The 56,449-nt window shown below is 61.6% G+C and carries 50 protein-coding genes, 1 tRNA gene and 2 pseudogenes (2 of these 53 only partly in view); 25 read left to right on the forward strand and 28 right to left on the reverse strand.

What is annotated here, in order from left to right; genetic code table 11:
• On the forward strand, window positions 1-2,022 hold the 3' portion of the coding sequence (locus tag ATY29_RS25445) for an oligosaccharide flippase family protein (protein ID WP_097533387.1). The gene continues 1,290 nt to the left of window position 1, outside the view; only the last 2,022 of its 3,312 coding nucleotides appear in the window; the start codon falls outside the window, past its left edge; the stop codon is at window positions 2,020-2,022.
• A 20-nt stretch (window positions 2,023-2,042) separates the two neighbouring features.
• Here ATY29_RS25445 and ATY29_RS25450 read toward each other — a convergent pair whose 3' ends face one another.
• The 3 genes from ATY29_RS25450 to ATY29_RS25460 form a co-directional block, all read right to left on the reverse strand.
• Window positions 2,043-3,221, reverse strand: a complete 1,179-nt coding sequence (locus ATY29_RS25450; protein ID WP_003567504.1) for a glycosyltransferase family 4 protein — start codon at window positions 3,219-3,221, stop codon at window positions 2,043-2,045.
• A gap of 145 nt (window positions 3,222-3,366) precedes the next feature.
• Window positions 3,367-3,603, reverse strand: a complete 237-nt coding sequence (locus ATY29_RS25455) for an Lrp/AsnC ligand binding domain-containing protein (protein ID WP_003567502.1) — start codon at window positions 3,601-3,603, stop codon at window positions 3,367-3,369.
• A 69-nt stretch (window positions 3,604-3,672) separates the two neighbouring features.
• Complete coding sequence (locus ATY29_RS25460) at window positions 3,673-4,581, reverse strand: LysR family transcriptional regulator (protein WP_037091815.1); 909 nt, start codon at window positions 4,579-4,581, stop codon at window positions 3,673-3,675.
• 103 nt (window positions 4,582-4,684) lie between these two features.
• Between ATY29_RS25460 and hglS the strand changes: the two genes are divergently transcribed.
• The 6 genes from hglS (at window position 4,685) to ATY29_RS25490 (ending at window position 13,015) form a co-directional block, all read left to right on the forward strand.
• Entirely contained in the window at window positions 4,685-6,097 is a 1,413-nt protein-coding gene (gene hglS / locus ATY29_RS25465; RefSeq protein ID WP_097533234.1) for a 2-oxoadipate dioxygenase/decarboxylase HglS, read from the forward strand.
• Between the two features lie 67 nt (window positions 6,098-6,164).
• A complete protein-coding gene (locus ATY29_RS25470; protein ID WP_097533235.1) occupies window positions 6,165-7,448 on the forward strand; it encodes an NAD(P)/FAD-dependent oxidoreductase in 1,284 nt (427 codons plus the stop codon).
• A 45-nt stretch (window positions 7,449-7,493) separates the two neighbouring features.
• Window positions 7,494-9,032 carry an L-piperidine-6-carboxylate dehydrogenase gene (gene amaB / locus ATY29_RS25475; RefSeq protein WP_003567494.1) on the forward strand — a complete coding sequence of 513 codons (1,539 nt, stop codon included), beginning with the start codon at window positions 7,494-7,496 and terminating at the stop codon, window positions 9,030-9,032.
• Between the two features lie 201 nt (window positions 9,033-9,233).
• The gene (locus ATY29_RS25480) at window positions 9,234-10,250 is read left to right on the forward strand and encodes an iron ABC transporter substrate-binding protein (RefSeq protein ID WP_003567492.1); all 1,017 of its coding nucleotides are present in this window, start codon (window positions 9,234-9,236) and stop codon (window positions 10,248-10,250) included.
• A gap of 63 nt (window positions 10,251-10,313) precedes the next feature.
• A complete protein-coding gene (locus tag ATY29_RS25485; protein ID WP_097533236.1) occupies window positions 10,314-11,981 on the forward strand; it encodes an ABC transporter permease in 1,668 nt (555 codons plus the stop codon).
• Entirely contained in the window at window positions 11,978-13,015 is a 1,038-nt protein-coding gene (locus tag ATY29_RS25490) for an ABC transporter ATP-binding protein (RefSeq protein WP_003567489.1), read from the forward strand. The genes ATY29_RS25485 and ATY29_RS25490 overlap by 4 nt, the downstream gene beginning before the upstream one ends.
• Window positions 13,016-13,037: 22 nt before the next feature.
• Here ATY29_RS25490 and ATY29_RS25495 read toward each other — a convergent pair whose 3' ends face one another.
• The 4 genes and pseudogenes from ATY29_RS25495 to ATY29_RS36995 form a co-directional block, all read right to left on the reverse strand.
• Window positions 13,038-14,372, reverse strand: coding sequence for a glucoamylase family protein (locus ATY29_RS25495; protein ID WP_025417316.1), 1,335 nt, complete (start codon window positions 14,370-14,372; stop codon window positions 13,038-13,040).
• A 258-nt stretch (window positions 14,373-14,630) separates the two neighbouring features.
• Window positions 14,631-16,412 (reverse strand): annotated as a pseudogene (locus tag ATY29_RS25500) (gamma-glutamyltransferase family protein).
• Window positions 16,413-16,459: 47 nt separating this feature from the next.
• Complete coding sequence (locus ATY29_RS25505) at window positions 16,460-17,902, reverse strand: M81 family metallopeptidase (RefSeq protein ID WP_097533237.1); 1,443 nt, start codon at window positions 17,900-17,902, stop codon at window positions 16,460-16,462.
• 8 nt (window positions 17,903-17,910) lie between these two features.
• Window positions 17,911-18,462, reverse strand: a complete 552-nt coding sequence (locus ATY29_RS36995; protein ID WP_165779359.1) for a hypothetical protein — start codon at window positions 18,460-18,462, stop codon at window positions 17,911-17,913.
• A gap of 354 nt (window positions 18,463-18,816) precedes the next feature.
• Between ATY29_RS36995 and ATY29_RS25515 the strand changes: the two genes are divergently transcribed.
• The 3 genes from ATY29_RS25515 (at window position 18,817) to ATY29_RS25530 (ending at window position 22,363) form a co-directional block, all read left to right on the forward strand.
• Window positions 18,817-19,767, forward strand: coding sequence for a helix-turn-helix domain-containing protein (locus ATY29_RS25515; protein WP_097533239.1), 951 nt, complete (start codon window positions 18,817-18,819; stop codon window positions 19,765-19,767).
• A 446-nt stretch (window positions 19,768-20,213) separates the two neighbouring features.
• Complete coding sequence (locus tag ATY29_RS25525) at window positions 20,214-21,044, forward strand: alpha/beta fold hydrolase (protein WP_097533240.1); 831 nt, start codon at window positions 20,214-20,216, stop codon at window positions 21,042-21,044.
• Window positions 21,045-21,157: 113 nt separating this feature from the next.
• Window positions 21,158-22,363, forward strand: coding sequence for an NAD(P)/FAD-dependent oxidoreductase (locus ATY29_RS25530; RefSeq protein ID WP_097533241.1), 1,206 nt, complete (start codon window positions 21,158-21,160; stop codon window positions 22,361-22,363).
• Between the two features lie 521 nt (window positions 22,364-22,884).
• On the opposite strand, the gene ATY29_RS25535 is transcribed toward ATY29_RS25530, so the two are convergent.
• The 3 genes and pseudogenes from ATY29_RS25535 to ATY29_RS25545 all read right to left on the reverse strand — a co-directional run bounded on the left by ATY29_RS25535 (window position 22,885) and on the right by ATY29_RS25545 (window position 25,312).
• Window positions 22,885-23,310, reverse strand: coding sequence for a cupin domain-containing protein (locus ATY29_RS25535; RefSeq protein ID WP_097533242.1), 426 nt, complete (start codon window positions 23,308-23,310; stop codon window positions 22,885-22,887).
• A 146-nt stretch (window positions 23,311-23,456) separates the two neighbouring features.
• Window positions 23,457-24,209 carry an SDR family oxidoreductase gene (locus ATY29_RS25540; RefSeq protein ID WP_097533243.1) on the reverse strand — a complete coding sequence of 251 codons (753 nt, stop codon included), beginning with the start codon at window positions 24,207-24,209 and terminating at the stop codon, window positions 23,457-23,459.
• 148 nt (window positions 24,210-24,357) lie between these two features.
• A pseudogene (locus tag ATY29_RS25545) lies at window positions 24,358-25,312 on the reverse strand (MBL fold metallo-hydrolase).
• Between the two features lie 271 nt (window positions 25,313-25,583).
• Here ATY29_RS25545 and ATY29_RS37000 point away from each other — a divergent pair.
• Both ATY29_RS37000 and ATY29_RS25560 read left to right on the forward strand, forming a co-directional pair.
• The gene (locus ATY29_RS37000) at window positions 25,584-25,727 is read left to right on the forward strand and encodes a hypothetical protein (RefSeq protein ID WP_003567476.1); all 144 of its coding nucleotides are present in this window, start codon (window positions 25,584-25,586) and stop codon (window positions 25,725-25,727) included.
• 24 nt (window positions 25,728-25,751) lie between these two features.
• Window positions 25,752-26,564: an SDR family NAD(P)-dependent oxidoreductase gene (locus ATY29_RS25560; RefSeq protein ID WP_342210732.1), complete on the forward strand. Its 813-nt coding sequence runs from the start codon at window positions 25,752-25,754 to the stop codon at window positions 26,562-26,564.
• An 804-nt stretch (window positions 26,565-27,368) separates the two neighbouring features.
• Here ATY29_RS25560 and ATY29_RS25570 read toward each other — a convergent pair.
• The 4 genes from ATY29_RS25570 to ATY29_RS25585 form a co-directional block, all read right to left on the reverse strand.
• Entirely contained in the window at window positions 27,369-28,688 is a 1,320-nt protein-coding gene (locus tag ATY29_RS25570; protein ID WP_037091812.1) for a glucoamylase family protein, read from the reverse strand.
• A gap of 222 nt (window positions 28,689-28,910) precedes the next feature.
• Entirely contained in the window at window positions 28,911-31,349 is a 2,439-nt protein-coding gene (locus ATY29_RS25575) for a phosphoketolase family protein (RefSeq protein WP_097533245.1), read from the reverse strand.
• A 168-nt stretch (window positions 31,350-31,517) separates the two neighbouring features.
• A complete protein-coding gene (locus tag ATY29_RS25580; RefSeq protein WP_003567466.1) occupies window positions 31,518-32,189 on the reverse strand; it encodes a CBS domain-containing protein in 672 nt (223 codons plus the stop codon).
• A 365-nt stretch (window positions 32,190-32,554) separates the two neighbouring features.
• Window positions 32,555-32,629: transfer RNA gene (locus ATY29_RS25585), tRNA-Gly, on the reverse strand.
• Window positions 32,630-32,883: 254 nt separating this feature from the next.
• On the opposite strand from ATY29_RS25585, the gene ATY29_RS25590 reads away from it, so the two are divergent.
• From ATY29_RS25590 to ATY29_RS25605, 4 genes are all read left to right on the forward strand, one after another.
• Window positions 32,884-33,393, forward strand: coding sequence for a prolyl-tRNA synthetase associated domain-containing protein (locus tag ATY29_RS25590; protein ID WP_025417304.1), 510 nt, complete (start codon window positions 32,884-32,886; stop codon window positions 33,391-33,393).
• Between the two features lie 56 nt (window positions 33,394-33,449).
• On the forward strand, window positions 33,450-34,430 hold the full coding sequence (gene trxA, locus ATY29_RS25595; protein ID WP_097533246.1) for a thioredoxin: 981 nt from the start codon (window positions 33,450-33,452) through the stop codon (window positions 34,428-34,430).
• 110 nt (window positions 34,431-34,540) lie between these two features.
• Complete coding sequence (locus ATY29_RS25600) at window positions 34,541-35,227, forward strand: LON peptidase substrate-binding domain-containing protein (protein WP_025417302.1); 687 nt, start codon at window positions 34,541-34,543, stop codon at window positions 35,225-35,227.
• A gap of 9 nt (window positions 35,228-35,236) precedes the next feature.
• Complete coding sequence (locus ATY29_RS25605) at window positions 35,237-35,425, forward strand: Trm112 family protein (RefSeq protein ID WP_003567459.1); 189 nt, start codon at window positions 35,237-35,239, stop codon at window positions 35,423-35,425.
• Between the two features lie 20 nt (window positions 35,426-35,445).
• Here ATY29_RS25605 and ATY29_RS25610 read toward each other — a convergent pair whose 3' ends face one another.
• On the reverse strand, window positions 35,446-36,660 hold the full coding sequence (locus ATY29_RS25610; RefSeq protein ID WP_025417301.1) for a ubiquinone biosynthesis hydroxylase: 1,215 nt from the start codon (window positions 36,658-36,660) through the stop codon (window positions 35,446-35,448).
• An 84-nt stretch (window positions 36,661-36,744) separates the two neighbouring features.
• Between ATY29_RS25610 and tesB the strand changes: the two genes are divergently transcribed.
• The 7 genes from tesB (at window position 36,745) to ATY29_RS25645 (ending at window position 45,091) form a co-directional block, all read left to right on the forward strand.
• On the forward strand, window positions 36,745-37,629 hold the full coding sequence (gene tesB / locus ATY29_RS25615) for an acyl-CoA thioesterase II (protein WP_097533247.1): 885 nt from the start codon (window positions 36,745-36,747) through the stop codon (window positions 37,627-37,629).
• 210 nt (window positions 37,630-37,839) lie between these two features.
• Entirely contained in the window at window positions 37,840-38,190 is a 351-nt protein-coding gene (locus tag ATY29_RS25620) for a P-II family nitrogen regulator (RefSeq protein ID WP_003543684.1), read from the forward strand.
• Between the two features lie 25 nt (window positions 38,191-38,215).
• Entirely contained in the window at window positions 38,216-39,646 is a 1,431-nt protein-coding gene (locus ATY29_RS25625) for an ammonium transporter (RefSeq protein ID WP_003567452.1), read from the forward strand.
• 284 nt (window positions 39,647-39,930) lie between these two features.
• Window positions 39,931-42,600, forward strand: coding sequence for an FtsK/SpoIIIE family DNA translocase (locus tag ATY29_RS25630; protein ID WP_097533248.1), 2,670 nt, complete (start codon window positions 39,931-39,933; stop codon window positions 42,598-42,600).
• A 141-nt stretch (window positions 42,601-42,741) separates the two neighbouring features.
• Window positions 42,742-43,410 carry an outer membrane lipoprotein carrier protein LolA gene (locus tag ATY29_RS25635; protein ID WP_003567448.1) on the forward strand — a complete coding sequence of 223 codons (669 nt, stop codon included), beginning with the start codon at window positions 42,742-42,744 and terminating at the stop codon, window positions 43,408-43,410.
• 92 nt (window positions 43,411-43,502) lie between these two features.
• Window positions 43,503-44,306 carry an exodeoxyribonuclease III gene (locus ATY29_RS25640; RefSeq protein ID WP_003567446.1) on the forward strand — a complete coding sequence of 268 codons (804 nt, stop codon included), beginning with the start codon at window positions 43,503-43,505 and terminating at the stop codon, window positions 44,304-44,306.
• On the forward strand, window positions 44,306-45,091 hold the full coding sequence (locus tag ATY29_RS25645; RefSeq protein ID WP_097533249.1) for an ATP-grasp domain-containing protein: 786 nt from the start codon (window positions 44,306-44,308) through the stop codon (window positions 45,089-45,091). Before ATY29_RS25640 ends, ATY29_RS25645 begins: the two co-directional genes overlap by 1 nt.
• A 33-nt stretch (window positions 45,092-45,124) precedes the next feature.
• Here ATY29_RS25645 and ATY29_RS25650 read toward each other — a convergent pair whose 3' ends face one another.
• Both ATY29_RS25650 and ATY29_RS25655 read right to left on the reverse strand, forming a co-directional pair.
• Window positions 45,125-45,580, reverse strand: coding sequence for a cyclic nucleotide-binding domain-containing protein (locus ATY29_RS25650; RefSeq protein WP_097533250.1), 456 nt, complete (start codon window positions 45,578-45,580; stop codon window positions 45,125-45,127).
• Window positions 45,581-45,716: 136 nt separating this feature from the next.
• Window positions 45,717-46,400 carry a response regulator transcription factor gene (locus ATY29_RS25655; RefSeq protein WP_097533251.1) on the reverse strand — a complete coding sequence of 228 codons (684 nt, stop codon included), beginning with the start codon at window positions 46,398-46,400 and terminating at the stop codon, window positions 45,717-45,719.
• Window positions 46,401-46,566: 166 nt separating this feature from the next.
• On the opposite strand from ATY29_RS25655, the gene ATY29_RS25660 reads away from it, so the two are divergent.
• Both ATY29_RS25660 and ATY29_RS25665 read left to right on the forward strand, forming a co-directional pair.
• A complete protein-coding gene (locus ATY29_RS25660; protein WP_097533252.1) occupies window positions 46,567-47,088 on the forward strand; it encodes a L,D-transpeptidase family protein in 522 nt (173 codons plus the stop codon).
• 133 nt (window positions 47,089-47,221) lie between these two features.
• The gene (locus tag ATY29_RS25665; protein WP_097533253.1) at window positions 47,222-48,052 is read left to right on the forward strand and encodes an aldo/keto reductase; all 831 of its coding nucleotides are present in this window, start codon (window positions 47,222-47,224) and stop codon (window positions 48,050-48,052) included.
• 106 nt (window positions 48,053-48,158) lie between these two features.
• Here the strand turns inward: ATY29_RS25665 and ATY29_RS25670 are convergent, their stop codons facing one another.
• The 11 genes from ATY29_RS25670 to ffh all read right to left on the reverse strand — a co-directional run.
• On the reverse strand, window positions 48,159-48,503 hold the full coding sequence (locus tag ATY29_RS25670; RefSeq protein ID WP_097533389.1) for a cell surface protein: 345 nt from the start codon (window positions 48,501-48,503) through the stop codon (window positions 48,159-48,161).
• A 259-nt stretch (window positions 48,504-48,762) separates the two neighbouring features.
• Window positions 48,763-50,172: a 3-isopropylmalate dehydratase large subunit gene (gene leuC, locus ATY29_RS25675; protein WP_003567432.1), complete on the reverse strand. Its 1,410-nt coding sequence runs from the start codon at window positions 50,170-50,172 to the stop codon at window positions 48,763-48,765.
• Between the two features lie 74 nt (window positions 50,173-50,246).
• Window positions 50,247-50,408, reverse strand: coding sequence for a hypothetical protein (locus tag ATY29_RS25680; RefSeq protein ID WP_003567430.1), 162 nt, complete (start codon window positions 50,406-50,408; stop codon window positions 50,247-50,249).
• Window positions 50,409-50,444: 36 nt separating this feature from the next.
• Window positions 50,445-51,257, reverse strand: coding sequence for an amino acid ABC transporter permease (locus ATY29_RS25685; protein WP_003567429.1), 813 nt, complete (start codon window positions 51,255-51,257; stop codon window positions 50,445-50,447).
• 16 nt (window positions 51,258-51,273) lie between these two features.
• On the reverse strand, window positions 51,274-52,071 hold the full coding sequence (locus tag ATY29_RS25690) for a transporter substrate-binding domain-containing protein (protein ID WP_097533254.1): 798 nt from the start codon (window positions 52,069-52,071) through the stop codon (window positions 51,274-51,276).
• A gap of 139 nt (window positions 52,072-52,210) precedes the next feature.
• The gene (gene rplS, locus ATY29_RS25695) at window positions 52,211-52,756 is read right to left on the reverse strand and encodes a 50S ribosomal protein L19 (protein WP_003567425.1); all 546 of its coding nucleotides are present in this window, start codon (window positions 52,754-52,756) and stop codon (window positions 52,211-52,213) included.
• 212 nt (window positions 52,757-52,968) lie between these two features.
• On the reverse strand, window positions 52,969-53,670 hold the full coding sequence (gene trmD / locus ATY29_RS25700; protein ID WP_097533255.1) for a tRNA (guanosine(37)-N1)-methyltransferase TrmD: 702 nt from the start codon (window positions 53,668-53,670) through the stop codon (window positions 52,969-52,971).
• A complete protein-coding gene (rimM, locus tag ATY29_RS25705; protein ID WP_037091904.1) occupies window positions 53,670-54,239 on the reverse strand; it encodes a ribosome maturation factor RimM in 570 nt (189 codons plus the stop codon). The genes trmD and rimM overlap by 1 nt, the downstream gene beginning before the upstream one ends.
• A 115-nt stretch (window positions 54,240-54,354) precedes the next feature.
• Window positions 54,355-54,726, reverse strand: coding sequence for a 30S ribosomal protein S16 (rpsP, locus tag ATY29_RS25710; protein WP_003567417.1), 372 nt, complete (start codon window positions 54,724-54,726; stop codon window positions 54,355-54,357).
• A gap of 47 nt (window positions 54,727-54,773) precedes the next feature.
• Complete coding sequence (locus tag ATY29_RS25715; RefSeq protein WP_003543666.1) at window positions 54,774-55,094, reverse strand: chorismate mutase; 321 nt, start codon at window positions 55,092-55,094, stop codon at window positions 54,774-54,776.
• Window positions 55,095-55,110: 16 nt separating this feature from the next.
• Window positions 55,111-56,449: the 3' portion of a signal recognition particle protein gene (gene ffh / locus ATY29_RS25720; RefSeq protein WP_097533256.1), read on the reverse strand. Its footprint extends 236 nt past the window's final position; the window shows 1,339 of its 1,575 coding nt (coding positions 237-1,575); its start codon lies beyond the right edge, outside the window; it ends in the stop codon at window positions 55,111-55,113.

Genomic DNA, 56,449 nt, shown 5'->3' on the forward strand with positions numbered 1-56,449 from the left:
TGTGCTTGTGGCGCGATCTCCGTGCTGGAATTCGTCCAGGGTCCGATCGGCCTCGTCGCCGCGATCATTGCCGGCACATTCTGCTATTTCGCGGCGCTTCGCGTGCTGCGCGCCGTGCCAGCCGAGGATGTCGAGGTCATGCGGTCCATTCTCGACAAAATGCCGCCCATGCTGCGGCGGCCTGTGGGACGCGCGATCAATTTCATTGCGCCGCGGCTTCCGGGCGACCCCGACCGCGCCAAGGTGGCGCCGGGTGAATTTTCGCTCGAACCGGCCGAGGGTGCGGGACGCGGTGCTGCCCTGCCTGTCGTCTTCGACGGCACGATCGGCCTGTTCATGCCTGAAAATCCCACGGTCAAGAAGCGGTCGGCCGCCGTGCTCTTCGTCAGCCCCTGGGGTTTCGAGGAAATGTGCAGCCGCAAATTCTTCCGGGTCGCCGCCGAGCATTTTTCCGATATCGGCGTGCCGAGCCTGCGCTTCGATTATCGCGGCACCGGCGATGCGCTCGATTTCGACGCGCTGCCGGCAAGGCTGGAAACCTGGGAAAATTCGATCCGCGCAGCCGCCGCCAAGCTGAAATCGCTCTCCGGCTGCGACCGGGTCATTCTTATCGGACAGGGCCTCGGCGCAACGCTTGCCCATCGCATCGGCGCCTCGATCGACGGCGTCGACAGCCTCGTCATGCTGGCGCCAGTGCTGAGCGGTCGCGCCTATCTGCGCGAACTCAACATGTGGTCGAAGATCATCGACGCCGATCTCGGCCTCGGCAAGGAGCATGTCCAGACCGCGAAGGTGCAGATCGCCGGGCTCGCCATGCCAGACGAGATCGCCGCCGAGCTCGGCAAACTCAATATCGCTTCGCCGCAGGGGCTGGCAGCATCGCGCTATCTGATCCTCGAACGTCCGGCCAAGGCCGACGATACCGGCTTTGCCGATGGGCTGAAGGCGCTTGGTGCCGATGTCGAGCAGACGGTTTTCGAAGGTTATGACGAGCTCGCCACCAATCCGCTGTTTGCCAAGACGCCGACAGCCGTCGTCGAGCGGTTGAGAACTTGGCTGGAGGCGACGACGACAGAGACATCCGCCGCCCACTCACCTGACGTGATCGAGAACCCGCCGCTTGCCGGCGAGGGTTTTGTCGAAGCGCCAGTGCGTTTCGGCAGCCACGATCATCTGGTCGGCGTCGTCAGCCGGCCGCTCGGCGAGATCCAAGGCAATGCCGTTCTCTTCCTGTCGACGGCCTATGACCGGCATGCCGGCTGGGGACGCACCACGGTGGATATGGCGCGCGAACTCGCGCGCCAGGGCGTCGTGTCGCTGCGCTTCGATTCGGCCAACGTCGGAGACAGCCCGCCGCGGCCGGATGCGCCGGAGCAGGTGCTTTATTCCAGTACACAGACCGAGGACGCGGTTGCCGCGCTCGATTTGCTCGAAAGCGTCGTTGCGGGTCCGATCATGGTGGCCGGCCGATGCAGCGGCGGTTATGTCGCCTTCCGCGCCGGTGTTGCCGACGAGCGATTGAAGGCGGTCGTCTCGATCAATCCCTTCGTCTACTACTGGGATCCGGAGATACCGGTGCGCAAGGAGCATGTCGTCTCCGTTCCTCGCAGCCTCGATGATTACGGTCAGCGGCTGGCGCGAATGGATACGCTGAAGAGGCTCATCAGCGGTCAGGTGGATGTGGTATCGGCGCTGCAGAATATCGTCATCGCCGGCGGCCGGCGTCTGTCGCCCTGGATCGCGCCGCTGCTCGAGCTGCTTCCCGACCGGCGCCATATCGCCCGCGAAGTCCGGCATTCCTTCGCGCAGTTCGGCAAGCGCAAGGTGCCGCTGACGCTGATCTACAGCGAAGGCGACGTCGGGCTCGACCACGTCTATTTCCATTTCGGGCCGCGCGGCGCCAAGCTTTCCCGCTATCCGAACGTGCGGCTGCTGATGCTGCCGGATGCCGACCACAATCTGACGCCGCCGCAATCGCGCAAATTCGTGCTCGACGAAATTATCCGCCTGGCGAGAGCCTGACGGATTTCAGGCGGGCAGGATCAGGTCCGGTCGGCGGTGACGACGTTCAGTGACCGATAGAGATCGATGTAACGCCCGGCGACGATGTTCCAGGAATAACCGCGGGCAGCGTCGAGAAGGCCGGCACGAACGGCGTCCGGTTGGCGTGAAAGAGCGTCATACGCGGCTTCAATCACTGTTGCGGCGGTCTCGGGATTGGTGAAATCGGCCAGCGTGATGACCGGATGCCGGCCGGCAAGCGTTGTAAAGGCGTCGTTTGCGTTCAGCACCGGCAGCAGGCCGGCGCTCATCGCCTCCAGCGCCACCAGGCCGAAACCTTCATATTCCGAGGCGGAGGCAAAGAGCGAGGCCTCGGCGATGATGCGCCGGATGGCGCCGTTGTCGGGTGAAACATGCAGGGTGATGCGGCCGGAAAGGTTGCGGCCCACGATCGCGGCTTCGACATCGGCTCGGTTCAGATCGGATTCGGCCCCGACGATGTCGAGATGCCATTCCGGGTCGCGAGCCTTCAGTACGGCCATCGCATCGAGCAGATGGTCCAGCCGCTTGTTCACCGAGAACCGGCCGATGGTGATGATGCGGCGCTTTGCCCGGCGCGAAGCGGTATCGGCGAACTTGCCGATATCGGCGCCGTTTTCGATCAGCAGGCTGTCCGGCACGATCTCGGAAAATTGCTTGAGGTCGGAGGCGCTGCAGCACACGACGCGCCGGTAGGCGAGCGCCGAAGCGCGGGTCAGCGTGCGGAACCAGATCTTCTTGATCGCGGCGTATTTCCGCGTGTGGAAAAAGCCGCCATGGGTGGTGACGATCATCGGCTTGCCATGCAGCAGCCGGCCCCAGGCGAGCGCGTCGAAGAAGAAGTCGATGGCATGGACATGCACGAGATCGGCATCGGCGAGATGGCGGAAAACTTGAGGCGCCAGCGGATAACGGCTGCTGCCGGACCAGGGAATGCGCACCACCTCGATACCGTCGATATTTTCGCGCGGCGGCAGTTTGTTCTGAGGTTCGGTAAACAGCGAATCGAGGGTGACGACGCGAACGCGATAACCGCGGCGAACGGTCTGGCGGCCAAGATTGGCGACGACGTCTTCCAGGCCGCCACGGTTCGGCAGGAATTGGCGCACGACATGGACGATCAGCGGCGCCGTTTCCGGCTGCGGCTTCTCGCGCACCCTGTCTGCCTCGACGATCGCCATGTTCCACCTATCGCTGCGCGCCGCTTCGAGCCGACGCGGAACTCTTATAGCAACGACCAGCTATCCCGGGTGTTAAGCCGCGGTTTAAGCGACGTCATGCAAGGCAATTCTTCGCGAAGAGGGTTAACCGTATCTGAGAAGGAATTCAGAAAGCCTTGAAGGTCAGCGTCGTCAGCGAGCGGACGATGCCGGGAATATTGGCGATGTTGTCGTTGATGAATTTGCCGATATCCTGGCCTTCCTCGATATAGACCTTCAGCAGCAGGTCGTAGTCGCCGCTTGTGGAGTAGAGCTCCGAGACCAGTTCGGTCTGGTAGATGGCGTCGGCGACCTCATAGGTCTTGCCGGGGGCGCATTGGAGCTGGACGAAGATCGGCTTCATGGGGATTTCCTGCAGATGTTGTTTGGCTGATATAATGGTCGAAAGCGCCATGCCGATGCAAGCTGTTCGTCATGCGGCCGGGTTGGCGGCCGCTTCGGCGACGATCCAATCGCGGAAGGCAGCAAGCGGCGCATAGTCGGCGCGCTCGGGCGGAAAGGCGAGATAGTAGCGCTCGCGGCTTTCCATTTCACGGTCGATGGCGGCGACGAGGTCGCCGCGCCTGAGTTCCTCCTGCATCAGGAATGTCGGCAACAAGGCGATGCCGAGGCCGGCGATTGCTGCCTGCGCGGCGGTGGCGAACTGGTCGAAGAGCATGCCGTGCACGTTTTCGAAGGACACGCCGTTGCCGGCAAACCATTGCTCCCAGGCATCCGGACGCGTCGTCAGGTGCAGCAGCGGAGCGGCAAGCAGATCCTGCGGCCCGGAGATCGCGTATCGCTTCAGAAAATCCGGGCTGCAGGCCGGCACCGTGCGCTCGGACATCAGAAAGGCGAGTTCGGCGCCCGGCCAGTGCGGATGGCCGAAATGGATGGCGGCGTCGATCGAATCGAGGCGGAAATCGAACGGCGAAAGCCGGGTCACCAGATTGATCGTCACACCGGGATTGGCGGCGAGGAAGCGTCCGAGGCGCGGCGCCAACCAGCGCGTGCCGAAGGTCGGCAGGATGGCGAGATTGAGCGTGCCGCCATGTGGATTGGCGCGCAAGTTCAGCGAGGCGCTCGATATTCGCCGCAGCGCCTCGCGAATTTCGCGGGCATAACTGTCGCCGGCCAGCGTCAGCCGCATGGTCTGGCGTTCGCGCAGGAAGAGTTCGACGCCGAGCTGCTCCTCCAGCGCTCTCACCTGGCGGCTGACGGCGCTCTGCGTCAGATCGAGCTCGCGCGCGGCCGCCGTGACGCTGCCGGTGCGGGCAACTGCCTCGAAGGCGGCGAGGTGCGAAATCGACGGTAGAAAACGCCTTGAAGCGAACATGTTCATTCCATTTCAGAATGAGCTATTTCCAAAATGTCGATATTTCCGCCTTTGTGGCTGAAGTAAAGAGGCTGATCCTGCAAAAACGGAATGAGCCGGAGTTTCTCAGATGCCGCAAGCCTTCGTTTCCCCAGACCGTATCCGCTCGCAGTTCACCGAGGCGATGTCGCAAATGTACCGGGCGGAGGTGCCGCAATATGGCACGCTGATCGAACTGGTGGCGGATGTGAATGCCGGCTGCCTCGAAAACAATCCCGATCTGCGCGAGCGGCTCGCCCGCGCCGGCGAGCTTGATCGCATCGACGTCGAGCGTCACGGCGCCATCCGGCTCGGCACGGCGGACGAGCTCTTCACCATCCGCCGCCTGTTTGCGGTCATGGGCATGCAGGCGGTCGGCTATTACGATCTCTCGGTCGCCGGCGTGCCGGTTCATTCCACCAGCTTCCGGCCGGTCGACGAGGCAGCGCTCAACATCAACCCCTTCCGCGTCTTCACCTCGCTGCTGAGATTGGAGCTGATCGAGGACGAGGGGCTGCGCGCTGAAGCCGAAGCCATTCTGGCCGCACGGCGCATCTATACGCCGCGCGCCGTTGCGCTGATCGAGCGTCACGAGCAAAACGGCGGCCTGACGGAGGCTGAGGCAACGGAATTCGTCGCCGAGGCGCTCGAAACCTTCCGCTGGCACGGCGAGGCGACGGTCAGCGGCGAAACCTATAAACGCCTGCACGATGCGCACCGGCTGATCGCCGACGTCGTCAGCTTCAAGGGGCCGCATATCAACCATCTGACCCCACGCACGCTCGATATCGACGCGGTGCAGGCCCGCATGCCGGAACGCGGCATCACGCCGAAAGCCGTCATCGAAGGGCCGCCGCGCCGTCATTGCGATATCCTGCTGCGGCAGACGAGCTTTAAGGCGCTGGAGGAAACGATCATCTTTTCCGGTGACGAGGATGCGGTTCAAGGGACGCATACCGCCCGGTTCGGCGAGATCGAACAGCGCGGCGTGGCACTGACGGCCAAGGGCCGGACGCTCTACGACCGGCTGCTCACTTCCGTTCGCGGTGAGGTGCAGGTCGGCGCCGGCGGCGCCAAGGCCGGCGCCTACGACCAGGAACTCGCCGAGCGCTTCAAGGCGCTGCCAGATAGCTGGGACGAGCTGCGCAGGCAAGGTCTGGCCTTTTTCCGCTATTCGCCGACGCCTGCCGGCATTGCTGCGGCTGGGGGCACCTCGCTGCCCGGTGATCCGGAAACGCTGATTGCCAAGGGTTACCTCGCCTTCGCACCGATCGTCTACGAGGACTTCCTGCCCGTCAGCGCGGCCGGCATCTTCCAGTCGAACCTCGGCACCGACCAGCAGCAGAATTATGCGACGCATTCTAACCGCGACGCCTTCGAGGCAGCACTCGGCGCCGCCGTTCAGGACGAGCAGGCGCTTTATGCCGAGCGCCAAGACGCTTCGTTGAATGCGGCGATGGAGGTGCTCGGCCTTGCGGACCTGCAGCTGAAGACTGTGGCGTGAAATGCCGGCTTCAACACGTGGCTTTCTGGGTTAGAGTAGCGCAATTTCGATCCGATCGGACCAAACCATGCTGAATGATCCGCGCTCCCACGGTCTCTGGGAAAAGACCGCCGGCGAACCGCCGGCCACCGCACCTCTCCAAGGTGCGGTATCGGCCGATGTCGTCATCGTCGGCGGCGGTTATACCGGTCTCTCCTCCGCACTGCACCTTGCCGAAGCCGGGTCGAAGGTGGTGTTGCTGGAGGCGAAGGAAATCGGTTTCGGCGGCGCGGGGCGCAATGTCGGCCTGATCAATGCCGGCATGTGGGTGATGCCCGACGATCTGCCCGGCGTGCTCGGCCCGGTGCATGGCGAACGCCTGCTGGAGCTGCTCGGCAATGCGCCGAAGCTGGTCACGGAACTGATCGACAAGCACGGAATTGCCTGTGAACTCGAACGCAAGGGCACGCTGCATTGCGCCGTCGGCGCCGACGGGCTGAAGGAGATCGAGGCCCGCGCGGCGCAATGGTCTGCGCGCGGCGCGCCCGTGACGCTGCTCGATGCGGCGGAGACGGCCAAACGAATCGGCAGCGATGCCTATACCGGTTCGCTGCTCGATATGCGCGCCGGAACGCTGCAGCCGCTCTCCTATGCGCGCGGCCTTGCTCATGCGGCCGTCAAGGCGGAGGTCGCCATTCATACGTCGAGCCCCGTCATCGCGACGGAGCGCAATGGCAGCCGCTGGACCGTGAAGACGGAAAGCGGCGACGTCAGCGCCGACTGGATCATCGTCGCGACCGATGCCTATAGCACCGGCCCTTTCGAGCAAGTGCGCAACGAACAGGTCTATCTGCCCTATTTCAATTTCGCCACGGTGCCCCTCGGCCACAATCTGCGTCAGTCGATCTTGCCGGGGCGGGAGGGCGTCTGGGATACCAAGGATATCCTTTCCTCCTTCCGCATGGACCAGGCCGGACGTCTCGTCTTCGGCAGTGTCGGGGCGCTGCGCAATACCGGGCTTGCCGTGCACAAGGGTTGGGCCAAGCGCGCCCTGAAGCGGCTCTTTCCTGATATCGGCGATGTCGCATTCGAGTGCGAATGGTATGGCCAGATCGGCATGACCGACAATGCGCTGCCGCGCTTTCACAAATTCGCACCGAACGTTATCGGATTCTCGGGTTACAATGGCCGCGGCATTGCGCCGGGCACGGTCTTCGGCCGCACGCTCGCGGAGCATATTCTCGGCCGACTTCCGGAAGCCGATCTGCCGTTGCCGCTGACGTCACCGACCGAGCCGAGCTTCCGTGCGCTAAAAGAAATATGGTACGAAGCCGGCGCTCAGGTCGCCCATTTCGCCGATGCCCGCTTCTGAGAAGCGATAGACGTATCTGAGAATAATATGATTGGAACCACGACAATGACCATCGCCGTCCTCGATCTCGCCACCGAAACCGCCAAGCTGCTTGCCGACCTGGGCGTCGATGCCGGCCGCTATCACGGCGGCACGCTTTCCGTCACCTCGCCGGTGACCGGCAAGGAAATCGGCAAACTCAGAGAACATTCCGTTTCCGAAACGAAAGCGGCGATCGAAGAGGCGCACAAGGCCTTTCTCGAATGGCGTGACGTCCCGGCGCCGAAGCGCGGTGAGCTGGTTCGTCTGCTCGGCGAGGAACTGCGCACCGCTAAGACGGCACTCGGCCGTCTCGTCTCGATCGAGGTGGGCAAGATCACCTCGGAAGGGCTCGGCGAAGTGCAGGAGATGATCGATATCTGCGATTTCGCTGTCGGCCTTTCCCGTCAGCTCTACGGGCTGACGATCGCCACTGAGCGCTCCGAGCACCGGATGATGGAAAGCTGGCATCCGCTCGGCGTGGTCGGCATCATCTCTGCCTTCAACTTTCCCGTTGCCGTCTGGTCGTGGAATGCGGCCCTTGCGATGGTCTGCGGCAATTCCACCGTCTGGAAGCCTTCGGAAAAGACGCCGTTGACCGCCCTTGCCGTGCAGGCGCTGTTCGAAAAGGCGCTGAAGCGCTTTATCGCCGAGGGCGGCACGGCGCCGGCCAATCTGTCGACGCTGATCATCGGCGGCCGTGAGGTCGGCGAAGTGCTGGTCGACCATCCGAAGATCCCGCTCGTTTCCGCCACCGGTTCGACCGCCATGGGCCGCGCCGTCGGTCCGCGCCTGTCGCAGCGTTTTGCCCGCGGCATTCTCGAACTCGGCGGCAACAATGCGGCGATCGTCTGCCCGAGCGCCGATCTCGACCTGACGCTGCGCGGCGTCGCCTTCTCCGCCATGGGCACGGCCGGTCAGCGCTGCACGACGCTGCGCCGTCTGTTCGTGCATGACAGCGTCTACGACCAGCTGGTGCCGCGCCTGCAGAAGGCCTATGGCTCCGTCACCATCGGCAATCCGCTCGAGACGGGCACGCTTGTCGGACCGCTGATCGACGGCCAGGCCTTCGAGAAAATGCAGTCGGCACTCGGTGAGGCGAAATCGGCCGGCGGCAAGGTGACCGGTGGCGATCGCGTCGAGAATGGCTCGGCCGATGCCTTCTACGTCCGTCCGGCGCTCGTCGAAATGCCTGCGCAGACCGGCCCGGTCGAGCACGAGACCTTCGCGCCGATCCTCTATGTGATGAAATACAGCGATTTCGACGCAGTGCTGGCCCTGCACAATGCCGTGCCGCAGGGGCTGTCGTCGTCGATCTTCACCAACGACATGCGCGAGGCCGAAACCTTCGTCTCGGCGCGAGGCTCGGATTGCGGCATTGCCAACGTCAATCTCGGGCCGTCGGGTGCGGAAATCGGCGGCGCCTTCGGTGGCGAGAAGGAGACCGGCGGCGGCCGCGAATCCGGCTCGGATGCCTGGAAGGCCTATATGCGCCGCTCCACAAACACGATCAATTACGGCAGGACGCTGCCGCTTGCCCAGGGCGTCAAGTTCGACGTCGAATAAGCCGGCTGAAGGAAGAAGGCGGCGCTTGCGAAGCGTCGCCTTTTGGCCAAATTGAGATTTATTCCCTCTTAATATGAAAAGTTTCGTCAAGTTATTGTGATGCGTTTTCCACGCAGGCCAAACTTGAAATTGTTAGTCAGGAAAAATATACGCCTCTGATCGCCCCTGGAGAACTCGGGTGACATCGCTACGGAGGCCATCATGAAAACTGCTCTTAACCGTTTTTCCCTTACGCTTGCCGCTTCGCTTCTTTCCGCCACTGTGCTCGCCGGCAACGCGCATGCGCAGGATGAAGGTCTCGTCGTCTACAATGCCCAGCATGAAAGCCTCGGCCGCGAATGGATCGATGCTTTCACCAAGGAGACGGGCATCAAGGTCACCATGCGTCAGGGCGGCGACATGCAGTTCGCCAACCAGATTATCCAGGAAGGTGACGCCTCTCCGGCAGACGTGTTCCTGACCGAGAATTCCCCGGCCATGACGCTGGTCGATGGGGCGGGCCTGTTCGCTCCGGTCGAAAAGCAAACGCTGGATCAGGTTCCCGAGCAGTATCGTCCGGCCGACGGCATGTGGACGGGCATTGCCGCCCGCACGACGGTTTTCGCCTATGACAAGACGAAGCTCACCGAGGACAAGCTGCCGAAGTCCTTGCTCGATCTCGCAGATCCGGCCTGGAAGGGCCGGTGGGGTGCGGCACCCGCCGGCGCCGACTTCCAGGCGATCGTCGCCGCTCTGCTGCAGTTGAAGGGCGAAGACGCCACCAAGGCATGGCTGAAGGGCCTCAAAGACAATGCCACGCCTTACAAGGGCAACAGCGTCGCCATGAAGGCGGTCAACGCCGGTGAAGTGGAAGGCGCGGTCATCTATCACTACTACTGGTTCGGCGATCAGGCCAAAACAGGCGAAAACAGCAAGAATGTCGGCATGCATTATTTCAAGAACCAGGATCCGGGCGCTTTCGTCAGCGTTTCGGGCGGCGGCGTCCTGAAGTCGACGCAGCATATGAAGGAAGCCCAGGCTTTCTTGAAATTCGTTACCGGCAAGGCAGGCCAGGCGGTTCTCAAAAACGGCACGTCCTATGAATATGCCATCGGCAAAGATGCGCCTTCCAACGACAAGCTCACGCCACTTGCCGATCTCAACGCACCAAAAGTCGAAGCTTCGACGCTTGATAGCAAGAAGGTCGTCGAGCTGATGACGGCCGCCGGCCTGATCTGACGCCTCTGCCGCAGGCTTCGCCGGACCAAAACTATTGCTTTTGGCTCAAGAAAACCTTAGGGCATGACAATATCCGGCAACCGCTTTGCAAAAGCGGTTGCCTTCCTTTTTCAGCGTGTGAAGGCATCGGCCTTGCTGCAGGACAACAGATTGCTCGCATCCGGCAACGAGGCGCCGGTCGCGCCGAAGGCCGCGCGAATGCTCTTGCCGCGTGGGCGCATGCCGCATGCTTCGGTGATGTTTCTCGCAACGGTCGTTGCGATCTTCAGCCTGGTGCCGCTCGGCTTCATCGGCTGGATAACCTACGATGTCGGCTGGGAAACTGTGAAAACGCTGGTCTTCCGGCCGCGTGTCGGCGAACTTCTCGTCAATACGGTTCTGCTTGAGACAATCACCATTCCGCTGTCGATCGCCCTTGCCGTGACGCTTGCCTGGCTGACCGAGCGGACCGACATTCCATTGGCCAGGCTCTGGGCCTGGTTGGCGATCGCGCCGCTTGCCGTGCCCGCCTTCGTGCACAGCTATGCCTGGGTCAGCCTCGTCCCCGGCATGCGCGGCCTGCAGAGCGGCGTCTTCATCTCGGTGATCGCCTATTATCCCTTCCTCTACCTGCCACTTGCCGCGGCATTGCGTCGGCTCGATCCGGCTATCGAGGATGCGGCGGCCTCGCTTGGCCTCAATCCCTGGCGTGTCTTTTTCCGCGCCGTGCTGCCGCAGTTGAGGTTTGCTCTTTGCGGCGGCTCACTGCTGATCGGGCTGCATCTGCTTTCGGAATACGGCCTGTTCGTGATGATCCGGTTCGACACCTTCGCGACGGCGATCGTCGACCAGTTCCAGTCCTCCTATAACAGCCCGGCCTCCAACATGCTCGGCGGCGTGCTCGTCGCCTGCTGTCTCTTTCTGCTCGGTCTCGAGGTGCTGGTGCGTGGCAACGAACGTTATGCCCGCGTCGGTTCCGGCTCGCCGCGTCCGGCGGACCGCCGGCGGCTCGGCTGGTTCGTGGTGCCGGCCGTCCTGCTGCCCTTGGCGCTGGCGGTTCTGACGCTCGGCGTGCCGCTGGTGACGCTTGGCCGCTGGCTCTATCTCGGCGGCGCCGAGATCTGGCGCATCGAGGTCGGCAGCGCCTTCTTGCAGACGATCGTGCTTGCCATTGCCGGCGGCGTGCTGGCGACGATTGCCGCAGCGCCAATGGCCTGGCTTTCCGTGCGCGCGCCCGGCCGCATCCAACGCCTGCTCGAAGCCTGCCATTATTACGTCGGCTCGCTGCCGGGTGTCGTCGTGGCGCTGGCGCTGGTGACGATCACCGTGCGTCTCGTGCTGCCGCTCTACCAGACCTTCGCAACGCTCATCGTTGCCTATGTCATGCTTTTCCTGCCGCGCGCCATGGTCGGGCTGCGCGCCAGCATCGCCCAGGCCCCGGTGGAGCTGGAGCGCGCTGCGATGGGCCTCGGCCGCACGCCGGGTCAGGCCGTACGGCAGATCACCATGCGGCTTGCAGCGCCGGGAGCAGCCGCCAGCGTGGCGCTGGTCGCGCTTGGCATCACCAATGAATTGACGGCGACACTGATGCTGTCGCCCAACGGCGTCGATACGCTGGCGACCAGATTCTGGTCGCTGACCAGCGAGATCGATTACGTTTCGGCCGCACCCTATGCCTTGATGATGATTGTTCTGTCGCTGCCGCTCACCCTGACACTCCATACCCAATCGAAACGGACCGTCGGCCAATGACGCTGCTTACGATCGAGAACATCAGCAAGCGCTATGGCCCGGTGCAGGCGCTGAAGGATATTTCGCTCGATGTCCAGGCGGGCAGCCGCACCGCCGTCGTCGGCCCCTCCGGTTCGGGCAAGACGACGCTGCTGCGCATCATTGCCGGTTTCGAGCAGCCGGATGCCGGCAGGGTAACGCTGGATGGCGAGTTGCTCGCCGACGGCCCGGCGGCGATGCCGGCCCATAAGCGCGGCATCGGCATCGTTTCGCAGGACGGCGCGCTGTTTCCGCATTTGAGCGTTGCCGAGAATATCGGCTTCGGTTTCGAGCGAGGAGCAGTGGATCGCGACAAGCGCATCGTCGAGCTGCTCGATATGGTCGAGCTTGATCGCGGCATGCTGGTGCGGCGCCCGCATCAGCTTTCCGGCGGCCAACAGCAGCGGGTGGCGCTCGCCCGCGCACTCGGTCGCAAGCCGCGGCTGATGCTGCTCGACGAGCCTTTCTCGGCTCTCGATACCGGGCTGCGCGAGAATATGCGCAAGGCGGTGGCGCGCGTGTTGCAGGCGGCCGGCATCACCACCATTCTCGTCACCCATGATCAGGAAGAGGCGCTGACCTTTGCCGATCAGGTCGCCGTGCTGAGGGAAGGGCGGCTGATCCAGGCAGGGTCGCCGCAATCCTTGTATCTGCATCCGAGGGATCGCGAGACGGCTCTGTTTCTTGGCGATGCCGTGCTGCTTCCGGCCATCATCCGAAACGGCCAGGCAGACTGCGCGCTTGGCAATGTCGCGGTCGAAGGCAATCGTCAGGGTAAGGCGGAGATCATGCTGCGGCCCGAGCAAATTCGCGTCGTTGCCGATGATGGCGATCGCAGCTATGGCGGGCGTGTCGTCGAGGTGGAGTTCGGTGGCGCGGTCTGCACCGTTGCCGTTTCGCTCGACGGCGTCGCCCTGCCGCCGATCCTGATCAAGACCTCGAGCGTCGCGCTGCCGGCGCGCGGCGATCTCGTTCGCCTGGATATTGCAGGCAAGGCGCATGTCTTCGAGAGTTGAGGCCCGATGACATGCAGCGACTTCAGGCGAACTTGCGCACCACATCTTCCGGCTCGATGCCATCGAGCCAGCCGCCGGTAAAGCCGGCGCGCTCGAGCCCGAGGCGGATGACCGGCGATTGCCGCATCAGCTTCCAGATGAAGTCGGAGCGCTCGTTCTCGATCGTCATGACGACAAGACCCTGGTCGATGCCGACGGTGCGGTCGTCGACCCAGCCTTCCGGCCGCTTGGTCTTGACCGTCGGGTTGAAGCCGCCGGGAAAGCCGCCTTCCAGCAGCAGGTTCGGATAGGTGGTCAACAGCGCCTTGGTGCCGTCGAGAGCCGCCTGCTTGTCATAGGGCAGGCAGGCAAGCGCCGCCCAGGGTGCGATCGTGCCGTCATCGGGCCCGAGCGGCGCGCCGCGTGCGGCATAACCCAGAACCTTCGGCTGGCGGCCGCCGCGCATGCGCCGTGTCGGCGGCGGGCCGTCGCAGGCGGAGAAGCCCCAGATATTCCTGTTATAGCCGACGAACTTGCCGGGATTACGCTCGGCATAATCCCGCTGGACGTTGATGACGACCTGTGTGTTGCGGAAATAATCCCAGTTCCGCTCGGCCATCGGTCTGTCCCGGATGCCGCGGAAATCGATCCAGGCATGCGAAAAGAGATGGATGAACAGCGGCCCGGCATAGAGATAGGACTGTTCGCCGTGCAGCATCCAGGAATAGCTCGAGGTAAAGGCGTCGTAGCATGACTGCGGGATAGGGTGCGTCGGCGAACCGAGTGCCAGCGCATAGAGGATGATCGCCTCGTCGAAGCCGTGATAGCGCCAGCGCAGGAAGCCGGAAGAGGGCTTCCAGCCCATGCAAATCGTGTCACCCTTGTTCAGGGCCCAGCGCCAGTCGACGCGCTCGTAGATAAAGGTCGCGAGTTCGCGGATTTCCGTTTCCGTTTCGTCATCCTCGCGATCGAAATACTGCGCTGCCGTCAGGATGCCGGCAACCAGCAGCGCCGTGTCGATGGTCGAAAGCTCGCTGTTCCAGGCACGATGGCCGGTATCCATGTGCAGGAAGTGGTAGAAGAAGCCGCGGTGGCCAGTTGCGTGGCGCTCCTCGCCCTGGCGCGCCTCGGCGAAGAAGCGCAGCGTATTGACCGTGCGTTCGGCCGCTTCCCCGCGGCTGATCCAGTGGCGCTCGACACCGACAGGATAGGAGGAAAGCCCAAAGCCGACGGCCGCGATGCTCGCCGGCACGCCGCTGATCGAAGTATCAGCCACCAGGCCATTTTCGGGATTGGAATATTTCAGGAAGTATTTGAATGCCGAATGCTGCAGCCTGTCGACGAGTGCTGCATCAATGTCTTCAATCCGTTGCAGCATAGGCTCCTACCCAACTGTTGCATCGCCCCATGCTTGAACATGGCGGCCGTCCCCGGGCAAATCAAACCTTTTTGATTCGCAGGGATAAGAGAACACAAATGGGCGGAACTGGTCGTTAATAATTATTGGTGAAATAATATCTAGCAGAAGTCATATAAGCGGTGCAGCAAAAAGCTCCGATCGCGCTACCAGCGCGGGCTGTTTTCCCGCAGTACTTGTTTTCTCGTTTCTTTTTGGAGCAGCCGACGAAGCTTGGCTTTACCGTCCAACCGCATAGGCCTGCATGAGGCGCGGGGTCGCTGCGGCCCGCAGCAGCCCGTCGGCATCGCGTCCTGCTGCGGTGAGCCGGCCGATGGTCCAGGGATCGGTGACCGTCAGCTTGTGGCCCTTGCGGGTCAGCGCATCGAGCACATCGGGGCCGAAATTCGCTTCCGCCATCAGGCTGCCGGGTTCGCGGGTGCGCGGATAGAAGGAGCTCGGGAAATGCGATGTGTGAAACAGCGGCTGGTCGATCGCCGCCTGGAGGTTCAGCTTGTGGTGCGCATGGCGCAGGAAGAAGGAAAGCTGCCATTGTTCCTGCTGATCGCCGCCCGGCGTGCCGAAGACAAGGGTCGGCCGCCCCTCATAAAGGCCGAGCGAAGGCGTCAGTGTCGTGCGCGGCCGCTTTCCCGGTGAGAGCGAGGTCGGCAGGCCCTGCTTCAGCCAGAACATCTGGGCGCGGGAATTGAGGCAGAAAGCCGAGGCCGGGAACGGTGGGTGAGGATTGAAGCCAGCCGCCGGAGGGGGTGACGGACACCATGTTGCCGTCGCGGTCGATCACGTCGATATGCACGGTGTCACCGCGTTTTTCCAGATGCGCCATGGTCGGCTCGTAGACGGCACCGGTCTTGGAATCGGCGCCGAGCATTTTCAAAGTCAGATCATGCTGCGCCTCGAAGCCCGGAATGATGCCGGGGCGAAGATCGAAGGAGGCATCCGCACCGATGAGCTTGCGGCGTTCGGCGGCATAGGGCTCCGACAGCAGATGCGCGATGGGAATCTCGGAAAAATCAGGATCGCCGTAATAGACTTCGCGATCGGCGAAGGCGAGTTTCATCGCTTCGACGACGGTATGGACGAATTCGGCGCCGACCGGGTCGATCGCGGTGAGATCGAACCCCTTGAGGATCGACAGCGTCTGCAGGAACACCGGGCCCTGGCCCCAGGGCCCGGTCTTGGCGATCGTCCAGCCGTGATAATCATAGGTCAGCGGCTCTTCGATCGTCGCCGACCAGTTGGCCATGTCATTGGCGGTCAGCACGCCTCTGTGACGGCTGCCGCTCGCATCCATCACTTCGGCGGTCTTCAAGTAGGCGTCGATCCTCTCGGCGACGAAGCCGCGATAGAAGGCGTCGCGCGCCGCCTCCACCTGGGCTTCGCGGCCGCTTTTCGCCTCGGCTTCGGCAATGACGCGCTTCCAGGTGTCGGCCAGCACCGCGTTCCTGAAATTCGCTTGTGGCACGGGGACGCTGCCGCCGGGTAGCCAGGTCTGGTGGGACGTCGGCCATTCCTTCTCGAAGAAAGCCGCCAGCCCCTTGATGGTGGCGGAGACGCGCGGCAGCAGGGGATGGCCGTGCTCGGCGTAATAGATCGCCGGTTCCAGCACGTTACGCACGCTCATCGTGCCGTAATCACGCAGCATCAGCATCCAGCCGTCGAAGGCGCCGGGGATGACCGTTGCAAGCAGGCCGTCGCCGGGATCAGCGTCAGACCTTCGCTGGTATAATGCTCGATCGTCGCGCCGGCGGGGGCATGCCCTTGTGCTGAGATGACCTCGACCTTGTCCTTCTGCTTCGAATAGATCACCGCCGGCAGGTCGCCGCCGGGGCCGCAGAGATGCGGCTCGACGATCTGCAGCACGAAGCCGGTCGCCACCGCGGCATCGAAGGCATTGCCGCCCTTTTCGAGAATGCTCATGCCGACCGCCGAGCCAATCCAGTGCGTCGATGTGACGACGCCGAAGGTGCCGAGGATTTCGGGACGGGTCGTGAATGCGGTCATTGCAGATGCCTTTCCGGGAAATCAGCTCTCGTTCGATCGGTCGAAGTTCAGGCCCGCGTCGAGCGTGCGGAGAGGAAGACCTGAGGCTCGAAGGCAAAATCCTTGTCGAAGGGGTAGGTCGGATGCTGCTTGCGCAGCCGCGGCAGGCGCTCGACGAACTGATCGACGACACCTGTCGATAGCGCCATCAGGTTGGGATTGGCGATCGGCGCCAGTTCCGGCGAGAGATAGCCCGATTTGACGACGATGATCCTGGCGCTGTGCGGATCAAGCCCGAGCCGGGTGAAATCGACGATGTTGTGGTAGGGGCGGCGTTTGGCGCAGAGCACGAGATCGATGCCGCCGGTCGAAACCACCGCCTGACGGTCGGCCGGATCCGACGTTTCGTGCAGGAATTTGACGGTGAAGCGGGCATTGACCGGCTTGCTGCCTTTGGTATCGAGCGAGGCGCCGACGCGGAGCTCCAGTTCTGCGCCGATGCCTGCGGCATAACAGGCCTCGGTCGCCGCCTGGTCGGCAATGCCGGCGAAGACCACGCCGGTGGCACCAGCGGCGATCAGCTCCGCCAGCACGTCGGCCCGGTCGCCGACGCCGCCGCCTGTGGGGTTGTCGCCGGATTCGGCAAGCACGACAGGGGCGGTCGGACTTGCGATCGCCCTGGCGACGCATTCCTCGATCGAGCCGGTCTCGCAGCCGAAGACGAAATCTTTGCGTACATCCCAGTAGGCCCTTGCGAGACGTGTGGCCTCCTGCTCCAGCGCGGCGCGGTCGGTGCCGGTCATGATCGCGGCGGCGGTGGCGCGCGGTTCGTCGGCCCAGACGTAACCGACCATCAGCGACGCATCCCAGACGCCGTCGATCCTATCGATCTCAGGCAGCATGGCATAGAGGCTCTTAGCCGGCTCATCGACGGTGCTGGTGCGCTCACCGGGCAGCACGACTGGGATCGGCGCCCAGAGAACGACGGGCCTGACGCCGGATTTCAGGCTCTTCACCAGCATGGAGACGGAGCGGCGCATCGTCTCCTCGACATCGATATGCGGCGCGGTGCGATAGGTCGAATAGATATCGAGTGCATCGATGATGCGCTGGGTGACGTTGCCGTGCAGGTCGTAGCTGGCCGAAACCGTGCACTCCTCGCCGACGAGCTCACGGGCCGCACCGATCCAGTCACCTTCGGCATCCTCCATGCCCTCGACATACATGGCGCCGTGCATGGCGAGATAGAGGCCGTCGAGCGGCAGCATCGGCTTCAGCCGCTCGAGGAATTCGCCTTTGAATGCCTCATAGGTGGCGCGCGAAACTGGGCCGCCGGCAATAGCGCGGGCATGGATCGTCGGCAGGAACTCGGCGTCATAATCCTTGAGGAAGGCGAAATAGGGAGACGCCAGCAGCGCTTCGCCGCGTAATATTCGAAAATCCCTCTCCTCGTTCAGGACGGGATTGTATGTACTGCACTCGGTATGAATGCCACCGACGGCGATGCGCATGGGAAACCTCAGTTGATGTTGGGAGCAATCAGGGAGTTATGGGCGGCGATGCTGACAACCCGGCTCGAGCGCCGGCATCGACGCGCTGGGTGCGGATCGGTGTCGCGCGAAGGAGTTCGTGCTGCGATAAACTGAACATCCAGGATCCGATCCGAAGACGCGTGCTTTTGCCTCGACAATAAGTTTACAAACGAACCAATCAACCAAAATAAATTACAATCTTGATCTTCTAAACCGGCGTCGAGGTCGAAGGTCAATCGGTGAACCTCCGACCGCCTCGGTTTTTCCGTCGGATGCCGGGCCGATTGCTGCCGACAAACGCGGCCGTCGCCATCAAGAAAAATCCCACTTCGGGATCCCGAAATTCCCCCGCTTCGGGATTCCGAAATTCGTCGCGTTTTGGGCGATGTCGCCGCGGGGAAACATCCAATGATTTCAAAACCGCAACCAATTTCGGGATTCCGAAGTGCTATACAGATTATGGTGGGGTCTGGCTGGCCGATGAATTCAGCGAAGCGCTCGACAGGTTCGCCGAACAGGAAGTCGATGCGCCCACCCACTCAGAGGCTGTCCGTCGTATTCTTCGAGGATGGCTATCAGCTCATGGATTCCTGCCAAATGACCTCGGAGGCGTGGCGCAAGGCGTCAAATCAGCTCTTGCGAGGGAGGTCCTCGAGGTTCAACGGCGAAGGCAACCTGTCCTAGAGAATAGGTTTTTGCCCTCGAAAGTTTTTGATATTTACCCTGCATCGCACAACGCGAATAATCAAAAGCACGGCGAAATCGCTCGCGACATTGGGGCATGTCATGGGTAGTAGGACTGACAACGTCGGCCACTATAGGCGGATGCTCAATGAGCCCGCGATTGTTGTCGGGATCGCACATAGGCAGCGCCTGTCAACGAGCGCGCAACCATGAGCTTGCCTGGCTCCAGCAATCCTCTCGAGAGCTCGCCGGATGAGGCAATCGAGGCTCGCCGGGACGAAATACCGGCTGCTGACCACAATCCTGCAAACGAGATGTCGCGCGTTCTGAGGACTGCGCCAATTCATCTTGCGGCAGACCCCTCCGGCGGTGCCATCGCCCACTGGAATCACGGGCCTTTGCATGATGTCGTCGAGCCCATGACCGACCACGTCGTCATGGCTTACAACGGCGCGATACAGCGCATGGAACGGCGGTCCGGAAGATCGATCCAGAGCGGAACGTTTCGTCGCGGAGTTGTGATCATCATCCCGGCGGGATCAAGCTCCCGATGGGATATTCCAAAACCGGTTGATGTCGTTCAGCTCTATCTTCCCCGCTCGACGCTGACGCGCATCGCCGACGAAACCGATACTTTCACGCCGACCGATCTCTTGGAGCGAACGGCGCATCCGGATCTCATTACATCCCGATTGCTCCTGAGCGCAGCCGATGTCCTGGAAGGCAATACGGCACTGGATACACTGTTCAGGCAGCAGTTGACCGACCTTCTGGCCACGCGCCTGCTGGCTGCGCACACAGGCAAGGCACCGAGCTATCAGCCGGCGCTCGGCGGTCTCGCGCCGAGCGTGCTGCGCCGGGCCATCGAACGATTGCGGTCGGACGCCGACGCGGACGTCTCCCTCGGGGCCCTCGCTGCCGATTCAGGGCTGTCGCGTTTTCATTTCTGTCGCGCTTTTAAGGAAAGCACGGGCCTTTCACCTCACAACTGGCTGCGTCAATATCGGCTCGAGCAAGCCATAAACATGCTGCGCGATCCTCAAAAATCGATCGCGTTGGTCGCAGCCTCCCTCGGCTATGCCTCGCAAACAGCATTTGCAGCTGCATTCCGAAAATTGACCGGTGAAACACCGACTGATTGGCGCCGCCGCCACGGCTGACCGTAATCAGCTGTCGCCCTCGCCTCAGATTCCGGACGGTCCCGTTCTTCGCTTCCACGCCATCGGCTCGAGTATGCGGCTATGCCGCGCAATCCGGCATGGCGTTGGTCGCAGCCTCACTTGACTGCGCCTCGCAAACAGCCTCGGCCGCCACATTTCGAAAGCTGGCCAGTAAAACGTTGGCGATGAACTGCTGTGCACCCAACCCCCTAAACCGCAATTGCTCTGCAATGCCGCCAATCCCTCTGGCGCAGTCGTAGACGTGTTTCGCTAAACCACCATTGCACCCATACCAATGGATCCTGCGGCGACAAAGGATGGTCTGGGACACCGATTACGGGTCGGTCGCAACGAAGCGACCCGTAGCGGCTTCATACCCGACTTTAGCAACTGTCCGTCCGGCAATGACGGGCGCCGAAACAAATATTCTCCAAAGGATCAGCACAATGACCTCCATTACAACCAGCGACGGTGTCCAGCTTTTTTACAAGGACTGGGGACCGAAGTCCGCTCAGCCGATCGTCTTTCACCATGGCTGGCCCCTTAGCTCCGACGATTGGGACAATCAAATGCTCTTCTTCCTCGGCAAAGGCTTTCGCGTGATCGCTCATGATCGCCGCGGCCACGGCCGATCGAGCCAGGTGAGCGACGGTCATGACATGGATCACTACGCCTCCGATGTTGCCGCAATGATCGACTACCTCGAACTTCGCAACGCGATCCACGTCGGTCATTCTACCGGCGGTGGTGAGGCCGCGCGGTATGTCGCGCGCTACGGCAAAGGTCGCGTTACCAAACTGATCCTGATTGCGGCCGTGCCGCCATCGATGTTGAAGACCGGCGCCAATCCCGGCGGTTTGCCGATCGAGGCATTCGACGGATTGCGCAGCCAGCTCGCTGCCAACCGTTCGCAGTTCTATCGCGATTTTCCGAGCGGCCCCTTCTACGGTTACAACCGCCCAGGTGCCGAGCCGTCGCAGGCGGTGATTTCAAATTGGTGGCGTCAGGGCATGATGGGCGGCGCGAAAGCGCATTACGAAGGCATTAAGGCATTCTCGGAGACGGATTTCACCGAGGACCTGAAGAGCATCACCGTGCCGACGCTGGTGTTGCATGGCGATGACGACCAGATCGTTCCCATCGGTGCTGCCGCTCCATTGTCGGCGAAGCTCCTGCAGGCCGGCACGCTGAAAATCTACGAGAAACTGCCGCATGGGCTGTGCACGACCCACGCAGATGTCGTCAATGCCGACATACTGGCCTTCATCACCGCCTGAGCGACATCGCTTCACCTATCCGCGCGCCATCGTTACCGACCATCTCGCTGCCCATCGGGAGCAGCAACGGTGACGCGCGGCCTTTTGAAACTACAAACCACGGAGTGAATAACATGAGACTTGTGATTGTAGGCGCCGGGTTCGCCGGCATGTACGCCGCACTTTCCGCAGCCCGCCTGCGCGATATCGAAGGCGTTTCGCCCGAAGAGCTCGAAATCGCGCTGGTGTCCCCGGAACCGACGCTCGTCATCCGCCCCCGGCTTTATGAACCGAAGCCCGAGAGCCTGACGGCACCTTTGCAGGATGTATTCGATGCTGTCGATGTCGCCTACGTGCAGGGCAGTGTCGAAGCGGTCGACACGAAGGTCCGCACCGTAGACGTCGTCGATGCCAAGGGCGAACGAAAGTCCCTCCAGTATCATCGCCTTGTGCTAGCCACCGGCAGCCGGCTGTTCCGTCCGAATATTCCCGGCCTCGCCGAATACGCCTTCAGCGTCGATAACGTCGATGACGCCATTGCCCTTGATCGCCACCTGCACGAGCTTGCGAAGATGCCGGCCTCGGCCGCGCGCGACACAATCGTTGTTGCCGGCGCCGGTTTCACAGGTATCGAGGCGGCGACCGAGATGCCTTCGCGGCTGCGGACCCTGTTCGACAGAACCGCCAATCCGCGTGTCATTATCGTCGACCGCAGCAGCGCGGTAGCCCCCGACATGGGCGAAGGTCCGCGGCCGATCATCGAGGAAGCACTTCGCAAGCTCGGTGTGGAAACGCGGCTCAATGCCGGCGTTTCATCGCTGGATAAATCCGGAGTTACGCTGAGTACCGGCGAGCATATCGAAACCATGACCGTGATCTGGGCGGCAGGCATACGGGCCAATTCGCTGACCACCAAAATTCCCGGCGAGCGTGACAAGTTCGACCGACTGCTGGTCGATGGCTGCCTGCGCGTGCCGTCCGTCCCCGGCGTCTTCGCCACCGGGGACGCGGCGCGCGCCGCTTGCGACGACTGCGGCAACTACGCCCTGATGTCGTGCCAGCACGCCACACGCATGGGCGCCTTCGCGGGCAACAACGCCGCCGCTGAACTGTTGGGCGTGCCGGCTCGGCAATATCATCAGGAGGCCTATGTCACCTGCCTCGACCTCGGCGATGCCGGAGCCCTCTTTACGCGAGGATGGGATCGCAAGGTGGAGATGGTCGGCGAGAAAGCGAAGGCGACCAAGCAGGAGATCAACACCGTCTGGATCTATCCGCCGAAGGCCGAGCGCGCCGCAGCGCTGGCCTCAGCTGATCCGGAGCATGTGACCAAACTGTGACCGGATCCCGAAATGAGGCTGCGCTCTGAATAAGAGCGCAGCTTGCCATTTCCGGCTTGTTCATGACCCGACTCATCTTTCATCGATCATTTCTTCCCCGAGCGCTTTCGGCTCGTAAGCGACCTTTGAAGGCGTGCCGCAAGGAGCAGGCCGCCTGGTTCTCACCCGGAAACCTGCTCGTCTCCCTATTTGCTCAAAACAAGCGTTGCATTTTCCGGTATCGGGAAGTCCGCCGCGTTTTCTGTAAGCCGGTTGAGGCCGAAGCCCCGTGACTCCATCATCCGATGGTCGGAGAGATAGGGTTCAGAATGTGGTAGGAGAACTCTATCCAATCAGCGCGAAGGTGACTGGTGACCTCGGGGCCGAGCAGTTCACTGCCGCTGCCAGGCAGACCGTTGCGCGCTCGCGCATCCCGTGGCCCAGAATGGCTCTCGCGCCGTGGTACCATCGGGGTTGGTGCGGCGCGATGCTTGCCTTGTCAAAGAATGGCCGGGCACGGCACGTGTGCCCGGCCAGATCGCCTATTTCTTGATCGGGAAGGTCAGTTCCTGCTCAGCGGTATCGACCACAAAGACAGCAAGGAGCTTTGCCGGCTCGGTCTTGCTGGCGTTTTCGCTGACACCGTGGCGATCGCCCGGAAATTCTGAAAAGCTTTCACCGGCGCTATAGACAGTGACGGGGCCATCGTTGACCTGACTGCGGATCGCGCCCTCGAGAACGGTCGCGTATATGAAGGCAGACACTGGATGTGTATGGCCCTCCGAGAAACCGCCCGGAGCATATTCGACGAGAACGCCCTTCATGCTCTTGCCGGGTACGTTCGGCAGTTTGTGGTCATAGACCAGCATAACCTTTGCGCCTTCGCCGCCACCCGGCGCATCATGCGCAAGAGCCGAACCTGACAGCAGAGCCGTCAATGCGACGGCAAAAGCCAATGACTTGATCATGTTTATCGTCCTCTCGTGATTTGGAGTAGATCGTATTTTTTCAATAACCTATTGTTTTTATACGTATTTTCTATGTTGGGCGTCGCCATCAAAATGTAGTGCTACGGGCGCATGGGCCGCTTATCAGGCGGCCCATGCGCAACTCGTTACTTTCTGGGCGTTGTCGCAAACCAATCGTCGAAACCGATACGACCGATGCGAGGATGATTGTCGGAGACGAGTGAACCGTCTTCCAGTTTGGTGCCGAAATAGCGGGCATCCGGATCTGCGACAACGGTGCGGGAATCTCCGATCGCTTTGAGGTAGCGCGCGGCGAAATCGCAGAGACGCGCGCGCTCGGGGCCGCAGATTTCGATGATGCCGTTAACCGGCGCGGCAAGGGCCGCGTCAGTCACGAAATCGGCGACGTCGTCGGACGCGATAGGCTGCAGGGAACCTGTCGACAAGCGGGCCGTGTCTCCAACCGTGCCCTCCTGGGCGATGCCGCCGAGAAATTCCATGAACTGTGTGGAACGCACGATGGTGTAGGGAGTACTGGCTTCCCGGATGATCTTTTCCTGGGCGACCTTGGCTCGAAGATAGCCGCTATCCGGCAACCGATCCGTGCCGACGATGGAAAGCGCGATGTGGTGTTTCACACCGGCCTCGATTTCCGCTGCCATCAGGTTCTTGCCGGCCGTTTGAAAGAATTCAAGCACGGCCTTATCCTCGAAGGATGGCGAGTTCGCGAGATCGATCACCACGTCGGTGTTCTTCAGTGCTTCCGCCAAGCCCTCCCCGGTGAAGGTATTAACGCCGGTTTTCGGAGCAGCGGCAATGACCTCATGCCCTTTCTTGCGCAGGCGCTCTGCCGTCTTGGAACCGATCAGGCCGGTTCCGCCGATAATCACGATTTTCATAAGACGCTCCATTTGCTGCGCGCCCATGCGGTGCGCGTTGTTCAATAGGTGGATAGGTGAAGGCCTGGTTGAAGCTCCGACTTGAAGGCCGAGCTGGGCACGGCCTTCAAGTATGCACGCTCTGGTTCGGCCTTAATTCAACAAGCGGTCAGTAGTCCCAGAAGACCGGGACCCAACGAAAGGCGTCGCCGTCGACCGCAACATGGCCAACGGAAGGAAACGGCATATGCGTTGCCACCAGCAGTTCGCCGGTCGCTGCCAGCTCCTGCAAAAGCCGGACCCGAACGCGGGCAGCCTCCTCGGGGTCATGTTCGAAGCCGTTGAACCAGTCGGGATGGTCGAACCCGACCGCGAACACGGCGTCGCCGGCAAACATCAGCCGGTCGTTGCCTGAGGCCACGCGGACCACGCTGTGCCCGGGCGTGTGGCCACCGGTACGAGAGACGACCACGCCCGGCGCCACCTCATGCTCATCCTCGAACAGCCGCAGCTGGCTCTGATAGTCTTTGCTAAACCGTTTGGCAGCTGCCCGCAGCGCGTCAGGGAAGCCCGCCGGCATCGAGACGTGGGAGAAGTCGGGCGACTCCCAAGAATTTGACCTCGGCAGCGGCCACGTGGATCCGCAGGTCCGGATTCAGCTGTTCCTTCACCCCGTCGACGAGCAGCCCGCCAACGTGGTCCATGTGCATATGGGTCAGCACCACGTCGGTCACGGATGCCAGGTCGATGCCGGCGGCAGCCAGCCGCTTCATCAACTGCCCGGCCCGCGGCAAGTTCAAGTCCGGGTCGAGGCCCAGCCCAGCGTCGATGAGGATAGTCTGTCCGCCGCTGCGCACCACGACGACGTTCAGTGCCCAGTCGAAAGCGTCCTGCGGCAGGAACATGTCGCCCAGCCAGGCAGCCCGGGCGGCCGGCTCGGCGTTGTGTCCCAACATCACGGTTGGGAGCGGTAGCACGCCATCGCTGATCACCAGTACGTCAATCTCGCCGATCCGGACCGCGTAGCGCGACGGAACCAGCTCTTCGGGTGCCTGTCTACTGGGATGTGAGGTGTTGTCCAGTTTCATGCTTGCCTCCTGAGTGTTGTTGATCATCTGGTTCATCTTTGAAAACTCCTATGTTCTGTCCTGATGTTAATCCTGGGTGGCTTACGCTTCCCGGGCGGGAGGCGTGGTCAATGCGGGTGAAGTCTTTAGCGATTGGCGACACACTTCATTGCTGGCGTGTCCTCTAATGATCTAGCGAAACCGATCTGCGGCTGCGCCAGAACGATTGCTGCCGCTGCAGAGCAATTGCTGTTGACGCATGCGCATGCGGCAATCGCCCATGGTTTCGCCGGTTTGTTGGGTGCAGCCGCGAGAGAAACGTCCCGCAATGATCCTCAACGACATCCTGGCCTTCGGAATCGTCGTTTACGTGGTTCTCGACTGCTTCGACCGTGGGGTCGGCATCCGAGCTGATCGGGGCATGGGAGACCTTACCCCGACGATGCGCGAGACCGGCGGGCCTGGATTCTGAACAAACCCAACATCAGGTGCTCAGATGGCTTCCGAGGGTTTTTGCCTCGCGGGCGATGAAATCGCAGACCAGTTTTACGCGCAACGGCACGGTGCGACCAAAGGCGTGCAGTGCATTAAAGGGAGCGCTAGGGAACGCAAACTCCGCCGCAAGTGTGACAAGCGTGCCGTCTGCCAGGTCTTTCGCGACCAGACATCGCGCCGGCAGGATGCTGTCGACCGCGCCGTGCAAGAAATCGGTCCGTCGGCTATCGGCTTCGTGGGTGACGCCGCCGACCTGGAAGATCATCGCAGGCTGGCGGACACCGTGAAGAGCCGCTTCGGCGGACTCGACATCTACGTGGCCAATGCTGGGATCATCAATCTCACCACCTCCGCCGAAGTGACTCCGGCAGAATATGACCGGCATTTCGCAATCAATACGCGCGGGGTGTTCTTCGGCGTGCAGACGATCGCCCCTCTGATCCGCGACGGCGGAAACATCATCGTTACGAGCTCGCTGGCGGCCACGAAGGTCCTCCCGGACCATACCGTCTATGCCGGTTCAAAGGCAGCAACCGCCGCCTTTGCGAAAAACTGGGCGATCGAATTCAAGTCGCGGCGGATCCGCGTCAACATCCTGAGCCCGGGACCGGTCGAGACGGAAATCCTCGCCAAGCTGGGCGTATCGGAGGCCGAGCGGCCGGCATTCGAAGATTACATGGCTTCCCTGATCCCCGCCGGCCGTCTCGGCCGACCGGAAGAGTTGGCGCGCGCCGCACTCTTCCTCGCCTCCGATGCAGGAAGCTTTGTCAACGGGATCGAGCTTCATGTCGACGGCGGCATGACCCTGGCTTAAAAGGCCTGCCCTTTGCCAGCCCCAACGGGCTCTACAACCTGTCGAAGCTGTCGGTCTGGTGGCTGAGGCTCGGCAGGTATCGAACGCATCAAGCCATTAACGTTGAACTCGTCGAGGTCGAGGGAAACCTCAGTTATGAGAAGCTGACGCTGACTTCGCCGGCAGGGAATGCGTTGCGGAAGGACCTGTCGGTCCTTCTCCCCTCCGACGCAAGAGTGATCGTAGCGGGTGAGGGCGATGCCGGGAGCACCGCATTGTTCCGGGCCACGGCGGGACTTGGGGCGTCAGGAAATGGACGCATCGTCATTCCCCCGCGACGACATGTTCGCTTTCTTAGCCAGCGCGCCTATTCCGGCCCTGGGAACTCTGCGCCGATCTGGAGAGCGAGCAAGACTGGTCCACCTTGCTTTCGCCGCGCGAACAGCGGCTCGTTGCGCTTGCGAGCGCGATGATCGCGGCACCTTCCTATATCCTTCCGGAGAAAGCCGATGCCGTGTTCGGCCGTGAACTTCTGCCCGACATCCTCAGGCTCCTGGCTGACGAGGAATTGGCTGCGTCAATTTTGCAGAACCGGGTGCTCCGCGTGCAGCCTATGACGCCGTTCTCGACTATCGTTCGGACGGTTCCTGGACGTGGATCGATCAAAAACAGAGGGGGTGACGATCGCGTTCACCCTCTTGCGTCGGCGCCAGCGCGGTTCAGGTTTTCACGGAAATGCAGAGCCGCTCCAACCTTTTGTACTGACGCCAATCCCGGCAAAAGCCTGGGAAAACCGCTTCGCAGTTTTCCTGGAATTGCTGGCCGTCACAACCAGCCGCCTGAAAACCCCGCTCGCCTTAGGCCGACCACGACCGGCTCGCATCGACGCATGACGTTCCACAGCAGGCCTGTTCGGTAATTTTCGATCATCAGGACGACGGGCCCCTGGTCGATGCCGAAATGGTAGGGGCTGACCCACCATGCTTGGTCCTTGTCTTCAATCGCATATGTCGGGTTGAACGATGGCCTGAAGCCGTAGAGGCGTGTCATGCCAAGCTGCATTCGAGCGAAGTTTCGCACGGTCGGGATCACGATTTCCGGAGCGAATGGCAGCGAAGCCACCACGACCCAGGGTGATACGGTGCCGTCATCCGGGCCATAGGGTGCACCACGCGCGATGTAGTCGAAGAATTCCCTGTCGATACCGTCGATGCTCCGCTTCGTCCAGCCGGGGCCGTCACTTGCCGTGAACCCCCAGCAATGTTCGCCGTAGCCTTTGAAGTTCAGCGGATTGCGGATCGCATATTGTTGCTGAACGAAGGTGGCGTGTCGGCTGTTCTGGAAATAGTCGCTGTCATGCGCGCGCATGAAACTGTCGCGAATATCGCGAAAATCGATCCACATATGTGAAAGCTGATGGGTAAAGAGCGGGCCGGAATAGAGCAATTCCCGACCGAAAATATTCCGCCATTCGTAGCTCTCCGTATAGGCTGTGAAGCTTTCCGGCGGCAGCGGGTGGGTCGGCGAGCCGAGCCCGAGGATGTAAAGAAGCAGGCCTTCGTCATAGCCGCGCCAACGATAGGGAATGAAGCCGTTTTCCGGCCGCCAGCCATGCGTAAGCGTCGCGCCGTTATCGCGTGCCCAATTCCAGTCCACGCGCTCGTAGAGCGATTTGGCAAGTGCGCGAACCTTCGCCTCGTCTTCGGTGTCCGCATCGAAGTAGGCAGCGACGGTCAAAGCGCCAGCGAAGAGGAAGGCCGAATCGATCGTTGACAGTTCGCACTGCCAGACCCGTCTCCCCGTCTCAATATCCAGGAAGTGGTAGAAGAAGCCCTTGTAGCCGGACGCGTCCGGTTCCGGCCCCTGGTGGCAGGACATCAGGAATTCCAGTCGGCGCCGGGCGATCTTGGCGGCAAATGCGCGAATGACGATGCCGCGCTCGACGATGACGGGAATCGTGGCAAGCGCCATGCCGACGGCCGCGATACTTGCCGGTGCGCCCGCCTGTGTCTTGTCGCGGACCAATCCGTTGTCCGGATTGGTGCATTGCAGATAGTAGAGCAATGTCGTGAACTGAAGGCGACCGAGATCCTCCTCCGTCGGCATTCGGTTCAGCTCGGGATCGGTGGACAGTAACTCCGACATGACAGGATAACCGAGGAGATCAGATGGTTTCGTCGAGCATCCGGAGGCGACCCTGGTCGGACGCCTCCGGCATGATCGTCTGCGTGCAACGCGTCGCCTAGAGCATTTTCGCTTTTTCTTCGAATCACGAGAATGTTCTATCTCTTTGTTTTCACGCAATTGCCGGCAATAACGCTTCGGCTTTGCCTGGCAAAACCGCTGCACAGTTTTTGCTGGAGTGCTCTAGGCATTGTCCCCCTCCGTAGAGGTCGCCGCGTTCGCTTTTCCCGTGCTCTTGACGCCCCATGTCCAGCTGCTGATCTCGGGCATGTCATCGCCATGCGCCTCGATATATTGCCGATGTTCGATCAGCCTTCCGCGGATCGCCTGCTTGAAATAGGCCGCCCGCGCGCCGAGCTGCGGCAGCCGATCGATGACGTCTTCAACGAGATGAAAGCGATCGAGCTGGTTCAGAACCACCATGTCGAATGGCGTCGTGGTCGTCCCTTCTTCCTTGTAGCCTCGCACATGCAGGTTCTTATGGTTGGTTCGCCGATACGTCAGCCGGTGGATCAGCCAGGGATATCCATGGAATGCGAAGATGATCGGCTTGTCCTTGGTGAACAGCGCATCGAAGTCGGGATCCGAAAGCCCGTGAGGATGTTCGCTCGAAGGCTGCAGCTTCATCAGATTGACGATATTGATGACCCGCACCTTCAATTCAGGAAGGTGCTCACGGATCAGCTGGACGGCTGCGAGCGTCTCCAAGGTCGGCACATCGCCGCAGCAGGCCATGACCACATCCGGTTCCGAGCCGCGGTCATTGCTGGCCCATTCCCAGATGCCGAGACCTTCGGTGCAGTGTTTGATGGCCTCGTCCATCGTCAGCCATTGCGGTGCCGGCTGCTTGCCGGCCACCACGACGTTCACATAATTGCGGCTGCGCAGGCAGTGATCGGTGACGGACAGGAGCGTATTGGCATCCGGCGGAAGATAGACCCGGATAACCTCCGCCTTCTTGTTGATCACATGGTCGATGAAGCCCGGATCCTGATGAGAAAAGCCATTGTGATCCTGCCTCCAGACGTGCGAACTCAGGAAGTAGTTGAGCGAAGCGACCGGTCGCCGCCAGGGAATGTGATTGCACACTTTCAGCCATTTGGCGTGCTGATTGAACATCGAATCGATGATGTGAATGAAGGCTTCGTAGCAGGAGAAGAAGCCGTGGCGCCCGGTCAGCAGATAGCCTTCGAGCCAGCCCTGGCATTGATGCTCGCTTAGGACTTCCATGACGCGTCCGTCGGGCGAAAGGTGATCGTCCTCAGGATAGATCTCGGCCATATAGCAGCGGTCCGTCACCTCCAGCACATCCTGCCAGCGGTTGGAATTGTTCTCGTCGGGGCTGAACAGGCGAAAATTCTTGCTTCTGAGGTTCAGCTTCATCACGTCGCGCAGGAATTTTCCCATGCAGCGGGCCGATTCTGCGGTCACAGATCCGGGCTTGGGCACCTGAACGGCATAGTCTCGGAAATCCGGCATCTTCAGATCGCGCAGCAACAGGCCGCCATTTGCATGCGGATTGTCGCTCATCCGGCGATGTCGGGTCGGCGCCAGCGCCGCCAGTTCAGCCCGCAACCTGCCGTCGCCGTCGAAAAGCTCTTCGGGCCTGTAGGTCTTCATCCAGTGTTGAAGCACCTTGATATGCTCAGGTTTGTCCATATCGCCCATCGGAACCTGGTGCGAACGCCAATAATCTTCGCATTTCTTGCCGTCGATTTCGGAAGGGCAAGTCCAGCCCTTCGGTGTGCGGAAGACGATCATCGGCCAGGCCGGGCGGCGGACATTTTTCTTGTTCCGCGCTTCGGCCCAGATCGTCTTGATCGCCGCGACGGCCGTATCCATGGCTGCGGCAAGCTGCTGCTGCACCTGGTCGGGCTCGTGGCCTTCCACGAAGAGAGGCGCATATCCCATGCCCTCGAAGAACTTCGCCAATTCCTCCTTGGGAATACGGGCGAGGAAGCAGGGATTGGCGATCTTGTAGCCATTGAGGTGCAGGATAGGCAGAACGCAGCCGTCACGGGCAGGATTGAGGAATTTGTTGCCATGCCATCCCGTCGCGAGCGGCCCGGTTTCGGCTTCGCCGTCACCGACGACGCAGGCGACGATCAGATCGGGATTGTCGAAGGCCGCGCCATAGGCGTGGCTGAGCGCATAACCGAGTTCGCCACCTTCATGGATACTCCCCGGTGTTTCGGGAGCGACGTGGCTGGGGATGCCGCCGGGAAAGCTGAACTGCTTGAACAGTCCTTTCATTCCCTCCTCATCCTGGCCGATATTCGGGTAGAACTCGCTGTAGGTTCCTTCCAGATAGGCATGCGCAACAAGCGACGGCCCGCCGTGGCCGGGGCCGATCACATAGATCATGTTGAGATCGTCCCGCTTGATCACCCGATTGAGGTGCACATAGAGCATGTTGAGGCCGGGCGAGGTTCCCCAATGGCCGAGCAGCCGCGGCTTGATATGCGCGCGTGCGAGCGGTTTTTTGAGCAACGGGTTGTCGAGCAGATAGATCTGCCCGACCGACAGATAGTTCGATGCCCGCCAGTAAGCGTCCATCAGGCGGAGCTCCTTGGCCGAAAGCGTTATTTTTCCCTCTGCCGTTGTCGAGGCTGGTTTGTTCATCACTGTCGTGTCAGGTGAAGCCATCTCACTCTCCCAATCAAAATGACATTGCTGAATCTCGCTGCTCGATTTCACGAAGGCCGGCTCAGTCTCGTGTCGATGCGACGGCGAGCTGCCAAATTTCCGCTTCCGGCCAATTTTCCGCTTCGGTATGAGCTGGCGAATGCATCAGCGAGGAGGAGGTTCCGGGAAATGCTCCACCACGCCGCGAACTCCGTGGATGCCCTCTGCCAGAATCCGCGCAGCTCGGCGGCCGGCCGGCGTCTCGACTTTACCCCAAAAATGCACGATCCCTTCAGTAACCGTGACCGACACCTCCAAATCTTCCAGGCCGGTATTTTCGCCGAGCCGGACAAGAATGCTTCGTCGGATGGCTTCGTCGCCGGCTGCCGTATCGTCCGGTCTTGCCAAGTAAATGACCTGCAGGAGGTCGGCGCGGCTGACGATGCCGACGAGTTTGCCGTCCCGCAGGACAGGAATGCGCTTGATGCCGCGGTCCTGCATGAGCACGGCGACACGGAAAAGGGGTGCTTCCTCGTCGATAACAACCGGATCGGGCGTCATGACGTCGCCCACTCTCCATGCGCACCGCTTGATAAAAGCGTTCGCCCTGTCGTCGGGCCCAAGTCCCATGTCCGCCTTCAGGACAAATGCCCCGTTCGACAGTTCCGTTCGACGGATCAGATCACCTTCGCTGATGACCCCCAGCACGCACCCATCATGGTCAACGACGGGAACGCCGCTTACATGCTGATCGGACATCAGCTTGGCAGCATGCCGAACGCTATTGTCAGGTGATAGTGTGACGACCGTCGTCGTCATTACGTCTTTGACGAGCATGTCGATCTAACTCCGGCTAAGTCCGATCAAGCCTCATTGCTACTTGAAGGACGCTGAAGGAGTGGCCTTTTTCACAAAAACCGCTGCGTCGAAAAACCTACGTTGCGCAGACGATCAAATTGTCGCCGCGCGCTTTTTCCGCCCCTCGCTGAACTCGGTAAAGTTTAGGCAGATAGCCGCATAGTTTGCATTGAGCAGGATCAATCGATACGCCGCGATTGGGCAAACCGGAGTTTCTCTGCGAAAACAGACGGGCCAAACGTCTGAAGACGAACGATGGCGGGATTCATGCGGCGACGGCGTGGCGACGCGGACAACCCGTTCGAGGTTGTTACCTATGTCTTCGGTATGGAGAAGAGAGAAACTGGAGCGGGCGAAGGGATTCGAACCCTCGACCCCAACCTTGGCAAGGTTGTGCTCTACCCCTGAGCTACACCCGCTCAATCCACATCGGTCCGGGGTAGTTGTTGGACCGTGGGCGGCGCCTTGCGGCGACGGGCGCTATATGGCCTAACGGATTTTCAAATGCAACAGGGAAATGAAGAAGAGGCGAAGAAAAATTCGCAAGGTCGCATGAGGCGGGCGGAAAGGCCGCAAATGCGGGGGTAAAGCGTCGGTGGAGAAGATTGCCAAACGCTGTGGACGGACGTAATCAGGACGCCTCGCTTTTTCCTTGCCACCAATGGATTGCCCGATGCCCGAAACCGCTGCCAAGACAAGAGATGATCTGTTTGCTTTCCTCGACGGGCTCGGCATTGCTCATAAGACGGTCGATCATGCGCCTGTCTTCACCGTGGCCGAATCGGTGGCGCTGCGGGACGAAATCCCCGGCGGCCACACCAAGAATCTCTTTATCAAGGACAAGAAGGACAGGTATTTTCTGCTGACCGTGGAGGAAAATGCCGAGGTCGACCTCAAGCAGGTGCATGGTTTGATCGGCGGCTCCGGCCGGGTCTCCTTCGGCAGGGCTGAGAAGCTGATGGACTATCTCGGCGTCGCTCCCGGCGCGGTCACCGCCTTCGGCGCGATCAACGATACGGCAGGGAATGTCACCTTCGTGCTCGATGCCGATCTGATGCGCGAGGAGATCGTCAACTGCCATCCGCTGTCCAACGATGCGACGACCTCGATTGCGAGCAGCGATCTGATCCGTTTCATGGAGGCGACCGGACACAAGCCGCTTGTCTTGAAAGTAACGTCCTGACATACGATTTTAGCGCTACAATGATGCCGGCAGGATCGGCGCGGCGGGAGACACCTATGAGCGGCAGCGACAACCCCTATAACGGTTCCTTCGGAAATCAGATGACGGCGACAACAAGCTTCGGCGCTACGCCGGCACCCGCGGCTGCGGCTGCGGCAGGCAGCTACATCACCGACACCACGACGGCGAATTTCGGCAAGGACGTCATCGAGGAATCGCGCAAGCAACCGGTGCTGGTCGATTTCTGGGCGCCCTGGTGCGGCCCGTGCAAGCAGCTGACTCCGGTATTGGAGAAGGTGGTCAACGAAGCCAAGGGCCGCGTCCGGCTGGTCAAGATGAACATCGACGACCATCCCTCGATCGCCGGCCAGCTTGGCATCCAGTCTATCCCCGCCGTCATCGCCTTCGTCAACGGCCGCCCCGCCGACGGCTTCATGGGCGCGGTGCCGGAAAGCCAGATCCAGCAGTTCATCGACCGCATCGCCGGCCCGGCCGGCGCCGACGAGGCGGCCGAGATCGAGGCCGTGCTCACCGAAGCGTCAGAACTGCTGGCCGCCGGCAATATCAATGAGGCCGCTCAGCTCTACGCCGCCGTGATGCAGGCCGATCCGGAAAACGCCAAGGCGATTGCCGGAATGGCAGAATGCATGATTGCCGCAAACCAGCATGAGCGGGCGCGCGAAACCCTGGCTGATCTGCCGGAAGAGCTCGCGAAAGACGCCGGCATTCAGGCGGTGCTGAAAAAACTCGAACAGATCGAGGAAGCCCGCAAGCTCGGCGATCCCGTTGCGCTCGAACGCGATCTGGCTGCCAATCCCGGCGACCATGAGGCGCGGCTGAAGCTCGCCAAGATCCTCAATGTCGAAGGCCGACGCGACGAAGCAGCCGAGCACTTGCTGCTGATCATGCGCAAGGACCGGACCTTTGACGATGACGGCGCCCGCCGCCAGCTGCTGCAGTTCTTTGAGGTCTGGGGCTTCAAGGATCCGGCGACGGTTTCGGCCCGGCGCAAGCTTTCGGCGATGCTGTTCTCGTAAGCGCGCCAGGCCCCATTCCGGCCGACATGCATTAAGTTTCGAGTATCTGCCCTTGCGTTTTTGGAGGAGGGCACCACATTCTCGTGAGGACGGGCATGCCCGTTACAAGAATGCGGGACGGTTTCATGCAAGTCGGGAATGCCAGATACCTGAAGCCGGGCGATCTGCCTGATACGATCGCCGTCTTCCCACTGACCGGTGCCCTGCTTCTGCCGGCCGGGCAACTTCCGCTCAACATTTTCGAGCCGCGTTATCTGGCGATGCTGGATGCAGCCCTGACGGGAAACCGGCTGGTCGGCATGGTGCAGCCGGCGCTCGGCGAACACGAGGACAAGGGCGGCGATCCCCACCTTGCCGCTGTCGGCTGCCTCGGCCGCATCACCTCCTTTGCCGAGACCGGCGACGGGCGCTATATCGTATCGCTGACCGGCGTCTGCCGCTTTCGGCTGCTGGAGGAGAAAGCTACCAGCGACCCCTTCCGCACCTTCCGTATCGCCCCGTTCATCGCCGATCTATCGGCCGCAAACGAGGAGGAGGCGGTCGACCGCGCCGCACTTCTGACCGCCTTCAAGGCCTATCTCGATGCCAATAAGCTGGAAGCCGACTGGGAGAGCGTCGAGCGGGCGAGCAATCTGACGCTCGTCAATTCGCTGGCGATGATGTCGCCGTTCGGCCCGGCTGAAAAACAGGCGCTGCTGGAGGCGCCCGATCTGAAGACGCGGGCCGAAACGCTGATCGCCATTACCGAGATCGTGCTGGCGCGTGTCTTCGGTGACTCCGACACGGTTCTGCAGTAGACTTCGGCCATGGACGAAAAACTCAGCCGCGTCGATCCGAAACTGCTCGAACTCTTGGTCTGCCCGCTCTCCAAGGGCCGGCTTTCCTATGATCGCGAACACAATGAGCTCGTTTCGGAAAAGGCGCAGCTCGCCTATCCGATCCGCGACGGCATTCCGATCATGCTGGTGTCCGAAGCCCGTCGCCTCGACGAGTAACCTGTTTCCTTAAACCTGCTTCAGATCGTCTGGCCGGCCAGCAGCCGCGGATTGTCCTTTGCCGTCGTTCCGGCCGCCTGGCCGATGAAGAAGGATTTGAGGCGCGGCAGCCGGTCGACGATGCCGAGGCCGACGTCGCGGGCGATGCGAATCGGCGTTGCGTCGTTGGAGAATAGCCGGTTCAGCACGTCGGTCGTCATGCCCATGCGGAACGTGTCGAAGCGCCGCCAGGTCTGGTAACGCTCGAGAATGTTGATCGAGCCGATATCGAGGCCGAGGCGATCGGCCTCGACAATCGTTTCGGCGAGTGCTGCCACATCCTTGAAGCCGAGATTGAGGCCCTGGCCGGAAATCGGGTGAATGCCGTGGGCGGCGTCGCCGGCCAAGGCAAAACGCGGTGCGACGAAGGCGCGGGCGAGCGTCAGGCCGAGCGGGAAGGCACGCTTGTCGCCGATCACCTTCAACGCTCCGAGCTTGTGGCCGAAGCGGCGTTCGAGCTCTTCCTCGAAAACCAGATCGTCGGCGGCGACCAGCCGGTCGGCATCGTGCGTGCGCTCCGTCCAGACCAGGGAGGAACGGTTGTTCTTCAGCGGCAGGATGGCAAAAGGCCCGGCCGGCAGGAAATGCTCCTCGGCGCAGCCCTCATGCGGCCGCTCGTGTTCGACTGTGGCAACGATGCCGGACTGGCCGTAGTTCCAGGTGACGGTCTTGATGCCGGCGAGATCGCGCAGCGTCGAGCGCACGCCGTCGCAGGCAACCAGCAGCCGGCTTTCCAGCGTGCTGCCGTCCGAAAGCGTGACGGTGACATGGGTGTCGTCGGTCTTCATTTCGGTGGCGCTCAGCCCGTGGCGGATCTCGATGCCAAGCCGCTCGCAGAGGCCGCGCAGGGCTGCGACCATTGTCACGTTCGGTATCATGTGGGCAAAAGGCCGGCCTTCAGCCACTTCGCCGTCGAAGGTCAGAAACACCGGGCGCACCGGATCGGAGGTCTTGGAGTCGGTGACGATCATCTTGGTGATCGGCTGGGCTTCCGGCTCGATCTCGTTCCAGATGCCGAAGACCTCGAGCATCTTCGCCGCCGCCGCGATGACCGCCGAAGCGCGGGTATCGTTCTTCCAGACATGCTCCGGGGCCGCCTCGACAACGGCGACATTCAGATGCGGTGCTGCCTGTTTGACCGCGACAGCGGCGGAAAGGCCGACATAACCCCCGCCCACAACCAGCATATCAAGCATCGCGCCACTCCCGTACCCTGTACCTCAGATGTGATCTATATAGATCATCGCCACTTCACTTCCTACCGCCGGGAGACATACAAAATGACGCGCGAGACATCAGGGCCTTCGGCAATGGAGACGCTGCTTTCGACGCTCGACCTGGAGCCGATCGAGGTCGATATTTTTCGCGGCCGCAGCCCTCAGGCCGGCTGGCAGCGGGTCTTCGGCGGCCAGGTGATCGGCCAGGCGCTGATGGCGGCGCAGCGGACCATCGAGGGTGAGCGTTTCGTGCATTCGCTGCATGCCTATTTCATGCGGCCCGGCGACCCCTCGGTGCCGATCATCTATCAGGTGGAGCGCATCCGCAACGGATCGAGCTTCAATACCCGGCGCGTCGTCGCCATCCAGCATGGCAAGGCGATCTTCACGCTGTCGGCTTCCTTCCAGGTGGAGGAGCCGGGCTTCGATCACCAGATCGCCATGCCCGAGGTCCAGATGCCGGAAGCGCTGCTCGGCGAACAGCAGATCAAGGAGCAGTATCTGACGCATGCGCCGGAGGCGATCCGAAAATACTGGCAGCGCGAGCGGCCGATCGAGATCCGCCCCGTCTCGCTGACGCATTATTTTTCCGACAGGAAGCTCGACCCCAGACAGGACGTCTGGGTACGCGCCACTGGCCCGGTTCCCGACGACCGGCTCTATCAGGCGGCAGTGCTTGCCTATGTCTCGGATATGACGCTGCTCGATACCTCACTTTATGCGCATGGCACCTCGATCTTCGACCAGAGCCTGCAGGTGGCGAGCCTCGATCATTCCATGTGGTTCCACAGGCCCTGCAAGCTCGACGACTGGCTACTCTATACCCAGGACAGTCCCTCGGCTTCGGGCGCCAGAGGGCTGACCCGGGGCAGCCTCTTTACCCGATCGGGTGAATTGATCGCCTCGGTTGCGCAGGAGGGTTTGATTCGGAAAAAGGCAAATGAATAAATAATGTGCAACTTTGAAAATTTGCGCATTATTTATGCGCTTATTGGCCGGTCATTTGCCTGATTTTTGGCATGCTTCCATATAAGTGTTACTTTTCAATACGTTATACCTCATCTCGAATCTGGCACGCCCTTTGAATGTATATCGCCGGTCGCTGTTCAGGAACGTCAGCGGCAAGGAGAGTCGGCTCCGTGCCGAGGATAACGAAGGATGGGAAACCAGATGAAAATTGTGATGGCTATTATCAAGCCGTTCAAGCTCGATGAGGTCCGCGAAGCTCTTACGGCGATCGGCATTCAGGGGCTGACCGTGACCGAAGTGAAGGGCTACGGCCGCCAGAAGGGGCATACCGAAATCTATCGCGGCACCGAATATGCGGTCAGCTTCCTGCCGAAGCTCAAGATCGAAATCGCCGTTGCCTCGGAACTCGTCGACAGGGCGGTCGAAGCCATCGCGGCGTCGGCCAAGACCGGTCAGATCGGCGACGGCAAAATTTTCGTCTATTCGATCGATCATGCCGTGCGCATCCGTACGGGCGAAACCGATTCAGAAGCGCTGTAAGCGGCGGACCAAGGAGCTTTTTTCAATGTCGACTTCGAAGTTTTCTTCCCCCTTTGCGCTGATCGGCGTAGCAACGGCTGCGCTTCTGGCGCCGGTTGTCGCTTTCGCGCAGGAGGCTGCGCCCGCCGCCGCCACCGCTGCTGCCGCTCCTGCCTTCACCATGGACAAGGGTGACAATGCCTGGATGCTCATTTCCTCGGCACTCGTCCTGCTGATGACCATCCCCGGCCTTGCGCTGTTCTACGGCGGCCTCGTGCGCGCCAAGAACATGCTCTCCGTGCTGATGCAGGTGTTCATGATCACCGCCGTCGTGGCGCTGCTCTGGGTCACCTACGGCTATTCGCTCGCCTTCACCGACGGCGGCTCGCTGAACAGCTTCGTCGGCGGCTTCTCCAAGGCCTTCCTCGCCGGCGTGAACACATCGTCGCTGGCCGAAACCTTCTCGAAGGGCGTCGCCATTCCGGAATACACCTTCATCGTCTTCCAGATGACTTTCGCCTGCATCACGCCCGGCCTGATCGTCGGCGCATTCGCCGAGCGTATCAAGTTCTCGGCCGTCATGCTCTTCGTCGTGCTCTGGGTCACCTTCATCTACTTCCCGATGGCACACATGGTCTGGTTCTGGGGCGGTCCGAGCTCTTACACCTCGCCGGCCGGTCTGATCTTCTCCTATGGCGCAATCGACTTCGCCGGCGGCACGGTCGTTCACATCAATGCCGGTATCGCCGGTCTCGTCGGCGCCATCATGCTCGGCAAGCGCACGGGCTATAAGAAGGAAATTATGGCTCCGCATTCGATGACGCTGACCATGGTCGGCGCCTCGCTTCTCTGGGTCGGCTGGTTCGGCTTCAATGCCGGCTCCAACCTCGAAGCCAATGGCTATGCCTCGCTTGCCTTTATCAACACCTTCGTTGCGACTGCAGCTGCCGCCGTCTCCTGGTGCATTGTCGAAAGCCTTACCCGCGGCAAGGCCTCGATGCTTGGCGGTGCTTCCGGTGCGGTTGCCGGTCTGGTTGCCATCACCCCGGCAGCAGGTTTTGCCGGCCCGATGGGCTCGATCGTTCTCGGCCTGATCGTTTCGCCGGTCTGCTACTTCTTCGTTGATGTCGTGAAGAACAAGTTCAACTACGACGACAGCCTCGACGTCTTCGGCGTGCATTGCATCGGCGGCATCCTCGGCGCCCTCGGCACCGGGATCCTCGTCAACCCGGCGCTCGGCGGTGCAGGCATCGTCGATTATTCGACGGCCGATTTCGCTGCCTCCTATGCCGGCACGGCAACCCAGGTGCTGGCCCAGGCCAAGGGCGTGCTGACGACGCTGCTGTGGTCGGGCATCGGCTCGGCGATCCTCTACAAGATCGTCGACGTCGTCATCGGCCTGCGCGTCAGCGTCGAAGCCGAGCGCGAAGGCCTCGACCTTTCGACCCACGGCGAAGCTGCCTACCACTCTTCCTGATCACAGGGGATTGCGGCGCCCGGCAGAAGGGCGCCGCTTCACGGCCCGTCGCGGCCTGTATCGAGCTTGTCCGGGCTAGACCCGGAAAAGCTCTAACCATAGACCGCATTTAGCCCGGACCTTTCAAGGTTCGGGCCTTTTTCATTTCCCTGTCGGGAATGCACGCCCAGGCCTGCATGGTTAACATCGCTTTAACCCGGCTCTGATTAGGTAGAGCGGACGCATTTTGGCATGGCGAAGCATCGGTGATTCGCATGCCCTCAGGCATTGGACGGGTTAGACACATGGCAAGAAGCACGTCGCCGGCGATGGATGGCCGTCCGGATCGGTTCTCCTTCTCGGCATTCATGCTGCGGCAGATCCAAGCGCTCATCGGCTTTGCGATCTTTCTGCTGCTGGCACTTTGCGTCGCGGCGCTGGCGACATGGAACGTCGCGGATCCGAGCTATTCCTATGCCACGGCCAACCTGCCGACGAATATCCTCGGTTACAGCGGGGCTGCCTTCGCCGATATCGTCATGCAGTTCCTCGGCCTTGCCAGCGTCGTTTCGATGCTGCCGATCGTCGCCTGGGCGCTGACACTGATCTCCGGCCGCCGCTTCAGCCGTATCCCCGCCCGAGCCGGCGCCTGGCTTGCCGGCGCGGTGCTGTCCTGCGCCGTCATCGGCTGCTTTCCGCCGCCGCTGACCTGGCCGATCCCGAACGGCATCGGCGGTGTCGTCGGCGATATGATCCTGCGTTTTCCGGCACTCTTCGTCGGCGCCTATCCCACCGGCACCTTCGCCATGGTCGTCGGCTGCATCTTTGCCGCACCGACCGCCTGGATGATGCTCTTTGCCTCAGGCCTCGTCGGCCGCAGCGACGCCGAGGAGGAGATCGAGGAAGATTACGTCGATAGAACAACCAAGGCCCGCGTCGTCGGCGACGAAGACGAGGAAGACGAATCGCGCTGGGTCGCTTTCAGCGGTGCGATGACGCATGCCTGGTACATGAGCCAGGGCCGGCTGCGCCGGCTCTTCGGCATGGGGCCGCGCAAGCGCCGTCAAGGCGATTTCGAATCACCCTATGATTTCAACGATGACGAGTTCGGCCCGCTGAACGAACCGGTCCGCGCCAAGGCGCCCACCGTCCGCGGCGAGCGGATGGAGCCGTCGATGGAGCCGCGGACGGCTTCGCCGCGCCGTATCGTCGCAGCGCCGTCGCTTTCCATCGATGACGAGGATGACGGCGATCTGCCCTTCGATGCCGACATGCCGCCGCGCCCGGCCGATATCCTGCCCGACGATGATGACGACGACTGGATGATCCGCGCGCCGGCAAAGGCTGCCGGCAAGCCGGAACCACGCGTCGTCCCCGTGGTCGCACGTCCGAAGCCCAGCGCCCGCATCGAGCGCGAGGCGCAGGGCTCGTTCATCCGTCCCGAGGGTTTCCAGCTTCCTTCGATGCACTTGCTGGCCGAACCGAAGAATGTCGTGCGCGACTCCACGCTTTCAGCCGATGCGCTGGAGCAGAACGCCCGCATGCTCGAAGGCGTGCTCGAGGATTTCGGCGTCAAGGGCGAGATCATCCATGTCCGTCCGGGTCCCGTCGTCACGCTCTATGAACTGGAGCCGGCGCCCGGCATCAAGTCGTCGCGTGTCATCGGTCTTGCCGACGATATCGCCCGCTCGATGAGCGCCATTGCCGCTCGCGTCGCCGTCGTGCCCGGCCGCAACGCGATCGGCATCGAACTGCCGAACCAGACGCGCGAAACCGTCTATCTGCGTGAACTCATCGCGTCGCGGGATTTCGAAGGCAGCAAGGCGAAGCTCGCCATGGCGCTGGGCAAGACGATCGGCGGCGAAGCCGTCATCGCCGATCTCGCCAAGATGCCGCATCTGCTCGTTGCCGGCACCACCGGTTCCGGCAAGTCGGTCGCCATCAACACGATGATCCTGTCGCTGCTCTATCGCATGACGCCGGAGCAGTGCCGTCTGATCATGATCGACCCGAAGATGCTCGAACTCTCCGTCTATGACGGCATCCCGCATCTGCTCTCGCCCGTCGTTACCGATCCGAAGAAGGCCGTCGTCGCGCTGAAATGGACCGTGCGCGAGATGGAAGAGCGCTACAAGAAGATGTCGAAGATCGGCGTGCGCAACATCGATGGCTTCAACAGTCGCGTCGAGCAGGCCTTGTCGAAGGGTGAGGCGATCTCGCGCACGGTGCAGACCGGCTTCGACCGCCATACCGGCGAGGCCATGTACGAGACCGAAGAATTCGACCTCAGGCCGATGCCCTATATCGTCGTCATCATCGACGAGATGGCCGACCTGATGATGGTCGCCGGCAAGGATATCGAAGGCGCCGTGCAGCGGTTGGCCCAGATGGCGCGCGCCGCCGGCATCCACGTGATCATGGCAACACAGCGCCCCTCGGTCGACGTCATCACCGGCACGATCAAGGCGAACTTCCCGACCCGCATCTCCTTCCAGGTGACCTCGAAGATCGACAGCCGCACCATTCTCGGCGAACAGGGCGCCGAACAGCTGCTCGGCATGGGCGACATGCTCTACATGGCGGGCGGCGGCCGTATCCAGCGCGTGCACGGCCCGTTCGTCTCGGATGTCGAGGTGGAAGAGATCGTTTCCTACCTGAAGAGCCAGGGCTCGCCGCAATATCTCGATGCGATCACCGCCGATGACGACGAGGACGGCGATTACGGCGGCGGTGGCGGCCCGGCCGGCACGTCGAACCTTTCGGATTCGGAAGATCCTTACGATCAGGCCGTCGCCATCGTGCTGCGGGACGGCAAAGCCTCGACCTCCTACGTCCAGCGCCGGCTCGGCATCGGTTACAACCGGGCAGCCTCGCTTATCGAGCGGATGGAGAAGGAAGGCATCATCGGGCCAGCCAACCATGCCGGTAAACGCGAAATTCTCGTTCCGACAGAAGGCGACATCCTCGACCGCTGAAATAATCGGCATATATTTCCCATGGGGACTGCTTTTGCGGAAACCTGACGGCAGCCAAGCCGTTACCTCACGCAGGCCCGGTCGCAACGCCTTGAAGACGCCGCCTTTCGGCAGCATGCAGATCGCATAAAGGAGATTTAGATGAGTAATTCCGACGCCTTCCTCTCCGGCCTGACGGTAACGCGGCGCGATCTCCTCGGTGCCTTTGCTATCTCTGCGGTGGCGAGCGCCATTCCCCTCGGCGCCCACGCCCAGGCGGCAGCCCCCGCCTCCGGCACGGCGCAGGCGATTGCCGACCATTTCTCCGGCGTTACTACGATGCAGGGCGAATTTGTGCAGTTCGGCCCGCGCGGCGAGCAGACCGGCGGCAAGTTCTTCATCCAGCGCCCCGGCAAACTGCGCTTCAACTATGACGACCCGTCGCCGATGCGGGTGATCGCCGACGGCAAAAACGTCGCCATCGGCAATACCAAGCTGAAAACCTGGGATCTCTATCCTCTCTCCAAGACGCCGCTCAGCTTGCTCCTGGCGCAGCGTATCGACCTGTCGGCCGGCATGGTGAAGGGCGTGAAGGAAGAGTCCGATCTGACGACGATCGCGCTCGGCAACAATACGGTGTTCGGCAACTCGACCATCACCATGATGTTCGACCCGAAAACCTACGACCTGCGTCAATGGACGATCACCGACAACCAGGGCAAGGACACGTCGGTGATGATCTTCAACGTCAAGACGGGCATGCAGTTCGACGATCGCGTGTTCCGCGTGCCCTATGAGACCATTCCGGGCACGCCTCAGTCGCGTGATTGAGGCGTTTTCGGTTGATCGCCGTATGCGGGCAGTTCCCTCGGGTCCGCCTTTGTTCTAAAGGCCTTTCATGAAAGCGTGAGAGGGCATGGGGCATGAGCTTTTCGATCACCACCTGGAACATCAACTCGGTGCGGCTGCGCATGCCGATCGTCGAACAGCTCGTTCTCAAGCACAGACCGGATATTCTCTGCCTGCAGGAAACAAAGGTGCCGAACGAGCTCTTTCCTGCCGCACCCTTGCGGGCGATGGGCTACGATCACATCATCATCCACGGCCAGAAAGGCTATCACGGCGTGGCGATTGCCTCGCGCCTTCCGCTGACGGAGGATCACCGGCAGGATTATTGCGGGGTCGGCGACGCCCGCCATATCTCGGCGGTCGTCGAGCGCGGCAATCGTCGTATCCGGCTGCATAATTTCTACGTTCCAGCCGGCGGCGACGAGCCTGATCGTACGATCAATCCGAAATTCGGTCACAAGCTCGATTTCATCGAGGAGATGAAGCAGCTGAAAGCCAATGGTGAGGCGCATACGTCGTCGATCCTTGTCGGAGACTTGAACATCGCGCCGCTGGAGCATGATGTCTGGTCGCACAAGCAGCTGCTGAAGATCGTCAGCCATACGCCCGTCGAGACCGACGGGCTGCTCGAGGTGATGAAGCGCGGCGGCTGGCACGACCTGATGCGCCAGCACGTGCCGGAAAGCGAAAAGCTCTATACCTGGTGGAGCTACCGCGCCAAGGACTGGGAGGCGGCCGATCGCGGCCGCCGTCTCGACCACATCTGGTCGTCACCGGATCTCGGACCGCATCTCAAGCGCATCGAGATCCTCAAGGAGGCGCGCGGCTGGGAGAGACCGTCTGACCACGTGCCGGTGACGGCGCATTTCGATTTCTGATGCAGTGGCTTCTCCAGGAGTTCGAGGACACTCATAAGCTGGCCGAGGCACTCGACCGGCTCGACATCTCGTACACATGGCACAAGGTCGTTCCGTTCGTCGGCGAACTCATTCCCAAGCCGGTCGTCGCCGATCCGGGCTCAGTGGTCATGTTCGGCTCGTATTCGCTGTGGAGGAACGCCGAGGCGAACGGTTACCGGCCGGGCGTGTTCAAACTGCGTCCTTTCGTTCAGGAACAGGCCTGGCATCCCTATCTCCTCAATGGAGCCGACGCGCTATTCCTCGTCCTGCGAGATGTCCCTGCCCGTCTGGCTGACGATGGAAGGGAATGGTTCCTGCGTCCCGTTGACGACAGCAAGGAGGAACCCGGCAACGTCAAATCGCCGGATGAGATCATCCGCATGGCGGAGCGGGTCCTGGCGCTTGACGAAGATGAAATCCCGACGGGATCGCTTCGCCACGACACACTGCTGATGTTCACCGAGCCGGTGCGCATCCTGCGCGAATGGCGGCTCTGGGCCGTCAACGATCGGATCGTCACCTACTCGCTCTACAAAGATGGATCGCGTGTAATCCATCGCCACGAGATCGATGCCGATGTGCTGGAGTTCGGGCAGCGTATGGTGGATCTCAATCCCGGCTACTCCCGGGCCTATGTCCTCGATGTCTGCCGCACCGAAGAGGGATTGAAGCTGCTCGAGACGAACTGTCTCAACGCTGCCGGGTTTTACGCCGCAGACCTCACGAAGCTTGCCGCAGCAATCGACAGCTTGGCGCGCGACTGACGGTTTGCGCTGTATGGCTGCGGGCCAGATGGCTCAGCTGAAGCGGTAGAACTGGCTTGCGGCCTTGGCCGCAAGTTCGGCGAGATTGTCGCGGATGCGGTTCTCGATCAGCCGGGCGGCGTCCGGATATTCTTCGATCAGCCGGTGGAACAGGGCACGGGTGATGCGGATGATGCTGGTGTCCTCGCGGGCGACCGCAGTGAATTTGCGCTCGACCAGCGTGACCAGCGCCAGTTCGGAGACCAGCGTTCCGGGACCGGCGATCCCCCCGGTCCTCTCTATGCCGTCGCTGCCTGTTGCGCTCAGCTCCAGGCTGCCGCTGAGAATGACATAGGCGCTCTCGGCGGGCGAGCCCTGGCGAAACAGCATCTGGCCGGCCGCGATCAGGCGCCGGTCGGCGCCGAAGGCGATCAGCCGCAGCTGATCCTCGTTCATGTCCTTGAACAAAGGAAGCTGCGCGAGCATGCGGATGTCGTCGGTCAGCGCCATGCGGGCTTTTAGCCTTAGAGCAATTCCAGCAAAAGTGCTTGGCGGTCTTGCCAGGCAAAGCGTGAAACGCTTTTGCCGGGAATTGCGTGAAACCAAGAGATAAGCATTTCCGTGATCCGGAGAACACGGAAATGCTCTAGGGAATGATCTTGTAACCGCCGTTTTCCGTCACCAGGATTTCGGCATTGGAGGGGTCGCGCTCAATCTTCTGGCGCAGGCGGTAGACGTGGGTTTCCAGCGTATGCGTCGTCACGCCTGAGTTATAGCCCCAGACCTCTTCGAGCAGCACGTCGCGGGTGACGACTTTCTGTTCGGCTCGGTAGAGATAGCGGATGATAGCCGCTTCTTTTTCCGTCAGCCGGATCTTCTGGCCGTTATCGGTGGTGAGCAGCTTCTGGCTGGGCTTGAACAGGTAGGGGCCGACGGTGAAGGTCGCATCCTCGCTTTGTTCGTGCTGGCGCAGCTGCACGCGAATGCGCGCGAGCAGCACGGCGAAGCGGAAAGGCTTGGTGACATAGTCATTGGCGCCGGCTTCCAGGCCGAGGATCGTATCCGAATCGGTATCGTGGCCGGTCAGCATGATGATCGGCGCCTTGAAGCCACCCTTGCGCAGCAGCTTGACCGCCTCGCGGCCATCCATATCGGGCAGGCCGACATCCATGATCAGCAGGTCGACCGGTGTCGAGCGAGCGGTCGCAACACCCTTGCCGGCATTGCCTTCCTGCAGAACCGAAAATTCCTCATACAGCGACAATTGCTCCGTCAGCGTCTGACGAAGGTCGTCGTCGTCATCCACCAGAAGAATGGTGCGTGCGGTCATGCCGTAGCGTCCTCATGTTAAGTTCCCTAGTCCTACGCCAAATTCCTGGTTTGGCAAGGATCGGGCGGCGGACTGTTGCCGCGCAGCTTTTCATATGATTTCAATTGAAGTCCCAGACAATCCAAGACATGCAAGAAAAATGGAAAAAACAAGGCGGGAGCCGGGGATGAAGCCGCCGACGATCGTGGTGCGGCCGGCGCCGGGAAGGAACAGCCGGGCTATCGTCCGGCTCGGCGCGATCACCGTGCCCGCGGCGATCGGCCGGTCCGGGCGCACCGTGATCAAACGCGAGGGCGACGGCGCCACGCCGATCGCCTCGATGAGGCTGATATCCGGCTTCCGGCGTGGCGAGCGGAATGGCCGGCTCGTCACTCCGCTTGCGCTGCGCCGCATCCGTGGCGACATGCTCTGGTGCGATCAGCCTGACAATGCCTGCTATAACCGCCTCGTCAGGGCGCCGTTCGGTGCAAGCCATGAAGAGATGCGGCGCGGCGACGGGCTCTACGATATCTGCCTGGTGATGGACTGGAACATTTCCTCGCGGGTGCGTTATCGCGGCTCGGCGATCTTTTTCCATCTGATCAGGCCGGGCTACGAGCCGACGGCCGGTTGCGTGGCGGTCAGCCTCCGCGACATGCGTCGCCTTCTGCCCCACATCCGAAAGGGAACGATTGTCCGGGTCCTCTGATTGTCTTCCGGATGGCGCTGCCTATATGTTCCCGGTGACCGAACGCTGCGGCTGAAATGCGTTCCGGGACGTCCACGCATGCGCGGGCGCAATTCATGCCTCGTCCAATTCTTCAAACTCCCGGAGATATATTGTGACCGCTCAACCCATCATCACTTTCCATGACGGACATTCCATTCCTCAGGTCGGCCTCGGTGTCTGGCAGACGCCGCAGGATATTGCCGCCCCGACGGTGCGCACCGCGATCGCCGCCGGCTATCGCCATATCGACACGGCGTCCGGCTACGACAACGAAGAGGGGGTCGGCGAAGGCATCCGCTCGTCCGGCCTCGACCGCAAGGATATCTTCGTCACCACCAAGCTCAGGAATACCGACCAGGGTTACGACAATACGCTCAGGGCCTTCGACGGCAGCCTGAAGAAGCTCGGCTCCGACTATGTCGACCTCTATCTCGTTCACTGGCCGTCGCCGCATCGCGGCCTCTATACCGAGACCTGGAAGGCATTCGTGCGCATCCGCGAGGAGGGCCGCGCCCGCTCGATCGGCGTGTCGAATTTCACGCCGGAGCATCTGGAGCGCATCATCGGCGAGACCGGCGTCGTCCCCGTCATCAACCAGATCGAGCTGCACCCCGACTTCCAGCAGAAGGCGGCGCAGGACGCACATAAGAAACTGAACATTGCCACCGAATCCTGGAGCCCGCTCGGCCAGGGCCAGTTCATCTCGAATGCCGTTATCGGCGAGATCGCCGGGAAGCATGGCAAGACGCCAGCCCAGGTCATTATCCGCTGGCACATCGATTCCGGCCTCGTCGTCATTCCGAAATCGGTGACACCGTCGCGTATCGAGGAGAATTTGAAGGTGTTCGACTTCAAGCTCGACGCCGACGACATGGCAGCGATCGCCAGGCTCGATAGCGCCGGCGCCCGGATGGGACCGGATCCGATGACGGCAACTTTCTGACCGCCTGGGATCATCAGAGTATAATGCCGAACATGCGAGCGTGTTCGGACAACATGCTCTGATTATTCGACCCGTGACCGTTTAAAGGCAGGCATGCGGCCCTTCTTCAATAATTGCAGTTCGAGGATCCGTTGGTCGGCGCAAAGCCGTGGTCGCAGCGATCGTTCAGGCGCTGCGGCCGTCCGACCGATCCGGTACAATAATCGTCGAAGGCGCGCGCCGGATACCAATAGCCGTTCGCGCTCTTGATATAGCCGGACCGGGCGCTGCTATAGCCCCGATATCCGTTGAGATAGGGTATCTTGATTTGCGCGATCTGGTGCTGCAGGCCCGAAGAGGCCATGAGCGGCGGTATCGTTGGATGAATCGGCGCGGCGGCGGCGATCGGTACATGCGATGCAAACACGATCAGACTGGCTTGCAGTAGACTCCGTACCCTTTTCTGCCTCATGGCCATTACCCCGATGGCGCGGTGTTCGCCGGAGCCTGAACGGTATCAGTCGCGTATCGCGCCTATATCAATGAGGCCACACGCGTTTTCCGATGTCGATTGCCCGAAAGGATGAAATTGGAAAGGCTAGGCCATGCACAAACGGGCTTGCCCGCTCTGTCATAACTGTCGGGAACCGAAGCAGCAGCGCCATGAAAAATGAAACGCCCGATGCGCTGGACGCATCGGGCGGTTTTGATTCTCTCCTGTCGATGACAGATCAGTTCCACTCGCGGATATCGACGAAGTGCCCGGCGATCGCGGCGGCGGCGGCCATTGCCGGCGAGACGAGGTGTGTGCGGCCCTTGAAGCCCTGACGGCCTTCGAAGTTGCGGTTAGAGGTCGAAGCGCAGCGCTCGCCCGGTTTCAGGCGGTCGTCGTTCATGGCAAGACACATGGAGCAGCCCGGCTCGCGCCAGTCGAAACCGGCGGCCTTGAAGATCTTGTCGAGGCCTTCGGCTTCCGCCTGTTCCTTGACGAGGCCGGAGCCGGGAACGATCATCGCGTCGACGGTTGGAGCAACCGTCTTGCCTTCGACGACCTTGGCAACTTCGCGCAGATCCTCGATGCGGCCGTTGGTGCAGGAGCCGATGAAGACGCGGTCGAGGGTGATGTCGGTCATCTTCGTGCCCGGCTTCAGACCCATATAGTCGAGCGCGCGCCACTTGGAGGTGCGCTTGGTCTCGTCCTGGATCTCGTCGGGGTTCGGCACGATGCCCTGGACGGAGATGACGTCCTCGGGCGAGGAGCCCCAGGAGACGATCGGCGGCAGGCTGGCGGCATCGAGAACGACGACGCGGTCATAGTGAGCGCCTTCGTCGGTCTGCAGCGTCTTCCAATAGGCGATCGCCTGTTCCAGCGCCTCGCCCTTCGGCGCGCGGGGCTTGTCCTTGATATATTCGAAGGTCTTTTCGTCAGGCGCGATCAGGCCGGCGCGGGCGCCGCCTTCGATCGTCATGTTGCAGATGGTCATGCGGCCTTCCATCGACAGCGAGCGGATCGCTTCGCCGGCAAATTCGATGACATGGCCGGTGCCGCCGGCGGTGCCGATTTCGCCGATGATGGCGAGGATGATGTCCTTGGCGGTGACGTGCGGCGGAAGCAGGCCGTCGACACGCACCAGCATGTTCTTCGCCTTCTTCTGGATCAGCGTCTGGGTCGCCAGAACATGCTCGACCTCGGAGGTGCCGATGCCATGCGCCAGCGCGCCGAAGGCGCCGTGCGTCGAGGTGTGGCTGTCACCGCAGACGATAGTCATGCCGGGCAGGGTGAAGCCCTGTTCCGGACCGACGATGTGGACGATTCCCTGGCGCTTGTCGCTTGCCGAATAATATTCGACGCCGAATTCGGCGGCGTTGGTGGCGAGCGCTTCCACCTGAATGCGGCTTTCCTCGTTCTTGATGCCGAGATGGCGATCGGGCGAGGTCGGAACGTTATGGTCGACGACGGCCAGCGTCTTTTCCGGGGCGCGAACCTTGCGGCCGGTCATGCGCAGACCTTCGAACGCCTGCGGCGAGGTGACTTCGTGGACCAGATGGCGGTCGATGTAGAGAAGACAGGTGCCGTCTGCCTGTTCGTCGACCAAATGATCGTCCCAGATCTTGTCGTAGAGGGTACGCGGTGCGCTCATGGCGTTAAGTCCGTTTTTGGATGCTTTTGGAAAATCGAGAAAAAGCGGATCAAGCTCCGCCGGCCGTCATTCGATCAACGAAGTCGGCTGTTGAGCGCACCGGACACGCAGGCAAAGAACCGCGCCGGCAGGCGATAATGATCCTGCAACACGAAAATATGCGCGCCAATGCATCTGAACTTGGATTCCATCGCTTGCATATAACGATTTTTCGCTGCGGCTTCAATTTGAATCATTAGAGGCCCTCTGCGGCCTGGCGGCTACTGGCGCATTTACCGCGACTTCATCCACTTCTCCGTCCGCCGTAGCGCCAGCGACAGGCCGATTGTCAGGATCAGGTAGATATAGGTGACGATCGAATAGGTCTCGAAGAAGCGAAAGGAGCCGGCGGCATAGACCTTTCCCATCTGGGTGATGTCGGCGACGCCGAGCACGGAGACGAGCGAGCTATCCTTGACCATCGAGACGAAGTCGTTGGAAAGCGGCGGGAAGATTACCCGGATCGCTTGCGGGAAGACGACGGAGCGGAAGCGCCGGTAGCGGGAGAGGCCGAGTGCCTTGGCCGCCTCGATCTGACCGAGATCGACCGACTGGAATCCGGCCCGGAAGATTTCGGCGATGAAGGAGGAGTAACCGATCGTCAGCGCAATGATCGCCCGCCACATCAACGAGAGATCGCGCACCAGAATGGGCTCGGCCATGCCTGCGGTCACCAGCGGCGAAATCAGGAAATTATAGGCCGCGACCAGCGCCGGCGCGCCGACGAACGCGACGTAGAACAACAGCACGAGGATCGGGATGCCGCGGATGATCTCGATGTAGAAACGCGCGATCTGGCGCAGTACCTGGCTGTCGGCCATACCGAGCAGGCAGATGCCGAGACCGAGCACGGTGGCAAGCACGAAGGCGACCAGCGTGACGAAGACGGTGATGCCGACACCGTTGACGACGGTGCGGAAAACCTGGGCGTAGATATCGTTGGTGACGATGACGGCAGCAAGGACGATGCCGATCGCGACGAGCGCGACCAGCCACCAGGGATAGTCGTCCTTGACGTATCTGTCGGGAGATGGTCGCAGGGCAATCAGCAATGGCTCGGCGTCATTCGCCCATCTTGTAGTCGAGGAACCACTTCTTGTTCAGCGCATCCAGCGTGCCGTCGGCTTTGAGTGCCGAAATGGCGGCATTGACCGGGGCGACGAGATCGGAGCCCTTCGGGAAGATGAAGCCGAAATCCTCGGTGCCGAGCGGCCCACCGATCAGCTTCAGGGCGCCGTTCGAGGCGTCGACATAACCCTTGCCGGCAGTGCCGTCGGTCAGCACGACATCGACGTCGCCGGCCTTCAGCGCCTGAACGGTGGCGCCGAAGGTTTCGAAGAGCTTGATGCGCGGGTTCTGTTCGTTACCGTCGAGCACTTCATAGACAGCGGTATAGAAAGGTGTGGTGCCGGGCTGGGCGCCGACCAGGCCATCCTTGAATGCGGCGAAGGACTTGCCGTCGGTGAAGCGCTTCTCGTCGCCGCGTACCAGCATGAATTGCTGCGAACGCATGTAGGGATCGGAGAAATCGACCTTCTGCTTGCGGTCATCCTTGATGGTGATGCCGGTCATGCCGATGTTGTACTGGCCGTCGGAAACCGCCAGGATCATCGCATCCCAGCTGGTGTTCTGGTATTCGACCTTGAAATTCAGCCGCTTGGCGATCTCGTTCATCGCATCATATTCCCAGCCGATCGCCTTGCCGGATTTGGGATCGATGAACTGCAGCGGCGGATAGGCATTCTCGGTGACGACGACGACGCTCTTGCCGCCGAGATCCGGCAGCTCGGCGGCCGATGCGGCAAGCGGCAGAAGAGCAAGGGCGGCAAAGCCGGCAAGAACGGTGCGGCGAAACAACATTGGACGGTTCCCTCAATTGAACGGCAAAAACTGTCACGGAAGATAGGCCTGAGGCAAGGCCGGCAGCTGCGTGCCGAAGCAAAAAACAGAAAAGGCGACCCGAAGGTCGCCTTTCCAAGAATAGAATTTTGCGCAGATCTTATTCTGCTGCCGGTTCAGCTGCGGCGGCAGCGGCGGCTGCTTCAGCAGCGGCCTTGGCTTCGGCAGCTTCTGCTGCTGCCTTTTCGGCGGCGAGCGCCTGGGCTGCTGCAACCTTTTCAGCTTCGATGCGTGCCTTTTCCTCGGCCATGGCGGCGCGCTCGGCGTCGTTGAGCTTGCGGGCGCGGACGCCGGTGTCTTCAACGATACGAGCGGACTTGCCGCGACGGTCGCGGAGGTAATACAGCTTGGCGCGACGGACCTTACCGCGGCGAACGACGTCGACGCTTTCGATCATCGGCGAGTAAACCGGGAATACGCGCTCGACGCCTTCGCCGTAGGAGATCTTGCGGACCGTGAAGTTTTCCTGCAGGCCGCCGCCGGAGCGGGCGATGCAGACGCCTTCATAGGCCTGAACGCGGGTACGGGTGCCTTCCGTGACCTTCACGTTGACGCGGACGGTGTCGCCCGGGGAAAATTCGGGAAGCGTGCGCTTGGCTTCGATCTTGGCGGCCTGTTCGGCCTCAAGCTGCTGAATGATGTTCATCGTCTTAACCTTTGGTTCTTCTGAAACAGCCAGAGCGCTCGACACTGATCCTTTGGAACTGGCCTCAGGACTTTGCCCTTCAGGGCGGGAGCGGGTTCGCCATTCTTTGTTTGCTGGCAGACGGGGCTAACCCCATTTCCGCGTGCGCCAATACACGAAAGGCCGGGGCTTGTCATCCCTCGCACTACGTTTTTGTGAAGGGGAAGCCTGAATCAGCCGCCTTTCTCGGTTTTCGCCCCTTCGAAGAGGTCCGGCCGCCGCTCCCGCGTCAGCCGCACCGCCTCTTCGTGCCGCCATTTCTCGATGGCGCCGTGATTGCCCGAGGTCAGAATCGACGGGATTTCCCGGCCTTCCCACGCCTGCGGCCGGGTATAATGGGGATGTTCCAGCAGGCCGCCTTCAAAGCTCTCGTGCAGGCCGGAAAGATCGTTGCCCATGACTCCGGGCAGGATGCGGATGATGGCGTCGAGCAGGATCAGCGCCGCCGGCTCGCCGCCAGACAGCACGTAGTCGCCGATTGAGACCTCTTCCAGTCCGCGCGCCTCGATCACCCGCTGATCGACGCCCTCGAAGCGGCCGCAGACGATGATGACGCCGTCGCCGGCCGCAAGCTCGCGCACGCGTGCCTGTGTCAGCGGCCGGCCGCGCGGGCTCATCAGCAGGCGAGGGCGGGTATCGTTTTGCGAGGTGCTGTCGATCGCTCGGGCGAGAACGTCTGATTTCAGCACCATGCCGGCGCCGCCGCCGGCCGGGGTGTCGTCGACGGTGCGGTGCTTATCGGTGGCGAAATCGCGGATCTGTACCGCGTCAAGCGCCCATTGCCCGCGCTCCATCGCCTTGCCGGCGAGCGAGAAGCCCAGATGTCCCGGAAACATTTCCGGATAAAGTGTCAGCACGCTCGCCCGGAAGGCCATCACTTGTTCTTTTTCGGCTTGTCCGCGGTGAATTTCGAAAGCTCTTCGGCATCGTCGACCAGCCCTGCCGCCAGCGGATCGATCAGCAGCGTGCCGGCTTCGAGGTCGATCTCCAGCACCGAGGCTTCGGAGAAGGGGATCAGCACCGGGCGCTTGCCCGGACCCTTGAGCTCCAAGAGATCGCCGGCGCCGAAATCGAAGACACCGGTGACCGTGCCATAACTCACGCCTTGGTCATCCCGCGCTTCGAGACCCTCGAGATCGGCGTAGTAGAACTCGTCGTCCTCCAACTCCTCGTCGGGCAGGTTGTCACGCTCGATATAGAGTTCCAGGCCGTTGAGCGCCTCGGCGGCATTGCGGTCGTTGACGCCGCGGAAACGGACGACGACGACATTCTTCGTCTCGCGGATTTCGAGCACTTCGAAGCTGCGGCCGTCCATGCTGTGCAGGTGGCCGTAGTCGCCAAGGGCGCTCGGATCGGCCGTGTAGGCCTTGGCGCGCACCTCTCCACGGAGGCCTTGCGCGCCGCCGATCGTCGCCATCAGAACGGGGTTTTCAAGCTTTGTCATGGGTTCCTTCATGTGAAGCCGAAAGACAGGTTTCTCATAAACGAAGTGCGCAGGATTGGAAACGAAAACGGGCGGCATGTCGCCATGCCGCCCGTTCGATAAGGGACTATCCCGATTATTCCGCGGCGTCGGCAGCAGCAGCGGCGGCGTCAGCAACCTTCTGAGCCTTTTCCGCAGCGCGTTCCTGGGCGCGCTTGCCGGGCTTTGCCTTCTCCGGGTTGTTCTTGACTTCGCGCTTGGCAACGCCGGCCTCATCAAGGAAGCGCAGAACGCGGTCGGTCGGCTGGGCGCCGTTTTCGATCCAGTGCTTGATGCGCTCGGCGTTCAGCTGAACGCGCTTCTCGTCGTCCTTGGCGAGCATCGGGTTCCAGGAACCGAGGTTCTCGAGGAAGCGGCCGTCACGCGGGCTGCGCGCATCGGCGAGAACGACGTGGTAATACGGACGCTTCTTGGAGCCACCGCGGGCGAGACGAATTTTCAGTGCCATGTTCTTTACTCCTTAGGCTTTTCTTGACCGCTTCGTAAGCGGTGTGGTTATCGGGCTGCGGCGCTCTGTTCAGCGTGATCCGCAGCGATCTGCTCATGATGCCGGATGACTTCCTTGATGACGAAGTTCAGGAACTTCTCGGCGAAATCCGGGTCCAGATTGGCGGCTTTCGCCAGCTGGCGAAGGCGTTCGATCTGGTATTCCTCGCGCGCCGGGTCGGCCGGCGGCAAATTGTATTTGGCCTTCAGCACGCCGACCTCTTTGGTGCAGCGGAAGCGTTCGGCCAGCATGTGCACGAGAGCGGCGTCGATATTGTCGATCGACTGACGATAGCTCGCGAGCTGGGCTTTGACGTTTGGATCAATCATGGGGCAAGCGATCCTCTCACTTCTTCTTCGGCAATCCGGGCAATCCCGGGAAACCACCACCGAGGCCCGGCAGCTTGGCGCCACCGAGGCCCGGCAAACCACCCGACAGACCGTCGAGACCGGGCATACCCCCACCCGGTTTTCCAAGCCCCGCCGCTTCGGCCTGCTTCTGCAGGGCCTCGAGCTGGCGGGGATCGATATTCGAGAGATCGGGCATGCCTCCCATACCGCCGCCAAGTCCCATCTTGCCGGCAAGGCCGCCCATCATCTGCTTCATCATGCCGCCTTTGCCCTTGCCGCCCATCATCTTCATCATGTCGGCCATTTGGCGGTGCATCTTCAGAAGCTTGTTGATGGCGGCGGCATCGGTGCCGGAGCCGGCGGCGATGCGCTTCTTGCGCGAATGCTTGAGCAGGTCGGGATTGGCACGCTCGGCCCTCGTCATCGATTGGATGATGGCGATCTGGCGGCCGAAAAGCTTGTCGTCGAGGCCGGCTGCGGCCATCTTGTCCTTCATGCCGGCCATGCCGGGCATCATGCCCATGATGCCGCCCATGCCGCCCATCTTCTGCATCTGGCGCAGCTGATCGGCAAGGTCGTCGAGATCGAACTTGCCCTTGGCCATCTTGGCGGCCATGGCGGCCGCCTTCTCGGCGTCGATATTCTCCGCGGCACGTTCGACGAGCGAGACGATATCGCCCATGCCGAGAATGCGGTCGGCGATGCGGCGAGGATGGAACTCCTCGAGCTCGCTCATCTTCTCGCCGACACCGATCAGCTTGATCGGCTTGCCGGTGACGGCGCGCATCGAAAGGGCCGCACCGCCACGGCCGTCGCCGTCCATGCGGGTCAGAACCAGACCGGTGATGCCGACGCGTTCGTCGAAGTTACGGGCGAGATTGACGGCATCCTGACCGGTCAGTGAGTCGGCGACCAGCAGGATTTCATGCGGGTTCGAGCGCTTCTTGATATCGGCCATCTCGACCATCAAGGGCTCGTCGATATGAGTGCGGCCGGCGGTATCGAGGATGACGACGTCATGGCCGCCGAGCTTCGCAGCCTGCACGGCGCGGGCGGCGATGTCGGTTGGCGACTGGCCCGCGATGATCGGCAGCGTATCGATACTGGCCTGGGCGCCGAGCTGGCGTAGCTGCTCCTGGGCGGCCGGACGGCGCGTGTCGAGCGACGCCATCAGCACTTTCTTCTTGTCGCGCGTCGACAGGCGATGGGCGATCTTGGCCGACGTCGTCGTCTTGCCGGAGCCCTGCAGGCCGACCATCATGACGACCACGGGAGCGGCCGCATGCAGGTCGATGCCCACGCCTTCGCCGCCCAGCATCTCGATCAGTTCGTCA

Origin of the sequence: Rhizobium hidalgonense, assembly GCF_002914525.1 — a bacterium.
GTDB classification, from domain to species: domain Bacteria; phylum Pseudomonadota; class Alphaproteobacteria; order Rhizobiales; family Rhizobiaceae; genus Rhizobium; species Rhizobium hidalgonense.

What these genes read in the sequence shown, in the direction of transcription:
- ATY29_RS25455 (WP_003567502.1), bottom strand. Translation starts at nt 3,603, where the DNA reads ATGAAGCCGATCTTCGTCCAGCTCCAATGCGCCCCCGGCAAGACCTAT.
- ATY29_RS25590 (WP_025417304.1), top strand. Translation starts at nt 32,884, where the DNA reads ATGCCCGAAACCGCTGCCAAGACAAGAGATGATCTGTTTGCTTTCCTC.
- trxA (WP_097533246.1), top strand. Translation starts at nt 33,450, where the DNA reads ATGAGCGGCAGCGACAACCCCTATAACGGTTCCTTCGGAAATCAGATG.
- ATY29_RS25645 (WP_097533249.1), top strand. Translation starts at nt 44,306, where the DNA reads ATGCAGTGGCTTCTCCAGGAGTTCGAGGACACTCATAAGCTGGCCGAG.
- rpsP (WP_003567417.1), bottom strand. Translation starts at nt 54,726, where the DNA reads ATGGCACTGAAAATTCGTCTCGCCCGCGGTGGCTCCAAGAAGCGTCCG.
- ATY29_RS25670 (WP_097533389.1), bottom strand. Translation starts at nt 48,503, where the DNA reads ATGAGGCAGAAAAGGGTACGGAGTCTACTGCAAGCCAGTCTGATCGTG.
- hglS (WP_097533234.1), top strand. Translation starts at nt 4,685, where the DNA reads ATGCCGCAAGCCTTCGTTTCCCCAGACCGTATCCGCTCGCAGTTCACC.
- ATY29_RS25530 (WP_097533241.1), top strand. Translation starts at nt 21,158, where the DNA reads ATGAGACTTGTGATTGTAGGCGCCGGGTTCGCCGGCATGTACGCCGCA.
- ATY29_RS25575 (WP_097533245.1), bottom strand. Translation starts at nt 31,349, where the DNA reads ATGAACAAACCAGCCTCGACAACGGCAGAGGGAAAAATAACGCTTTCG.
- trmD (WP_097533255.1), bottom strand. Translation starts at nt 53,670, where the DNA reads ATGGCCTTCCGGGCGAGCGTGCTGACACTTTATCCGGAAATGTTTCCG.
- ATY29_RS25505 (WP_097533237.1), bottom strand. Translation starts at nt 17,902, where the DNA reads ATGCGCATCGCCGTCGGTGGCATTCATACCGAGTGCAGTACATACAAT.
- ATY29_RS25470 (WP_097533235.1), top strand. Translation starts at nt 6,165, where the DNA reads ATGCTGAATGATCCGCGCTCCCACGGTCTCTGGGAAAAGACCGCCGGC.
- ATY29_RS25580 (WP_003567466.1), bottom strand. Translation starts at nt 32,189, where the DNA reads ATGCTCGTCAAAGACGTAATGACGACGACGGTCGTCACACTATCACCT.
- ATY29_RS25490 (WP_003567489.1), top strand. Translation starts at nt 11,978, where the DNA reads ATGACGCTGCTTACGATCGAGAACATCAGCAAGCGCTATGGCCCGGTG.
- ATY29_RS25625 (WP_003567452.1), top strand. Translation starts at nt 38,216, where the DNA reads ATGTCGACTTCGAAGTTTTCTTCCCCCTTTGCGCTGATCGGCGTAGCA.
- ATY29_RS25690 (WP_097533254.1), bottom strand. Translation starts at nt 52,071, where the DNA reads ATGTTGTTTCGCCGCACCGTTCTTGCCGGCTTTGCCGCCCTTGCTCTT.
- leuC (WP_003567432.1), bottom strand. Translation starts at nt 50,172, where the DNA reads ATGAGCGCACCGCGTACCCTCTACGACAAGATCTGGGACGATCATTTG.
- amaB (WP_003567494.1), top strand. Translation starts at nt 7,494, where the DNA reads ATGACCATCGCCGTCCTCGATCTCGCCACCGAAACCGCCAAGCTGCTT.
- ATY29_RS25620 (WP_003543684.1), top strand. Translation starts at nt 37,840, where the DNA reads ATGGGAAACCAGATGAAAATTGTGATGGCTATTATCAAGCCGTTCAAG.
- ATY29_RS25600 (WP_025417302.1), top strand. Translation starts at nt 34,541, where the DNA reads ATGCGGGACGGTTTCATGCAAGTCGGGAATGCCAGATACCTGAAGCCG.
- ATY29_RS25630 (WP_097533248.1), top strand. Translation starts at nt 39,931, where the DNA reads ATGGCAAGAAGCACGTCGCCGGCGATGGATGGCCGTCCGGATCGGTTC.
- ATY29_RS25655 (WP_097533251.1), bottom strand. Translation starts at nt 46,400, where the DNA reads ATGACCGCACGCACCATTCTTCTGGTGGATGACGACGACGACCTTCGT.
- ATY29_RS25535 (WP_097533242.1), bottom strand. Translation starts at nt 23,310, where the DNA reads ATGATCAAGTCATTGGCTTTTGCCGTCGCATTGACGGCTCTGCTGTCA.
- ATY29_RS25650 (WP_097533250.1), bottom strand. Translation starts at nt 45,580, where the DNA reads ATGGCGCTGACCGACGACATCCGCATGCTCGCGCAGCTTCCTTTGTTC.
- ATY29_RS37000 (WP_003567476.1), top strand. Translation starts at nt 25,584, where the DNA reads ATGATCCTCAACGACATCCTGGCCTTCGGAATCGTCGTTTACGTGGTT.
- ATY29_RS25460 (WP_037091815.1), bottom strand. Translation starts at nt 4,581, where the DNA reads ATGAACATGTTCGCTTCAAGGCGTTTTCTACCGTCGATTTCGCACCTC.
- ATY29_RS25715 (WP_003543666.1), bottom strand. Translation starts at nt 55,094, where the DNA reads ATGATTGATCCAAACGTCAAAGCCCAGCTCGCGAGCTATCGTCAGTCG.
- rplS (WP_003567425.1), bottom strand. Translation starts at nt 52,756, where the DNA reads ATGAACATCATTCAGCAGCTTGAGGCCGAACAGGCCGCCAAGATCGAA.
- ATY29_RS25605 (WP_003567459.1), top strand. Translation starts at nt 35,237, where the DNA reads ATGGACGAAAAACTCAGCCGCGTCGATCCGAAACTGCTCGAACTCTTG.
- tesB (WP_097533247.1), top strand. Translation starts at nt 36,745, where the DNA reads ATGACGCGCGAGACATCAGGGCCTTCGGCAATGGAGACGCTGCTTTCG.
- ATY29_RS25515 (WP_097533239.1), top strand. Translation starts at nt 18,817, where the DNA reads ATGAGCTTGCCTGGCTCCAGCAATCCTCTCGAGAGCTCGCCGGATGAG.
- ATY29_RS25495 (WP_025417316.1), bottom strand. Translation starts at nt 14,372, where the DNA reads ATGCTGCAACGGATTGAAGACATTGATGCAGCACTCGTCGACAGGCTG.
- ATY29_RS25480 (WP_003567492.1), top strand. Translation starts at nt 9,234, where the DNA reads ATGAAAACTGCTCTTAACCGTTTTTCCCTTACGCTTGCCGCTTCGCTT.
- ATY29_RS25540 (WP_097533243.1), bottom strand. Translation starts at nt 24,209, where the DNA reads ATGAAAATCGTGATTATCGGCGGAACCGGCCTGATCGGTTCCAAGACG.
- ATY29_RS25640 (WP_003567446.1), top strand. Translation starts at nt 43,503, where the DNA reads ATGAGCTTTTCGATCACCACCTGGAACATCAACTCGGTGCGGCTGCGC.
- ATY29_RS25450 (WP_003567504.1), bottom strand. Translation starts at nt 3,221, where the DNA reads ATGGCGATCGTCGAGGCAGACAGGGTGCGCGAGAAGCCGCAGCCGGAA.
- ATY29_RS25560 (WP_342210732.1), top strand. Translation starts at nt 25,752, where the DNA reads ATGGCTTCCGAGGGTTTTTGCCTCGCGGGCGATGAAATCGCAGACCAG.
- ATY29_RS25485 (WP_097533236.1), top strand. Translation starts at nt 10,314, where the DNA reads ATGACAATATCCGGCAACCGCTTTGCAAAAGCGGTTGCCTTCCTTTTT.
- ATY29_RS25680 (WP_003567430.1), bottom strand. Translation starts at nt 50,408, where the DNA reads ATGATTCAAATTGAAGCCGCAGCGAAAAATCGTTATATGCAAGCGATG.
- ATY29_RS25635 (WP_003567448.1), top strand. Translation starts at nt 42,742, where the DNA reads ATGAGTAATTCCGACGCCTTCCTCTCCGGCCTGACGGTAACGCGGCGC.
- ATY29_RS25525 (WP_097533240.1), top strand. Translation starts at nt 20,214, where the DNA reads ATGACCTCCATTACAACCAGCGACGGTGTCCAGCTTTTTTACAAGGAC.
- ATY29_RS25610 (WP_025417301.1), bottom strand. Translation starts at nt 36,660, where the DNA reads ATGCTTGATATGCTGGTTGTGGGCGGGGGTTATGTCGGCCTTTCCGCC.
- rimM (WP_037091904.1), bottom strand. Translation starts at nt 54,239, where the DNA reads ATGACAAAGCTTGAAAACCCCGTTCTGATGGCGACGATCGGCGGCGCG.
- ATY29_RS25570 (WP_037091812.1), bottom strand. Translation starts at nt 28,688, where the DNA reads ATGTCGGAGTTACTGTCCACCGATCCCGAGCTGAACCGAATGCCGACG.
- ATY29_RS25660 (WP_097533252.1), top strand. Translation starts at nt 46,567, where the DNA reads ATGAAGCCGCCGACGATCGTGGTGCGGCCGGCGCCGGGAAGGAACAGC.